We start from the raw sequence: 57,671 nt of genomic DNA, 5'->3' as shown, positions 1-57,671 counted from the left end.
CTTGGACAGCAAGGCACCAAAGGTGATAATCTGCCCCACCTTGTCGCGCCCGTATTTACGCTGCACGTACTGGATCACCTCTTCGCGGCGATCCATGCAAAAGTCGATGTCAAAGTCGGGCATCGACACACGTTCAGGGTTCAAGAACCGTTCAAACAGCAATTGATAACGCAGCGGATCAAGGTCGGTAATGGTCAGCGCATAGGCCACCAGTGACCCCGCACCCGACCCGCGCCCCGGCCCCACCGGAATATTCTGATCCTTAGCCCATTTGATAAAATCCGCAACGATCAAGAAGTAGCCGGGGAAACCCATGCCCTCGATAATGCCCAGCTCAAAGTCCAACCGCTTTTCATATTCCTCAACGCTGGCCGCATGAGGAATAACTTTCAGCCGTTCCTTCAAACCATCATGAGCCTGACGCTTCAGTTCTTCGATTTCGTCATCGGCAAATTTGGGCAAAATCGGATCGCGGCGATAGGCCATAAAGGCGCAGCGCTTTGCGATCTCAACGGTGTTCTCGATCGCCTCTGGCAAGTCGGCAAACAGCGTCACCATCTCGGATTGTGATTTGAAATAATGCTGGGCCGTCAGGCGGCGGCGGTCTTGCTGCTGGTCGACATAAGCCCCGTCCGCAATACAGATCAGCGCATCATGCGCCTCGTACATCGTCGCCTTTGGAAAATACACGTCATTGGTGGCGACCAAAGGGATACCCATATCATAGGCCATCTCGACAAAGCCGCGCTCGGTCAACCGCTCTGCCTCGGGCTGTCCGTTCTCATCGGGATGCCGCTGCAGCTCAACATAAAGCCTATCGCCGAACGCCCCATGCAAGCGTTTCATCAACGCCTCGGCTGCGGGCCGCTGTGCCCCTTGCAGCAACTGCCCGACAGGGCCGCCAGCGCCCCCGGTCAGGCAGATGGCCCCCGCACTATATTGCTCAAGCTCGTCTAATGTCACTTCAGGCACTGCACCGCCCTTGTCGATATAAAGACAAGAGTTCAACTTCATCAGGTTTTCATACCCGGCCTCTGACTGCGCCAGCAGCACAACAGGGGCAGGATCGCGCGCTTTCTCGCCCGGTTGGGCTGCCACATAGGCCAGATCAACCTGACAGCCGATGATCGGCTGAATACCGGCACCAGACATCGCCACAGAAAATTCGAGCGCCGCAAACATGTTGTTGGTGTCGGTCAACGCCATGGCAGGCATGTCAGCCGACTTGCATAAATCAGGCAGCTTTTTCAGCCGCAACGCCCCTTCCAACAACGAATATTCGGAATGGGTGCGTAGGTGAATGAATCGGGGTGTGTTTGCCATTTCCCAAGCTTAAGCGACCAACCCCCAAGCCGCCATACCCGCTGTCACGTCATGCCCATAATTTCGGCATGCCCCGGTCAAAAGCCGGCCGGAAACCGGAAAACCCTTGCCAATGCCCAGCCCCAGCGCATAGCTTCGATCAGCATTTGCCCGCGCCGCGTTCTACGTCGCATCGAACCCCGCGCATATCTTGGGCTCCGGTACCGCGGCGGAACGAACCTATGGACATCACTTTTCTCCTCAACGGGGAAGTCGTGTCGCTGACCGGCATTTCTCCGACAACAACCCTGCTTGACTGGCTGCGCGAAACCAAACATCTGACCGGCACCAAAGAAGGGTGCAACGAAGGCGATTGCGGTGCCTGCAGCGTAATGATCCGCGACGATGCTGGTCACCGCGCTCTGAACGGATGCATCCTGTTCCTGCCTCAGATCAACGGCAAGTCCGTTACCACCGTCGAAGGCCTCAGCGCGCCCGACGGCACGCTGCATCCCGTCCAGCAAACGATGATCGACCACCACGGCAGCCAATGCGGATTTTGCACCCCTGGCTTTGCTGTCACGATGGCCACCGCCCACCTGAACGGGGCCACTGACCACGACACGCAACTGGCTGGCAATCTCTGCCGTTGCACCGGCTACGCCCCGATCATCCGCGCAGCAGAAGCTGCCGAAAACCACCCCGTGCCCCGACACCTCAAAACCCTTCAACTTCCAAATGGACAAAAATCCTCGGGGGGGCCGGCGCAGCCGGATGGGGGCAGACAGCCCCCTCAACATATCCAACCCACCACAACGGATGAACTGGCCCGCTGGTACGCCGCCCACCCCGATGCGACACTGATCGCGGGGGCCACTGATGTTGGCCTTTGGGTCACCAAACAATTTCGCGATCTGGGAGCCACAGCATTTCTGAACCAGCTCACCGATCTGCGCGGTATCACTGACGCGGGCGATCACTGGCACATCGGGGCGATGACCACAGTCACGGAAATTGAATCCCACTTCGCCCCGCATCATCCCAGCCTCGCCACAATGCTGCGTCGATATGGGTCAACCCAAGTGCGTAACGCTGCGACCATCGGCGGCAATATCGCAAACGGGTCCCCCATTGGGGACGGCCCGCCCGCCTTGATCGCAATGGGGGCTACCTTGCATCTGCGCCAAGGCAACAGCCGCCGCAGCCTCCCGCTCGAAGAATTCTTTATCGACTACGGCAAGCAAGACCGCGCACCTGGCGAATTTGTCGAGGCGATCACGATCCCCAAGCAAGCCGACACGCTGCGTTGCTACAAGCTTAGTAAACGCTTTGATCAGGATATCTCGGCCGTGTGTGGCTGCATTAATCTAACCCGCGAGGATGACAACATCACAGATGCACGTATCGCCTTTGGCGGTATGGCAGGCACCCCGAAACGGGCGGCCCAGACCGAAGCGGCGCTGGTAAACCAGCCTTTCACCGAAAGGACCTTCCGAACAGCGATGCAAAAAATCGCGGAAGATTTCCAGCCGCTCTCGGACATGCGCGCCTCTGCCAGCTATCGTTTGCAAACCGCACAAAATATGGTGCTGCGCTATTTCTTTGACATACAAGGCGTCGACACAGACGTGCAGGCGGTGTCCGCATGAGCGTCGCCAAGCCCCTGCCCCATGATGCGGCGAAACTCCATGTGACGGGTGCGGCGCGTTACGTGGATGACATCCCAACGCCCGCAAATACGCTCCACATTGCCTTTGGTGTCAGCAAACCCGCCGCTGGCCGTTTGATGTCGATGGATCTAAGCGCCGTGCGCACCGCACCGGGTGTAGTTGCGGTGTATACGGCGGATGATCTGGCTTTTGCCAACGATGTGTCCCCGTCGAACCATGATGAACCTTTGCTAGCTACGGATGCCGTGCATTATGCGGGTCAGCCCTTGTTCATGGTGGTTGCCACCAGCCATCTGGCCGCCCGCCATGCAGCCCGCCTCGGGCAGATCGAGATTGAGAAAACCGATCCCATCTTGACCATCGAACAGGCGCTCAACGCAGACAGCAGGTTCGAGGACGGCCCGCGCATTTACCAAAAAGGCGATGCCGCCGCAGCCTTGCAACAAGCGCATCAAACCCTTTCGGGGTCTATCAACATCGGCGGGCAAGAGCATTTCTACCTCGAAGGGCAAGCCGCCCTTGCCCTGCCCCAAGACAATGGCGACATGGTCGTCCATTCCTCGACCCAGCACCCGACCGAAATCCAACACAAAGTCGCCGAAGCCCTTGGCGTGCACATGCATGCGATCCGCGTAGAGACACGGCGCATGGGCGGCGGGTTTGGCGGCAAGGAAAGTCAGGGCAACGCGCTGGCCATCGCCTGTGCGGTTGCGGCCTCCAAAACCGGGCAGCCCTGCAAAATGCGCTATGACCGCGACGACGATATGATCATCACCGGCAAACGCCACGATTTCCGGATTGATTATACCGTCGGTTTCGATGCCAAGGGCAAGATCACCGCGCTGGATTTCACCCATTTCACCCGCTGCGGCTGGGGCATGGATTTATCGCTGCCGGTGGCGGACCGCGCGATGCTGCATGCGGATAACGCCTATCATCTGGATCACATTCGCATCACCTCGCACCGTTTACGCACCAACACGCAAAGCGCGACTGCCTTTCGGGGTTTCGGCGGCCCACAAGGGATCGTTGGTATTGAACGCGTGATGGATCACATCGCCCATCATCTGGATGCCGACCCGCTGGCAGTGCGGCGCGCAAATTATTATGCTGACGCGCCAAGCGATCAGGTACAAACCACGCCCTACCACCAGCCTGTAAAAGACGGGATCATCAACGCCCTGACCGACCGGCTCGTCGCCTCGTCCGATTACGCCGCGCGCCGTGCGGCAATTGAGGCGTGGAATGCCAGCCAGCCCATTTTGAAACGTGGCATCGCGCTGACGCCGGTGAAATTCGGCATCTCGTTTACCCTGACCCATCTCAATCAGGCTGGCGCATTGGTGCATGTCTATAACGACGGCTCGATCCACCTGAACCATGGCGGCACCGAAATGGGCCAAGGATTGTTTCAAAAAATCGCCCAAGTCGCAGCCTGCCGCTTTGGCGTCAATGTCAGCGCGGTCAAGATCACGGCGACGGATACTGGCAAGGTGCCCAACACCTCTGCCACTGCTGCGTCCTCCGGCACTGATCTGAACGGGATGGCTGTACAAGCCGCGTGCGATACGATCCGCGACCGGATCACGGCGCATCTGGCACAAGTGCACGGCGTAGCACCTGAAGCGGTTACATTTGCGGGTGGCATGGTGACGGTGGGTAGCGAAAAAATCACCTTTGCCGAGGCCGTCATGTCAGCCTATCTCGCGCGTGTCTCGCTCTCCTCAACCGGGTTTTACAAAACGCCAGACATCGAATGGGATCGCATCACGGGGCGCGGCAGCCCGTTCTTTTACTTTGCCTATGGGGCCGCCGTGACCGAGGTGGTGATTGACACGTTGACCGGTGAAAACCGCATCTTACGGGCGGATATCTTGCATGACGCAGGCGCATCCCTGAACCCCGCGCTTGATATCGGTCAGATCGAAGGCGGGTACGTCCAAGGGGCGGGCTGGCTGACCACCGAAGAACTGGTGTGGGATGATCAGGGCGCTCTTAAGACGCACGCACCGTCGACCTATAAAATACCCGCCATTTCGGACCGGCCCGACATCTTTAACGTCGCACTTTGGGATCAGCCGAACCCGGCGCAGACGGTTTACCGGTCCAAAGCCGTCGGCGAGCCGCCCCTGATGCTGGGCATATCGGCGTTTATGGCGCTCTCGGATGCGGTGCGTGCTTGCGGGGCGACCTACGCGGATTTGCAAGCACCGGCGACCGCTGAAGCAGTGCTGGATGCGAGCCTCAAGGCCCGCGCATGAGTGACGCAATATACATTGAGATCACCGCGACGCGCGGCTCGACCCCGCGCGATGCGGGCACCGCGATGAAAGTGACAGCGAACGACATCGCAGGCACCATCGGCGGCGGGGCTTTGGAACATCAAGCCACTTTAACGGCCCGTGAAATGCTTGCTCAGGGATGCAAGGCGAAAACGCTCAAGGTCCCTTTGGGCCCGAACCTTGGGCAATGCTGCGGCGGGTCTGTCACGTTGAATTTCACCGACCGCCAACGCCAGACCGATCCGATCATGATGCCGCCCAAGTTGAATATTTCAGACCACGCGCCGCTTGATCTGTGGCTGTGGGGGGCGGGCCATGTCGGACGTGCGGTTGTGCGCAACAGTCCGAAAGGCGCGTTTAATATCACGTGGGTCGATACCGGTTTTGACCGCTTTCCCGCTGATATTTCCCCTGACATAACCGTGCTTCCCGCCGCCGATATGCCGCGCGTGGTGCAACATTCCCCGCGCTCTGCCCATCACCTGATTTTCACCTATTCCCATGACATCGATCTGGCGCTGTGCGCGGCGTTATTGGATCGCTCCGCCGCCAGCATAGGCCTTATCGGTTCAGACACCAAATGGGCACGTTTTCGCAAAAGGCTGCGTGCGGCCGGCCTTGATCCTACGCCCATCATCTGCCCCATCGGTGATAAATCCCTTGGCAAAACCCCCGACGCTATTGCACATGGGTGCGTGAGCAGGCTTGTTGACCAAGTGAAAACCAAGGAACTTCTATGACGACTCCCCCCCTTCTTACGCTGTCTGGGCTGACCAAGGCCTATCCGGGCGTCGTGGCCAACGACGATGTGTCGCTAACAATCACCCCCGGCGAAGTTCACGCGCTGTTGGGGGAAAACGGGGCAGGAAAATCTACGCTGGTCAAAATGATCTATGGTCTGGTCAAGCCGGACAGCGGCACGATGCAGATGCATGGTGCCGCTTTCCATCCCAATGAACCTCGCGCGGCAAGGGCCGCTGGTGTGGGGATGGTGTTCCAACATTTTTCGCTTTTTGATGCGCTTAGTGTTGCGGAAAACATCGCACTGGGGATGGAAGACGCGCCCAAACTGGGAACCCTGAGCAAGCAAATTCGCGACGTGTCCGAAGCCTATGGCCTACCGTTGTCCCCCGACCGTATTGTCGGTGATCTTTCTGCAGGTGAACGCCAGCGGGTGGAGATTATCCGCTGCCTTTTGCAAGACCCCAAGCTGTTGGTCATGGATGAACCCACATCGGTTCTGACCCCGCAAGAGGTCGAAATCCTGTTCAAGACCCTGCGCAAGCTTAGCGCCGAGGGGACCGCGATTTTATATATCTCGCACAAGCTCGAAGAGATCCGCAGCCTGTGTGACAGCGCCACGATTTTACGACTGGGCAAGGTCGTCGGCCATTGCACACCGTCAGAGACATCCGCCCGCGACATGGCAGAGATGATGGTGGGCAGTATGCTGAAAACGCCGCTACGGACGGGCAAGACACAGGGGGATGTGTTGCTGGATTTGCAGGGCTTGAATGCAAAATCGCCATCGGCCTTTGGGATGCCACTGCGCGACATATCGGTTCAGGTGCGCGCTGGCGAAGTATTAGGCATTGGCGGGGTCGCGGGCAACGGCCAAGACGAATTGCTGGCCGCGCTGTCGGGCGAAAACCTGTCTGATCCCGGTATGATCCTTTTCAAGGGCAGCGATATTGGACAGCTTGGCCCCATCGCGCGGCGCAGTCTTGGCGTTCTGGCCGCCCCCGAAGAACGGTTGGGCCATGCCGCCGCGCCCGATATGACGCTGACCGAAAATGCGATGCTCACCGGTGCCGTGCGCGAGAAGCTAGAGCGCCGCGGTATGCTGAACTGGCCCGCCGCAACACGTTTTGCCGAGCGGATCATTCGAAAATTCGACGTGCGCACCCCCGGTCCCGGCAACGCTGCGCGTTCGCTATCTGGCGGCAACCTGCAAAAATTCGTTATCGGTCGCGAGGTAATGCAACGCCCCGAGGTGTTGGTCGTAAACCAGCCCACATGGGGCGTTGACGCCTCAGCCGCCGCATCGATCCGGCAGGCTTTGCTGGATTTGGCTGACAATGGTGCCGCTGTTATCGTGATCAGTCAGGATCTGGACGAGTTGATGGAAATCTCTGACCGGTTTGCCGCGCTGAATGAGGGTCGGTTGTCAGAACCGCGCCCCGCGCAGGGCCTAAGCGTCGACGAGATCGGGCTGATGATGGGCGGTGCCCATGGGATGGAGGTCGCGCATGTTTAATTTGGTGCAGATGGGGGTTTCACACCCCCATACCCCTGTGGGATATTTAAGAGCCAGAGAAGGGGCAGTCCAGTGATCAGATTGGAAAAGCGACCCCAGGCAAGCCAGACGTTTTCATGGGCAGCGCCGGTTTTGGCGGTGTTGGCAACCATGGTGTTTGGCGGGCTTTTATTTGCCGCTTTGGGCAAGGACCCGTTGGCGTCGATTGAAACGATTTTCTGGCAGCCGCTGTTCGGCGATTTTGCCTTTTACTACCGCCCGCAATTGTTGATCAAAGGGGCACCTTTGGTTTTGATCGCCATCGGTTTGTCCCTAGGGTTCAAGGCAGGCATCTGGAATATTGGCGCAGAGGGCCAGTACATCATGGGGGCAATCTTTGGTGCCGCTACGGGATTGGCATTCTATCCGACCGAGAGTTTCCTGATCTTTCCGCTGATGATTTTGGCAGGTGCATTGGGTGGTTGGATCTGGGCCATGATCCCCGCGCTGTTAAAGGTCAAATTCGGCACCAACGAGATTTTGGTATCGCTGATGTTGGTCTATGTGGCCGAACAATTTCTAGCTTCTATGGCGCTTGGGCTTTTGAAGAACCCCGAAGGCTTCGGGTTTCCCGGCAGTCGCAATTTACAGCAGTATGGCTCGGCTCATAATGCTGAGTTGATCACGGGGTCAGGGATGCATTGGGGTGTCGTCGCAGCGCTAATTGCTGTAATCTTTGCCTATATGCTGCTGGCGCGGCACCGGCTTGGCTTTGCCATTCGTGTCACCGGAGAGGCACCGCGTGCCGCCAAATTTTCTGGCGTAAATCCGACGCGTCTGGTTTTGTTTTGTATGGGCATGTCCGGTCTGCTTGCGGGCCTTGCCGGTATGTTCGAGGTCGCAGGCCCCTCGGGGCAGATCACCATTGATTTCAACGTGGGCTACGGGTTCACCGCCATCATCGTTGCCTTTCTGGGCCGGTTGCACCCTATCGGCATTCTGTTGGCCGGTGGTTTGATGGCCCTGACCTATATCGGGGGCGACATCGCGCAAAGCCAGTTGGGTTTGCCCGCCGCCGCTATTCAGGTGTTTCAGGGCATGCTGCTGTTTTTCCTGCTCGCCTTTGATCTTTTCACCAATTACCGGCTGCGCCTTGGCCGGGCGGAGGCCGCATAATGGATCTATCAGCCATCAATCCAGTCTTGTTCGTTGCAGGCTTTCTGATTGCCGCAACGCCGCTGATCTTTGCCGCTTTGGGGGAACTGGTCGTTGAGAAATCAGGCGTCTTGAACCTTGGCGTCGAGGGCATGATGATCATGGGGGCCATTTGCGGTTTTGCCACCGCCGTGGAAACCGGGTCGCCCCTGCTGGGATTTGCTGCGGCGGCCTTGGGCGGTGCCCTGCTAAGCCTGTTGTTTGCGTTTTTGACCCAGATCACCCTGGCCAATCAGGTGGCATCGGGGCTGGCGCTGACGCTGTTCGGGCTGGGGTTTTCCGCACTGCTGGGCCAAAGCTATGTCGGGATCAAACCACCACGTCTAGCTGAAGTGAACTTTGGCCCCTTGCATGACATCCCGGTTATCGGACCGATTTTATTCTCGCATGATATTATTCTGTATCTTGGGTTCGCTTTGGTCGTCGCCGTATGGGCGATGTTGAAATTCACACGCGCCGGATTGATCCTGCGTGCCGTCGGCGAAAGCCATGATGCGGCACATGCGCTTGGCTATAAGGTTGTGCGCATCAGAACCTTGGCGATCATGTTCGGCGGGGCCTGCGCGGGGTTGGGCGGGGCCTATATCAGCCTGATCCGCGTCCCCCAATGGACCGAAGGCATGACCGCCGGTGTGGGCTGGATTGCGCTGGCCTTAGTCGTGTTTGCCAGCTGGAAACCATGGCGTCTGCTGCTGGGTGCCTATTTATTTGGCGGAATCACCCAGTTGCAGTTAAATCTGCAAGGTGCAGGCGTTGCCATTCCGGTCGAGTATCTGGCAATGTCGCCCTATATCATCACCATCCTTGTGCTGGTGGTTCTTTCCGCGGATAAAAGCAGTGCTCCGGCATCGCTTGGCCGCACTTTCCATGCCTCGTCATAACGGGGTCACACTTCAAAATGCCCTATAAAAGGGCAGAATACTCAGGGGAATATGTTATGAAACTATCAACACTCCTCGCCAGCGCTGCGCTGGCGATCGGTCTTGCCGGCGGTGCTTATGCCGATGACAAGACCAAAGTCGGCTTTGTCTACGTCGGCCCAGTGGGCGACGGCGGCTGGACATACGAGCACGACCAAGGCCGTTTGGCCGTTGAAGCCGAATTTGGCGATAAGGTCGAAACCGTATATGTTGAAAACGTCGCAGAAGGTCCCGATTCCGAGCGTGTGATGACGCAGATGGCGCTGGACGGTGCTGATCTGATTTTCACCACGTCTTTTGGTTATATGGACCCAACAATCAATGTTGCGGCCAAATTTCCAAACGTGAAATTTGAACACGCAACCGGTTACAAGCGCGCCGATAACGTTTCTACATACTCCGCACGTTTTTACGAAGGTCGCGCCATTCAGGGCCACATCGCGGGCAAGATGACCAAGTCGAACATCGTCGGCTATATCGGGTCCTTCCCGATCCCCGAAGTTATTCGCGGCATCAACTCGGCCTTTATCCACGCCAAAAAGGTTAACCCCGACGTCGAATTCAAGATCATTTGGGCCTACACATGGTTCGACCCCGCAAAAGAAGCGGATGCGGCAAACGTACTGATCGAACAAGGCGCAGATGTTGTGTTGCAACACACCGATTCCACAGCACCTCAGGCGGCGGCCCAAGAAGCAGGCAACGTGATCACCTTTGGTCAGGCGTCGGACATGGGGCAATATGCACCTATGCCCCGTGTCTCTTCGATCATCGATGACTGGGCACCTTACTATGTCGCACGCACCAAGGCCGTAATGGATGGTACATGGGCGTCGACCGACACATGGGACGGCATCGGCGCTGGCATGGTTGGCATCGGCGAAATCACAGATGCAGTACCTGCAGATGTGAAAGCCGAAGCATTGGCACTGAAAGCATCCATTGCCGACGGTTCCTACCACCCGTTCACCGGCCCGCTGAAAAAGCAGGACGGCTCTGACTTTTTGGCCGAGGGCGAAACAGCTGATGACGGCACACTTGCTGGGATGAACTTCTACGTTGAGGGCATCACAGGCGACATCCCGAACTAATCGGACCCGCTTTTGAAGTTTTAAAAGGCCCTGCTTATGCGGGGCCTTTTTTTATGCCAGCGCTGTTTGGTGTAACTATCGTCGGGCTCTGTAGTCGATTAACCGGTCTGCTGCCATTCCTGCCAACCACATGGATAGCAAAGCCACCCATGCGGTCAGGGCAAAGGTCGACCCGCCGGTCACGCCTGCCCCGATGGTACAACCGCCCGCTGTCATCGCACCAAAGCCCATCATCGCGGCCCCTGTCAGATAGCGCTGCATCGACCGTGCGCCATCCCATCCCTGCCAGAACAACCGCCGCGCCATAAGTGCCGACATAAACGCCCCCACGGCCACGCCAGGAATAAGGCCCACATCGAATTCCAGCACGGAATTGGCAGATAGCAGATACATCAGCGTATCCGCAGACGGTCCGGAAAAGGTCAAACTGCCTACCGGCACTGGATCAAAACTAATCTGCGAAAGCGTATACGTAAGATACCAGCCCACGGCGACCGAAAACCCGACACCGCAGCCGAACAAAAGCACGATCCAAGACACCCGATTATGAAATGCAATGCCAAGCGCCAAAGCCGCAAAGCCGATACCTATCGCAATGCCGCTGGCGGTCGGAAGGTGCAATGCCCACAGGATGTTCGGATTTGGCCCGTGGGTGATCCATCCGCCCGATATCCATTCGCGCAAGGGGGACAATGCGCCTTCCAGGCTCATCTGTGCAACGACGGCAAAGACAAGGCCGGACAGGATCGCGCGCAGGTTTCCCGTTGCCCCCAGAACCAGCAACCGCCCGGGACATCCGCGCGCAAGGATCATCCCGACGCCAAAGATCACGCCACCGATCACAGCACCTGAAATCGTGCCGGGGGACGCAAGCCAACGGCTGGTGCCCAGATCAATGACACCGGTGGCGTGCATCACCTGCGTCCACAGCAGCCCGGTTGAAAAGGTCAAAAGCCATACCGCCATGCGCGGCCCCAAAGTTACGCGCGCGACTTCGACCGCGGCGGCGCGCAGACAGAACCGGCTTTGTTCGGCGGATATGCCAAAGATGATACCGGTCACAACGCCAGCCAAGGCAGAAACCCCGGGCTCGCCCAACACTTCGATGACTGATGTCAGATCCATAAACACATCCCATTTTCCGCATATATCGCGGATTGATGCATCGCAGACATTGATCTGTGTCATGGTTGGCTGCAAATGTCTGGCTCTGCGGTGATCTCGGGACAAGCTGCGCATCATTGCACTACCCATTGCGCAGTAAAACGCTATCGTCGGGCCATGATAAAAATCCACCACCTTAATCGGTCCCGCTCTCACCGTATTTTGTGGCTGCTCGAGGAAATCGAACAGCCTTATACGATCGTTCCCTACAAACGTGACGCTGTCACAAACCTTGCCCCACCCGAGCTGAAACTGGTGCACCCTTTGGGCAAATCGCCGATGCTGGAAATCGACGAAGTGTTGGTCGCCGAAAGCGCGGCAATCACCGAAACGCTATGTGCGCGCTTTGCGCCGCAAATGATCCCCGACCAAGATACCCCCGCCTATCTGCAGCACCTCGAAATGATGCATTTCGCCGAAGGCTCCGCAATGACGCCGATCTTGTTGAACCTTTACGTCAGCCGCTTGGGCGATGCCGGTGCGCCGCTACACCCCCGCATCAAGGACGAACTGCACAGTCACTTTAGCTATATGAACAGCCTTGTGCGCCCGTCCGGCCATTTTGTCCAAGACAGCCTGTCAGCAGCGGATATCATGCTCAGCTTTCCCGCCGAGATCGCGATGCGCGACGGTGACGGGGCAGCGCGCTATCCGGCACTGGCCGGTTTCGTCGACATGATCCACGCCCGCCCGGCCTATCAACGCGCCACTGAAAAGGGGGCGATGAACGACTAAGATCGCCGTTGCGAAGGCGGGCGTGCCGTGGCACGGTTTGCGGATGAAACAGACCCTGACCAGCCCCAACGGCACCCCCGCCAGCCGCCTTGCTTTTGGCACCATGCAATTTGGCGGGCGCGCCGATGCCGATGCATCGCGCGCCATGTTCGACGCCTGCCTTGATGCGGGTATCACCCATTTCGACACGGCCCATGTCTATACCGGCGGGGCCTCGGAAACGCTGCTTGGCAGTTTTCTAGGGGATCGCCGCGATGACCTGATCATCGCAACCAAAGCCGCCTATGATGGCGGGTCTGGTCGGGCTAATCTGCTGCAATCCTGCGAGATGTCGCGCAGCCGGATGAAGCTGGACACTCTTGATGTGCTGTACCTGCATCGCTTTGACCCCGACACCGACATGCACGAGACCTTTCAAACCATGGCCGAGCTGAAAACAGCAGGCCACATTCGCAAAATTGGTCTGTCAAACTTTGCCGCGTGGCAGGTCGTCAAGGCCGCCGGTATCGCCGCGAAATTCGATCTGGATATCGCGGTGATCCAACCGATGTATAATCTGGTGAAACGTCAGGCCGAGGTCGAGATTCTGCCAATGGCAGATGATCTGGGCATTCTTGTTGCGCCCTATTCCCCGCTTGGGGGCGGCTTGCTGACCGGAAAATACGCCAAGGGCGAAGCGGGCCGTCTGACCCAAGACGACCGCTATGCCGCGCGCTATGCACCAGATGTGATGCACCAAGCGGCAGTGGGCCTGTCCGATCTGGCCGCAGACATGGGCATGCATCCCGCGACATTGGCCGTTGCATGGGTCGCGGCGCATCCCACGGGGCCATCGCCGATCATTTCGGCCCGGTCGGCGGAACAATTGGCACCATCGCTTGCGGCTATCACCTATGACATGCCCGCCGATGTTTATGCCAAGGTCACGGCCCTTTCCCCCACACCGCCCCCGGCCACGGATCGGATCGAAGAACAGTCATGACAAAGATCATTGTCATCGGTGGCGGCATTGCGGGTATTTCTGCCGCTGCCCGCCTGTCAGACGACGCCGATGTAACTCTGATCGAAGGGGAAAAGGCGCTTGGCTATCACGCCTCGGGGCGCTCTGCAGCGTTGATTGAACAGAATTATGGCGCGCCGTCTGTCCAAGCGCTGAACCGTGCAAGTGTCGACTATCTAAGCGACGCCAACGGCGGATATCTGACGCAGCGCGGCTTGATGATCATCGCTGACACGCACGAGGAAGCCGCCTTAAACGACGATTTGATCACGATGGGATTGGAGCGGATCACCCCGTCCGACGCGCTAAAGATGGTGCCGGTCCTTGATCCTAATAAGGTGGCTTTTGCAGGCTACCACGCCGATGCGCACGACATTGATACGGATCGGCTAATGCAGGATTTCGCCAAAACCCTGCGCAGCAACGGCGGCAGCATTCTGACGAACCAGCCAGTGACCGGCATCACCCGCACGCCGCAAGGTTGGACGGTTATAGCGGGGGGCGATACATTGCGCGCCGACAAAATCGTCAACGCCGCCGGCGCTTGGGCCGATCAGATCGCGATGATGGCGGGCATACGGCCTGTCGGGATCACCCCCTGTCGCCGGTCCATGGCGCGGATCGCTGCCCCCGGTGGGCATGATCCCGCGCGCTGGCCGATGTTCTTTGGCGTGAACGAAACCTGGTACGCAAAACCTGATGCGGGCGCTCTGATCATTTCGCCTGCCGACGAAGACTCTGTTGAACCGCATGACGCATGGGCCGACGACATGGTGCTGGCCGAGGGGTTGGAGCGGTATCAGAACATGGTCACGACCCCGCTGACAAAACCGATCTCGACATGGGCTGGCCTGCGCAGCTTTGCTCCTGACCGGACCCTTGTGCTGGGCCCCGATCCTGATCAACCCAATTTCATCTGGTGCGCCGGGCAAGGGGGCTATGGTTTCCAGACCAGCCCTGCCGCATCGCAGCTGGTGGCCGATCTGACCTTGGGCCGACTGTCACCTCTACCTGTTGAAATCGTCGATGCCTTGCGCCCCGACAGGCTGCGCCCATGACCCCGAAACTGCCGCCCAGCGCCAGTGTTGCACTGCCCGCAGGGGATGCAAAGCTGCATGCGCCTGCTGCGGATCGCAACCGTGCCGCGTTGGTTGAATTACTAGGCAACCATGCCCCGCGGCATGGGCAGGCCTTGGAAATTGCGAGCGGCACCGGTCAGCATATCAGCGCCTTTGCAACGGCTTTCCCAGACCTTCACTGGCAACCGACCGAACCTGACGCCGCACGCCGCGCCAGCATCGATGCCTATACCGCCCAGTCACTTGCGAAAAACGTCGCCCCCGCGGTTCCGCTTGATGCGACCCAAGCTGGCTGGCACGCGCAGTTCGCAGCACAAAACCTGATTTTTCTATCCAACCTTCTGCACCTCATTCCCACAGACGCCGCGCAGCGGCTGATCGTCGGGGCCGCACTTGCCACCGCACCCGGCGGCTGCTTCATCCTATACGGCCCGTTCCGGCGCACGGGTCAGCTAACCTCAGAAGGGGATGCAACATTCGATCGCGAGCTGCGCGAAGCCGATCCCAGCATTGGGTATAAAGACACAACGGATGTCACCACTTGGCTTAGTAACGCGGGGCTTAGCCCGATTAATCAGGTTGAAATGCCCGCCAACAACCTCGCCTTTATCGCGAGAAAGCCATGACCGTGTCGCCCCTACGCATCCTTGTTTTGCTCACTACCGTTGCGCTCGCCGCTTGTGCAGCGCCGCCAGTGTCAGTTCCACTTGGCATGGTAACGACAGCAAACTTCAGCGACCGCAAACCACATGATTGGGCACGGCGCACCCCGCAAAGCTATGCGGTACACGGCATCGACGTCGCGCGGTTCCAACGCCCGCTAGACTGGGGACAAGCACGCATAAATGGCGTAAATTTCGCATTCATCAAAGCGACCGAAGGGGGTGATCTGCTGGACCCAATGTTCGCGGATCACTGGCGGGGTGCAGGACGATCCGGCGTCGCGCGCGGGGCCTATCATTTCTATTATTTCTGTACCACGCCCCAAACACAGGCGCGGTGGTTCATCCAGAACGTGCCTAAAACTCCCGGAATGTTACCGCCGGTGCTGGATATGGAATGGAACCCGTTTTCCCCGACCTGCACCTTGCGCCCGCCAGCCAATATCGTGCGCCGGAACGCACAAATCTTCTTGCGTATTCTCAAGGCCCATTACGGCCAGCAGCCCATTGTCTATACCACCCCGGATTTCTACGAAAAGAACCAGATGGGCCGCTTGGGCGGAACAGAGTTCTGGCTGCGCTCAACCGCCGCCCACCCGTCTGAGAAATACCCCAACGAGCGTTGGACCTTTTGGCAGTACACCAGCACGGGCCGCGTGCCCGGTGCCTTGGGTGATCTGGACATCAACGTATATGCAGGCTCCCCGGCCAGCTGGGAAAATTGGCTAGCGCGCCGCCAAATCCGCTAATCATCCTGTGCTCGAGCGTTAACCGTCCATTCGAATGGTGGCGTTTTTCGGGTCATAGGGGCTGTCCTCGACCACCTCGGCATCCCACAGCTGATCAAACATTTTGACCTTCAGCTTGGTGCCAACCGCGGCTTGTTCCGGTTTGACATAACCCATGCCAATCGACTTGCCGAACGCCACCGAATACCCGCCCGAGGTCAAACGCCCCACACGCGTGTCACCATGGTACAAAACCTCGCGGCCCCACGGATCAGCATCGTCCGGCCCGTCGATCAACAAGGTCACGCATTGCGCGCGGATGCCGTGTTCCTGCATCGCATCCTTGCCGTAGAAGTCCTTGGACAGGTCCACAAACCGCGGCAGATCAGCCTCAAGTGGCGTTGCATCACGGCCCAGTTCAGTGCCAAACGCGCGATAGGACTTCTCCTGACGCAGCCAGTTTTGCGCCCGCGCGCCGACCAGCTTCATCCCGTGCTTTTCGCCCGCCTTTTCCAGCAGATCAAACAGATGGTTTTGCATTTCAATCGGGTGGTGCAGTTCCCAACCCAATTCACCGGTATAGGCCACGCGAATGGCGCGCACCGGCACCATACCCAATTCGATATTGCGCATGGTCAACCACGGGAAACGCTTGTTGGACAGTACGGTTTCCGGATCGGCGTCCTTGATCACCTCTTTCAACACATCGCGCGACTTCGGCCCGGCGATGGCGAAAACACCCCATTGCGTGGTCACATCATGGCATTCGATATAGCCGAATTCAGGTGCCTTATCCGCAATCGCCTTGCGCAGATAATCGCTATCATAAGCCGTCCACGCCCCCGCCGAAACGAGGTAGTATTCGTCTTCCGCCAACCGCACGATGGTATATTCCGTGCGTGTCGTGCCATGGCTGGTCAGCGCATAGGTCAGGTTGATCCGGCCAACCGACGGCAGTTTGTTGCAGGTAAACCAGTTCAGGAATTCAGTCGCCCCAGGCCCTTTGACCAGATGCTTGGTAAAAGCCGTTGCATCAATCAGGCCGACGCCCTGGCGGATTGCCTTGGCCTCCTCGACCGCATATTGCCACCAGCCCCCGCGCCGGAACGACCGGCTGTCGTGGTCATTAAACCCCATCGGCGCGAAATAGTTCGGACGTTCCCAGCCGTTCACATGGCCAAACTGCGCCCCCCGCGCAGCCTGACGGTCATAGGCTGGCGATGTGCGCAACGGGCGACACGCAGGGCGCTCTTCATCCGGATGGTGCAGGATATAGACATGCTCATACGCTTCTTCGTTCTTGCGCGCGGCATATTCCGTGGTCATCCAATCGCCATAGCGTTTGGGGTCAAGCGATGCAATGTCGATCTCGGCCTCGCCCTCGACCATCAGTTGCGCCAGATAATAGCCCGTACCACCCGCCGCTGTGATTCCGAATGAAAACCCTTCGGCCAGCCACATGTTACGCAAGCCCGGTGCGGGCCCAACCAGCGGGTTGCCGTCGGGCGTGTAACAAATCGGGCCGTTGAAATCATCCTTCAACCCGCAGCTTTCAGCCGACGGGATACGATGGTTCATCGCCATATACTGGTCTTCGATCCGGTCCAGATCCAGCTGGAACAAATCGGCGCGGAAACTGTCCGGCACGCCATATTCAAACCGCGCAGGCGCGTGTTTTTCGTATACCCCCAAAATCCAGCCACCGCGTTCCTCGCGGACATAAGATTGCGCATCGGCGTCGCGAATAACCGGGTGCTCCACATTGCCCTCACCCTTGCGGAACGCCACCAACTCGGGGTCCTGATCCATGACGATAAACTGATGCTCGACCGGAATGGCTGGCATCTTGATGCCCAGCATCTTGGCGGTGCGCTGCGCGTGATTACCCGACGCGGTCACCACATGTTCGGCGGTAATCACGATCTGCTCGTCTGACGGCACAAGATTACCGCCGCGCTCGACCATCTTGGTCACGGTCACTTCCCACGCCTCGCCGTTCCAGTGAAACGCATCCGCCTGCCATTTACGTTCAATCACAACGCCCCGCTGGCGCGCGCCCTTGGCCATCGCCATGGTCACATCAGCGGGGTTAATATAGCCATCCGTCTGGTGATAGATCGCACCCTTCAGATCCTCGGTGCGGATCAACGGCCATTTCGCCTTGATCTGATCAGGGGTCAGCCACTCATAAGGTACCCCACATGTCTCTGCAGTGGCCGCATAGAGCATATATTCATCCATGCGCTCATCCGTCTGCGCCATGCGGAGGTTGCCCACCACGGCAAAACCCGCATTCAACCCGGTCTCTTCCTCAAGCGTTTTATAAAACTTGATCGAATAATCATGAATATGCGTCGTGGCATAGGACATGTTGAAATAAGGCAACAGCCCCGCCGCATGCCAAGTCGATCCGCTGGTCAACTCGTCACGCTCCAGCAGCATGACATCATCCCATCCCGCGCGGGCCAGATGATACGCAATCGACGTGCCAACAGCACCGCCACCAACAACCAATGCTTTGACTTGAGTTTTCATGTATCCAATGCTCCGACGGAATGACGTTGCGCCGATAATTAACAGTCCCAGCGTAAAACGCACAGCCCAGCCGACCCATGACAGCCCAAATGCGACGCGGCCCAAAAAACCAGCCTGCAAACCCTTTCCAAATGGAAATAAATCCCCGCCGGAGGCATCAAACACCCCTGCGGGATGCAGGGGCAAACATCATGTCGCGCGTTAGCGCGTCCTTTGGATCAGTTTGGCAGGATTTTACCGGGGTTCATGATATTGTCCGGGTCCAACGCGCGCTTCAGCGTGCCCATCACATCCACAGCAGCACCAAGTTCAGACACCAGATAGGGGCGTTTGCCCTGACCGATGCCATGCTCGCCGGTGCAGGTCCCCTCCATCGAGATCGCCAAACTGCTCAACCAGCTGACGTATTCTTCGGCCCGTGCAACCTCATCCGCATTGTCCATGTCCAACAACAGCGACGCGTGGAAATTACCGTCGCCTGCGTGGCCGACAATCGGTGCGATCAGCCCCAGTTCATCCGCCTTGGCATTCGCAGCCACCACTGCATCGGCCAAGCGCGAGATCGGCACACAGACATCCGTCGCAACAGCCTTACACCCGGGGCGCAGCGCCAGCATTGCCCAATAGGCGTCATGACGCGCCTGCCACAGTTTGTTACGTTCCTCGACTGTGGTGGTCGCCTGATAATCGGATCCGCCGTTTTCATCCGCCAGCATGCTAAAGGTCTCCGCCTGCTCTGCCACGCCCGCTTCCGATCCGTGAAATTCCAGCAGCAACATCGGCGTTTCGGGCAGCGACAGCTTGGAATAGCCATTCACCGCCTTGACCACCATCGCATCCAGCAGCTCGATCCGGGCCACCGGCAGCCCGAACTGGATGACGCTCATTACAGTTTCGCAAGCCGCTTCAAGGCTCGGAAATGAACAGCGCGCGGAATTGATGGCCTCGGGGATGCCCTGAAGTCTCAGGGTAATTTCGGTGATAATGCCCAATGTCCCTTCGGAGCCCACCATCAACCGCGTTAAATCATAGCCAGCAGATGATTTACGCGCCCGCCCGGCCGTGCGGATCACAGTGCCGTCCGCCATCACCGCCTCGACCGAGATCACGTTATCCTTCATCGTGCCATAGCGCACGGCATTGGTGCCTGACGCCCGTGTCGCCGTCATCCCGCCAAGCGATGCGTTGGCACCGGGATCAATTGGAAAAAACAGCCCCTGATCTCGCAAATGCGTGTTCAGCGCCTCACGGGTAACGCCCGGTTGCACGCGGCAATCCAGATCACCTGCGTTAACCTCTAACACGCGGTCCATCTGCGACAGGTCAATCGAAATGCCCCCAGCCGGCGCGTTTACGTGCCCCTCTAGCGATGTGCCTGTGCCAAAGGCAATTACTGGCACTTTATGTGCTGCGCAGACTTTTACCGCATCCGCGACATCCTGCGTTGAGCGGGCAAAAATCACGGCGTCCGGTGCCTGATTTTTGATCCAGGTCGTGGTGTGACCATGCTGTTCGCGGATCGCCTGACCGGTTTGAAACTGCTCTGCGAATTGCTGTTTTAGAATGCCCAAAACGGTGGCAATGCCAGTTTCGTTTCTCGGCAAATCTGTCGGCTGTACCATGTAGTCGTCCCTTGGTTACTGACCAAGGGCGATGCCTTCGCGGCGCGGATCGGCACCGCCGCTTAGACCGTCACCGATGGCGATCATATGCAGGCCGGATGTCAGCGCCCGCGTCGATGTTTTGTAGCCGAGGTTTTCCAACGCGTCGACCGAAACCACCATGTCTGTCCCCTCCTCCAGATCATAAGTTCCGAAACGGTTCACGGCGTGCGGCAGGCTTGCTGCTTGTTGCACGTCCATGCCCCAATCAACATGTGCGATGATGGCCCCCGCCACATAGCCAATGATGCGGCTACCGCCCGGGCTGCCGACGGCCAGCACGGGTTTTCCATCTTTCATCACAATCGTTGGTGCCATAGAGGACCGGGGCCGTTTGCCCGGCTCAACCCTGTTGGCAATCGGCACGCCGTCCACATGGGACCGGAATGAAAAATCGGTCAATTCATTGTTCAGCAAAAAGCCACGCACCATCAAACGGCTGCCAAATGCGTTTTCAATTGTTGTGGTCATGCTGGCGACATTGCCCATGCCATCCACAATCGAGATATGCGAGGTCGAGGGCAATTCAATCGCCATGTCATCGGCCCAATTCAAGGCGTGATCAAAGGCAGGTGTTCCGGGCGCAACCTGGGGCAACGCATCATCGCCGGACAAGAGTTTGGCACGCTCGGCCAGATAGCTGGGGTCCAGCATGCCTTTCACGGGAACGGGTACATAATCGCTATCAGCGACATAGCGGCCACGGTCTGCAAAGGCCAAGCGCGACGCGTCACCGATCAAGCGTAATACATTGGGGTCTTGGGGTCCGGCGCTTAGATCGTACCCGTCAAGCAGGCCCAATATCTGCCCGACAGCCAAGGCACCCGAGGATGGCGGCCCCATGCCGCAAACGTCATGTGCGCGGTAGACGGCGCAAACGGCGGCCCGTTCCCTGACCTGATAGATCGACAGATCCATAGCTGATAAAATGCCGGGGTTGCCCTTGGCCCCTTGGACGGTGGCAACGATATCAGCCGCGATATCGCCGGTGTAAAACCCATGCGCGCCCTGATCAGCGAGGACCGACAGCGTGCGTGCATATTCGGGGTTCTTCAACATCGTCCCCGCCGTGATCGGCTGACCGCCCGGCAGGAAATACGCCGCAGTGGTGGCAGATTTGGCAAGCCGTTCCGCATCATAGGCCACAAGCCCGGCAAGCCGCGGCGATACGGTAAAGCCCTCTTCTGCCAGCGTCATCGCGGGGGCGAGCAGATCGGCCCAGTTCTGCGTGCCCCAGCGGGCATGCGCCGCCTCTAACAATGCAGGCGTGCCGGGCGTTCCGACAGAGCGCCCGCCAACAACAGCGTCAAAAAACTTGAGCGGCGCGCCCGTATCATCCTGAAACAGTTGCGGTGTCGCGGCCAAGGGTGCCGTCTCGCGGCCATCCAAGGTGTTGATTTCGCCGCTCGCCGCGTCGTACCAGACCAAAAACGCCCCACCGCCAAGGCCAGAGCTTTGCGGTTCAACCAGCCCCAATACGGTTTGTACCGCGACCAGCGCATCCGCCGCCGTGCCGCCCGCAGCCAGCACATCCGCGCCCGCCTTAACCGCATAAGGGTTCGCGGCGGCAATCATCCAGTTTTCCGCCATCACCGGTTTGCCCGCGTCCTTGGCGACAAAAGCGGCAGTCACGTCGGACGATATCGCCTCGAACGCCCCTGCCCCCGCCGCCTCTGGCGCGACGCTATCGGCGGCCTGTTGGGCAAGCGCCCCTCCGGCCAAACATACTGCTAAAGCTGTCAGGGTCATGCGCATTGGGGAAACTCCGTCTGTTAAAATGGATTATAACATTGAGGGAACAACCTGATCCGGTGGACGGTGGCCATCTTCGAACGTCTTGATGTTAATAATTACTTTCTCGCCCATCTCGACCCGGCCTTCCAGCGTGGCCGATCCCATATGGGGCAGCAAAACCACGTTATCCAGCTCGCGCAGGCGCGGATTGATATCGGTTCCGTGCTCATAAACGTCCAGACCAGCGCCCTGCAATTCCCCTGCGCGCAACATCCGCGTCAGGGCATTTTCGTCAATCACCTCACCCCGCGAGGTGTTCACGATTACCGCCTCGGGCTTCATCAGTTTCAAACGGCGGGCGTTCATCAGGTGAAAGGTGCTGGGGGTGTGCGGACAGTTGATGCTGAGCACATCCATACGCGCCACCATCTGGTCAAGACTTTCCCAATAGGTCGCACCCAGATCTTTTTCGATCTCGGGGCGCAAACGGCGACGGTTGTGGTAATGCACCTGCATGCCAAAGGCGGCCGCACGGCGTGCAACGGCCTGACCGATACGGCCCATACCAAGGATACCCAAACGGCGCCCGCTGATCCGACCACCTAGCAAAGCGGTGGGGGCCCAGCCTTTCCAGTCGCCAGATTGCATTTGCGCCATGCCCTCGGACATGCGGCGGGTCACGGCCAGAATAAGCGCCATTGTCATATCGGCGGTATCATCGGTCAGAACACCGGGGGTGTTGGACACCAGAATGCCGCGCTGGCGGGCCGTGGTGACATCAATATGGTCAACACCTGCACCATAATTCGCGATCAATTTCAGCTGATCGCCCGCTTGCGCCAAAAGCGCCGCGTCAATTTCATCCGTGACCGTGGGCACCAGAACATCCGCCGACTTCATCGCTTGGACCAGCTCGGCACGGGTCATGGGCGTGTCATCTTCGCGCAATGTCACCTTGAAAAGTTCCGATAGTCGCTTTTCAACGACCTCCGGCAACCGTCGCGTGACTACAACACTTAGCGGTTGCTTCGACATTTTGAGCCTCCCAAATCTGGCTTTGCGCTTTGCTTGATGGCATGGTGTCCCAAGCGGCGACCAGGCACAAGAACTTCGCGGCGTAAAAGAGCACAAAATCAACGACCCAAGACCAGGCAGGCTATCATGACACCCAGGTTCCGTATCGCCCTGATGGGGGCGCTTGTATCGATTCAATTGGCTTTCAGCACCGCCCACGCGGCAGAGGAGGTTGGCCAGGTCACCAATCTGCCCCTACCCCGGTTCGTGTCGATGAAGGCCGCCGAAGGCAATGTGCGGCGCGGCCCGTCCCTGACACATCGGATCGACTGGGTATTCAAACATCGCGACATGCCTTTGCGCATCACCGCCGAGCATGGCCATTGGCGCCGCGTCGAAGACCGAGATGGCATGGGCGGCTGGGTACATTATTCGTTGCTGTCCGGCACACGTACCGTGCTGATTGAACAAGACAAACTGAAGCTCTTGACGCGCCCTGATCCGAATGCGCCCGTTATCGCAGAATTCGAAGTCGGCGCAATCGCACGACTGGGGCAATGCAGCCTTGAATGGTGCTTCTTGCGCGCAGGTGGGTACAAGGGCTGGGCCCCCAAGGCACGACTTTGGGGCGTTGGCGCCCGCGAGATACGCGACTAGAGTTACCATGCGGGCCGCCCCCGATGACATTTAAAAATACGAAGGACATATCCCATGCGCGCGATCACCTATTCTACCCTGGGCGAGGCCCGCGATGTTCTGAAACTGACCGAAATGACAACGCCTGCCCCCGCGCGGGGAGAAGTCCTGGTACGTTTGGCGATGTCCGGCGTGAATCCGTCAGATGTCAAATCTCGGCGCGGCAGACCGGGCATGACAAAGCCCCCCTTTGATCAGGTTATTCCCCACAGTGACGGCGCGGGCGTGATCGAGGCTGTGGGCGAAGGCGTTGATGCCGCGCGGATTGGAAAACGCGTTTGGATTTGGAACGGTCAGTGGCAGCGCCCCTTTGGCACAGCCGCAACTCATATTGCACTGCCCTCCGCTCAAGCGGTCGATCTGGCCGATGATGTGTCCTTTGAAGCCGCAGCAAGCTTTGGCATCCCTGCCCTTACCGCCTGCCACGCCGTATTTAACGGCGAGGACGTCAAAGGCCAGACAATGCTGATCCAAGGCGGTGCAGGTACCGTAGGTTATCTGGCCGTTCAACTGGCCAAATGGGCAGGCGCGCGCGTGATCGCCACCACCGGCAAAGATAGTGCCAGCCGCGCCAAGAAAGCCGGGGCAGATGTCGTGCTTGATTATGCCGCAGACGATTTGTTGGAACAGGTGTTGGCCGCCAATGACGGCAAGCCGGTCGATACGGTGATCGAGGTAGAGTTCGGCGTAAACATCGAGCTGGATGCCGAGGTGATCAAACCAAACGGTCGCATCGCCGCCTATGGATCGGCCAAAGAAATGAACCCAGCCCTGCCGTTCTTGCCGCTGCTTTTCAAAGCGGTCACCATCGACATCATTCTGGTTTATCTTTTGACGGAGACCCAACGCCGGGTCGCGATCGATAGGGTGCATCAGGCACTTGCCGAGGGCGCGCTTGAGTGTCCGGTTGAACAGATCTTCCCCTTGTCAGAAACAGTCCGCGCCCATGAGGCCGTAGAAGCCGGTGCGAGAACGGGTGCTATTTTGGTGGATTGTTCGGCGTAAAATATCAACGCGAGACGGAATTTTTCAAAAATTCCGGGCCGATTTCTTTGAAAGAAATCGCGCAATACGTCACAGTATCCGGCAGATAGCACGGCTTGCGCCTCAGGAGACCTCCTATGAAATATCTTGCGTTGTTTCTTTGCCTGTCGTTGCCCCTAAGCGTGGCAGCACAAAACAACACGGTTCACCCCACCGGCGCAATCACCGTAGAAGAAAGCGCCGCCGGTGACCGCGCCATAGCAAAGCGTATCCGCGAAATCATTGCCGAACTGGATGGCTATGACGGCGTCGATGTCGCTGTCTCTGCTGGGATCGTGACCCTGACGGGAACCACCGTTGATGCCCAAGCGGCCAAGCAGTTGACCGATCTGGTCGGGCGGATCGAGGGCATTGTAGCCATCGAAAACGAGACTTCGGAAACCACGGATGTCACGCAACGCCTGAACCCGGCGCTGGACCGTTTCAGAGCCCGCATGGCCCAAACCGTATCGTTTTTGCCGCTTGCCGGTGTCGCGCTGGCGATCTTTTTGCTTGTCGTCGTCCTTGGGTTTTTCATCGCCAGATGGCAGCAGCCTTGGGACAGGCTGGCCCCGAATGCGTTCATCGCGGACATATATCGCCAAGTTATCAGGCTGGTGTTTATCATTGCCGCCTTGGTTTTGGCGCTTGATATTGTTGGCGCGACGGCGCTGCTATCTGGCATCTTGGGCGCGGCGGGGATCGCAGGCCTCGCGATCGGATTTGCGGTGCGGGATACGGTCGAGAATTTCATCGCCTCCATCATGCTATCGGTGCGCCAACCCTTTCGCCCCAACGATACCGTCGAGATCGAAGGCGACACCGGCAAAGTGATTCGCCTGACCAGCCGCGCCACGATTCTGCTGAGTTTTGACGGCAATCACATCCGCATCCCCAATTCGACCGTTTTCAAGGCCCGCATTGTGAATTTCACCCGCAACGCAGAGCGCCGTTTCGCATTCGAGCTGGGCATGGCCCCCGACACGGATTTCGCGGCAGCCCGCCAACTGGGGCTAGAAACACTACTGGTGCTGCCCTTTGTTCTAAAGACACCAGAACCCAGCGTTTGGATCGAAACCGTAGGCGACAGCACCATTTCACTGCAATTCACCGCTTGGGTGGATCAGACAGATACCAGCATTAACCTTGCCCGCGGCGAGGCTATTCGCCAGATGATTACCGCCTTTGAGCACGCCGGTTACGCCATGCCAGAGCCCACCTACCGCGTGGTCAACCCTGTGCAAGCCACCGCGGACGAGCCCGAACCTAAAACGCAGCGTGTATCGACAACACCGGCTCCTACGGCCCCACAAGACGTCGAAGCAAACGCCGAGAAAGCACTAGAGCAGATTGTCGACCAAGAGCGCGCCGGTACCGAGGATGACTTGCTTACCGAAGAAGCCGCAAACGAATAAGTTTCGGGGAAAAACAGTGCATTTTTCTCCATTCAGGTCTTGCACCATCCTCAATCCCGGACTAAATAACGGCCAGTGATGGGATGTGGCCTAGCGGTAGGGCACCTGTTTTTGGTACAGTAGATCGTAGGTTCGAATCCTACCATCCCAGCCACTACTCTTCTGAACATTGTTGTAAGAACGTCAGCGACCCGCCCGTGCTGATTGTTGATCAGCTATGTGTCATTGCGTTCCAAAATACATGCTGAATAAGTGCCAGCTAAAGCCCCCGCTTGATTTAGCGGATCATTTGCTGACGACATCAATGCATGATGTCCGATTGGGTATTATCCAAAAAAATGCCCCGCGCCGCTAAGGGTAAGCAGCGCGGGGGTGGGGGCAGAATTATGCCGCGACGTCGAAGCGGTCAGCGTTCATGACTTTGACCCAAGCCGCTACGAAATCCTTGACGAATTTCTCGGCATTGCCGTCTTGGGCATAGACTTCGGCATAGGACCGCAGGATCGAGTTCGAGCCGAACACCAAATCCGCACGGGTTGCTGTCCATTTCACATTCTCGGTGCCACGTTCCCGAATCTCATAGATACCGCCCTCGACAGGATGCCAAGAGTAGCGCATGTCTGTCAGGTTGACGAAGAAATCAGGTGTCAACGCGCCAACACGGTCTGTGAACACACCATGCTTGGTGCCGCCATAGTTTGTCCCCATGGCGCGCATACCACCGATCAAGACTGTCATCTCAGGGGCGGTGAGGCCCATAAGCTGTGTGCGATCCAGCATCATTTCTTCGGGGCTGGTCACATAGTCCTTCTTCATCCAGTTGCGGTAGCCGTCTGCCAAAGGCTCAAGCGGTTCAAAGGATGCGGCATCGGTCATCTCGTCTGTGGCGTCGCCGCGACCCGGGATGAACGGAACCGAAATGTCGAAACCGGCAGCTTTCGCCGCGTCTTCGACCCCTTGGCTACCTGCCAGAACGATCACGTCAGCGATGCTTGCACCGGTGTCGTTTGCAATGCCTTCCAGCACACCAAGAACCTTGGCAAGACGCGCAGGTTCGTTGCCTTCCCAGTCTTTCTGGGGGGCCAGACGAATGCGTGCGCCATTGGCACCGCCGCGCATGTCAGAACCGCGATACGTGCGTGCGCTGTCCCAAGCAGTTGATACCTTTTCTTCCAGTGACAAGCCGCTGTCTGCGATGCGCGCCTTGACGGCTTCGACATCATAGCCGGTGTTGCCTGCGGGAACCGGGTCCTGCCAGATCAGCGTTTCTTGGGGCGCGTCGGGTCCAAGATAGCGTTCTTTGGGGCCCATGTCGCGGTGGGTCAATTTGAACCAAGCACGTGCGAACGTGTCCTTGAAATACTCGGGATCGGCCATGAACCGTTCACAAATCTCGCGATAGATCGGGTCCATCTTCATCGCCATATCGGCGTCCGTCATGATCGGGTTACGACGGATCGTCGGGTCGCTCGCATCAAGAGGTTTGTCTTCTTCCTTGATGCCGATCGGTTCCCACTGCGACGCGCCGGCGGGGCTTTTCTTCAGCTCCCATTCATAGCCGAACAGCAGTTTGAAATAGCCCATATCGAATTTAGTTGGGTCAGTTGTCCACGCCCCTTCAATACCGCTGCTGATCGCCATGCTGGCCGTGCCGGTGCCCTTTGGGTTGCCCCAGCCAAAGCCCTGCGTTTCGATTTCGCCTGCTTCTGGTTCGGCCGCCAGAGTGCCAGCATCGCCATTACCGTGACATTTACCAACGGTGTGACCGCCAGCGGTCAGCGCTGCGGTTTCTTCGTCGTTCATCGCCATCCGCTTGAATGTTTCACGGACGTGCAAACCCGATCTGATCGGGTCGGACTGGCCGTTCACCCCTTCTGGATTCACATAGATCAGGCCCATTTGCACAGCGGCCAAGGGGTTTTCCATCGATGCGGGGTTTTCCATATCTTCATAGCGGCCATCACTGTCCGCCAGCCATTCTTTTTCGGCACCCCAATAGGTGTCGATTTCCGGGTGCCAGATGTCTTCGCGGCCAAAGGCGAAACCAAACGTTTTCAGGCCCATCGATTCATATGCGATGTTGCCCGCAAGGATCATCAAGTCGGCCCAGCTAAGCTTGTTGCCGTATTTCTTTTTGATGGGCCACAACAAGCGGCGTGCTTTATCAAGGCTGACGTTGTCCGGCCACGAGTTCAAAGGCGCAAAGCGCAGGCTGCCTGTGCCGCCGCCACCACGGCCATCGGCCAAGCGGTATGTCCCGGCGGAGTGCCACGCCATACGAATCATGAAGCCGCCATAGTGGCCCCAGTCTGCAGGCCACCATTCCTGGCTATCCGTCATCAACGCGTGCAGGTCTTGCTTAAGCGCCTCAACGTCAAGATTTTGAACCTCTTTGCGATAATCAAAGTCCGAATCCATCGGATTCGTCTTGCTGTCTTTCTGGTGCAAAATGTCGAGGTTCAGCGAATTAGGCCACCAAGACATCACAGAGGATTTGCTGGCCGTATTGCCGCCGTGCATTACCGGGCATTTGCCCATTGAACCGTTATCATTTCCGTCCATGTCCATCTCCGATTGGTGTTTTAGGTATTTGTTTTTCCGCGTGGTGCCGTGGTTGCGGGCATCAAAACATCGCTCCAACAGGATGTCAGCATGATGCAACCATCGTCACTGCTTGGCCGCAGTCCTACACCATCCAGCACATTAAGAAAAATTGCATTTTCTAATCACCGTGATAACTAAAGATTATGGACATTACGATCAAACACTTGCGCTATTTCGAAGCATTGGCACGGCATCATCACTTTGGCCGGGCGGCTGATGACTGTGGCATTTCGCAGCCCGCCTTATCCATACAGATCAAAGCGTTGGAAGACATGGTTGGCACGCCGCTGGTGGAACGCTCGGCAAAGCAGCTGCGCCTTACCGGGTTTGGCGAAACCTTTGTCGCGCGGGCGCGGGAAATACTGCAGTCGATGGACGAATTGGGCGATCTAGCGCGCGCCTCGCACAGCCCGCTGATCGGGCGATTGCGTTTTGGTATTATCCCGACGGTCGCGCCTTATTTCCTGCCCCGTTTTATCAAATGCCTGTCCCAAGATTACGCGGGCCTTGATCTGCGCCCGCGCGAAGCGGTCACGCAAAAGCTGATCGAAGGGTTGTTGGGTGGACAGCTGGACACAGCAATCGTCGCCCTGCCGATTTCAGAGCCGACCTTGCATGAAGAAGTGCTGCTGGACGAAGAATTCGTATTGGTACGCCCGAACGAAGACCAAGACAAACCCGTGCCGAATTCCCAATTGCTGCGCGAAATGCGCCTGCTTTTGCTGGAAGAGGGGCATTGTTTTCGCGATCAAGCGCTGTCCTATTGCAGCATGCCATCCGCCGTTCCGCGTGACTTGATGGAGGGGAGTTCACTGTCAACGCTGGTCCAGATGGTCAGCGCAGGGATCGGGGTGACGCTTATTCCCGATATGGCTGTCCCGATTGAAACCCGATCAGCCGAAGTATCCATCGCACGTTTGCCGGCGCCGCGCCCGTCGCGGACAATTGGGATGGTGTGGCGCAAAACAAACCCGCTTGCGGGGCAGCTAAAGCAGATCGCGCAAACCGTCCGCGAGACTTGCTTATCTGCGTAGTCGTCAGTGGGGCTTGGCGGGTGCGTTCAACGCAGCCTCGGTGGCGTCAATCGCGGCCTCAATGTCTTCTGGGTCACGGCTGGGCACGGCGTAACTGCCGTTCATCCACTTCGCCAAATCAATGTCGGCGCAGCGGCGCGAACAAAAGGGGCGATAGGCCGGAGACGTATCATTTGAACAGATCGGGCAGCTCACTTTAGAACCTCGGCTATGGGCAGGCGTGCGCGTTTGCGCTGCAACTCATAGTGGCCCAATGGCGTCCACCCGATCAAGGTGGTTTCGACATCATCCGTACGGAATGCCTGACGCAAGGCGGTCTCGAACGGACGGCGGTCTTTCTTGGGCATGGGGGCCAGATCAAGGGTGATTTGTCCGCCCAGCCCACGAATGCGCAGGGCACGCGGCAGGGCACGGGCACAAGACATGTTCGCCTTGATCCCCGCAGCCAGCGACACATCCGCACCGGTGTTCACATCAACGGCAACCAAAGCGCGGGTCGGCTCAACGAACATCGACGCACCGCCCTCAAGCTGAACCCGAGGCTGCCGTAGGGCTTCGACATCGTCCAGCACACCGTGCGCATCAAAGCTGCCGGGCTCGGTCACTACATCGGCGGGGGCCACCCAATCGCGCCACGCCAGAATATGCGGGCCATCGCCTTCGGCAAGCAATTCCATCTCTGCCGCTTCATCGCCCAGCACCTTGTCGGCAAGGGTCAGCATCGCATCAATGTCATCGGCAATGTCATCGCCATCCGCACCCGCACAGGACGACCGCAAGATCAGACCATGGGTCGCACCTTGGGCGGCCTCGTGTGCGACCTCAAGCAGGCGGTCACGTTCTTCTTCGTCACGGATGGACCGCGAAATGTTGGTGCCGGGTGCGCCGGGCGTCACGATTGCATAGCGGCTTTTGAACAGCAGTTTTTGGGTGACGGGGATCGCTTTGCCGGGTTCGGCATATCCAGACACCTGAACCAAGATCGGCTGGCCGGGCGCAAGTCCCTTGATCTGGCGCAAAAACGCAGACCCGTCAGGCGTTTTCAGGAACATACCGCCCTGCCCTTTGACGGGACGGTCAGCAATCGCACGGTAAATCGTACCGGGGCGCGGGCCATCGCTGTCGACCAGCAGATCGTCCAGCTTGCCATCCACCATCAACGCGGCGGCCTCGACGTCGCCCAGATGGTCCAGAATGATCGTGCGACCTTTCATGATGTCTCTCCGTCAAAGATGTATCCCGCTGCACGCAGCAGGTTTGCGGTTTCGGCAAGGGGCAGACCCACGATGCCGGTAAATGATCCGCTGATCCACGGGATCAACGCGCCTGCGGGGCCTTGGATGCCATAGCCGCCGGCCTTGCCCTGCCAATCGCCGGTGGCAAGATAGGCGGCCAATTCCGCATCAGACAACCGTTTCATGCGCACGGTGCTAACCACGTCGCGTTCCCACAGCTTGTCGCCGCGTTTCACCGCAACGGCTGTGATCACCTTGTGACGACGCCCCGACATCAGCCGCAGGAAACTGGCGGCCTCATCTGCATTTTCGGGTTTGCCGAGAATGCGGCGGCCAACAGCAACGGTGGTATCGGCGCACAGCACAATATCATCCGCCTCCGCTTGCACTGCCGCCACCTTTTCACGGGCCATGCGCGCACAATAGAGGCGCGGCAATTCGGCTTTTTGCGGGGTTTCGTCAATATCGGGCGCGCGAATATCATCGGCCACAACGCCAATTTGCGCCAGCAATTCCTTGCGGCGCGGACTGCCTGATCCGAGGATAAAGGTCATATGCAAACCCAAAGCGCCAACCGCGAACCCGAAGGTTCTCGGTAAAGCACGTTATTTAAAGCGATAATTGATCCGGCCTTTGCTCAGATCATAGGGGGTCATTTCCACCTGTACTTTGTCGCCTGCCAGAACACGAATGCGGTTTTTGCGCATTTTTCCTGCCGTATGTGCGATAATCTCATGGCCGTTTTCAAGCTCGACCCGGAATGTCGCATTCGGCAGGAGTTCCTTGACGATACCGGGGAATTCGAGCGTGTCTTCCTTAGCCATGGTCTCTCCTTGAACACTTTGCCCTGCAAATGCAGAGCGCAGGCTTAAATGGGCGCAATTTTCCCTTTTTTCAAGACCTATTCACAGCAAAGACGTGTTTATCGCCACGCTATCGCGGCCAGCTTGATCTGCCCAGTGCCTGCGGTTCAACACAACACCATCGGCGCGCACATTGGCAATCTGTGCGATATCCACCTCGGCATAGGTCCAACCGGGCACGTTAATCTGCGCCGCAGCCAGCACGCCCGTTGACGGAAACCCAACGTCAGGCGGGCAAAAGATGCCCCCCGCCCCATAGGAATCGCCCAATGCCTCGGACCAATCGGCAGGCCCGACACAAGAAGACATGGCCGTGATGCACTGATTCTCAAGCGCGCGGGCCATGGACCCGATGCGCACGCGCCAATAGCCGGCCAAGGCTTCGGTGACGCTAGGAACGGCGATAATATCGCAATCGGCCAGCGCGCGACCCAAAAGTGGAAATTCGCTGTCGTAGCAGATCAAGATGCCAATCTTGCCGATCGCCGTCTCGAAAACCTGCAAGGGGTTGCCGCCGACCACGCCCCAAACCTCGCGCTCGAAACGGGTCATGATTTGTTTGTCTTGCACGCCGATCTTGCCATCCGGCGTAATCAACCGCGCGCGGTTCACGGGCCGTGTGGCCGTCGCGGCGGGTGCCGATGCAGCAACAATATGCACCCCGTATTCAGCCGCCAACCGCTGGTGCAGGGCATCCGCGTCAGGCAGCCGGTCAGACACGGCAAATAGCGATGCCTCAAGATCACCCGCAACGTCCAGCCCTGCCAGCGTAGCCAGTTCCATCGCGCCATATTCAGGGAAAACCAACAGATCGGCCCCGTTTCCAGCGGCGGTTGCGACCCAATTGGCCAGCTTGTCTTCGAAATGGGCCCAACTGGTCAGGATATCTTGGGGATAGGCGGCTGTGGCTATTTTCATCGCTTCGGTCTCTGTCAGAGTTCACGGTAATCCTGCGCTTGTTCTGTAGCCGCTTCAATGGTCAAATGACCCGAAACGCTCTATTTTGATTTCCTGAATCTATAGGCACGACAAGGCCAGCCAGCAACGACCCATCCAAAAGCGGTTTTGAAAACTGAAAACTGTCAAAAGGCGACTACGATGTTCAAAAAAGGTGTAACACTGCGCGGCATCGAAGTGTTCGAGGCATTGGCTAGCACGGGATCCGTCGCCCAAGCCGCGGCGGCGACCGGCCTTAGCCAACCTGCCGTCAGCCAACAAATGACCAACCTAGAGGCGGCCATTGGCGCGCCCTTGATGGATCACAGCCGCCGCCCGATGCGCCTGACCCCGCAGGGCGAAAACTTTCTAAAACATGCAAGTGCTGCATTGGTGCAGTTGCGGTTGGCGCAAACTGAACTGACGGTCATGGACTTGGCCAATCTGTCGGATCTAAGCCTTGGCGTCATTGATGATTTCGAGAATGATCTGACGCCACGCCTTGCCACCATATTGGCAGACAGCATGGCGGATTGCCGGTTTCGAATGATCACCGATGGCAGCAAGGATTTGATCCAAGCCGTTCAAGACAAAACCTTGCACATGGCCATCGCCGCCACCAGCGGGGATGCCAAGAGCGGGCTGATTGAAATCCCCCTCGCGCGCGACCCCTTTATTATTGTCGCGCCGCGTGACAACGCCGCGCCGCCTGCGGATCTTTTGTCGGGACAATCCTCCTTGCCCTTTATTCGGTACGACGCCGATCAAATGATTGCAGAGCAGATCAGCAATCATCTGGCACGCAGCTCTATTACCTTGGCCTCACAGTTCGAGATCGGCAGCCATCTGGCACTGATGGCAATGGTCGCACGGGGGATCGGCTGGGCGATTACAACCCCCTTTGGTTATTGTCGGGCAGAACGCTTTCATGACGCATTGCAGGCATACACGCTGCCAGCGCCGGGCGCATCGCGGCAAATATCACTGTTTGCGGGTGCGGATTGGGCGGGGTCTGTACCTCAAAACATCGCGGGCACCATGCGGCAATTGTTGCAGACGCATATGATTGCCCCGACGCTGATGCAGATGCCCTGGCTTGCTAGCAGCTTTCATACACTGGACGGATAAAATGATAAAAGACATCGAAAGGCAGTACAGATGAGCAAGATTATCATTCTCACCGGTGCCGGTATTTCCGCCGAAAGCGGCATCGAGACATTCCGCGCAGAAGACGGACTGTGGGCGCAGCACCGGGTCGAAGACGTCGCCACCCCCGAAGGTTTTGCGCGCGATCCCAATCTGGTCGTCGATTTCTATAATGCCCGTCGCAAACAGGCGTCAGAGGTTATGCCGAACGCTGCGCACAAAGCATTGGCCAAGCTGCAAAAGGACTATGACGGCCAAGTCGTGATCGTGACCCAGAACGTGGATGATCTGCATGAACAAGGTGGCGCATCAGAGGTGATGCATATGCATGGCGCGCTGAACTCCGCGCTTTGTGCTGCCTGCGATCATCGCTGGCCTGCCCCCATGGTGATGGCCCCCGGTGATCCTTGCCCGAAATGCCGTGCCCCCGCCGCGCGGCCTGACATCGTTTGGTTCGGCGAAATGCCCTATGATATGGAGTTGATTTTTGACCATCTTGCCGAGGCGGATATTTTTGCGGCTATTGGCACCTCGGGAAATGTGTATCCTGCCGCGGGGTTCGTCGCCGACGCCCGCCGCAACGGGGCGCATACGATTGAAATGAATCTCGAACGCTCTGCGGTAGGAAATCAGTTTGCCGAACACCGTACCGGCCCTGCCACCCGTATCGTCACAGACTGGGTGGAAGAACTGCTGGGTGGCTGTCAGCGGCAGCAGCGGCCAGAGCTGAGTTAAATTCGCCCTCTAGCCGCCTGATCGTACTTAGTCAGATGCTTTTCCGTGGCCGGAATGATCTCCGGAATGATCCATCTTGCCGTGGTTCATTTTGCTATGGTCCATCGCGCCATGCTCTGGCTTGCGATCCTGATCGACCATGATTTCGACATCTACCGGACCTGCCTTTTCGAACTCAAGGGTCACTTTAATCATTTCGCCTTGTTGCAAAGGGCGCTTTAGCCCCATGAACATCAGGTGGTCGCCGCCGCGCTTGAAGATGTGGGTCTCGTGATTTGCAATCGGCACGCCACCTTCGATCTCGCCCATACGCATCACGCCATTGGAATCTTCTGCGTGCTGGTGCAGTTCGACTTTTGCAGCCACATCCGACGATGCGCCGATCAGCCGGTCATCGCTGCCCGAATGGTTCATCAGCACCATAAATGCCGCGCCAGAGGTCGAGGCAGCGGTCGAGCTGCGCGCATAGGCGTCATTGACCATAATGCCTTGAGCCGCCAAAGGGCCAGCGGACAGCAGAACAATCGCGCAGACCGCGCGGGTAAAAGAAGCAAGTTTCATTGGGTATTCCTGTGTTTTGAGATGTCTAAGATAGTTTTAAATTAGACAAGTACAGGGGGTGCCCGCGTATCAGGCCAGTGCTGCGGGCGAACAAATTGCCGCGCACCGGGCTGCGATACGAATACCCGGAAAACAATCAACTGCGCGGGCGGGTCAAGAAGCGTTACGGCACCATCGACCAAGACATTCAGCGCCGCGTCAGGACAAATATGCGGGGCCGATGTCGGCTGACCCTCGGCATCCAGATAGATCGCGACCGGTCCGGTGCCCGTGCACAACACCATCTGCCCCGTCGCAGCAGAGGCACCGCGTGCGACCGCCATGCTTTGGCTGGTTATTCCCAGCACCAAGGCAAGCAGGACAGCAATGAAGGAACGGTTCAACATATCATGCTCCTTAGCGCAAATGCGGCAAAGGTTCGACATGTAAAAACGACGCAACCCCGGCGGTTAAGCCAGGGTTGCATCGAAAAACTTTAGGACGCCTTAGGAAAGTGCTTCAGCAGTCGCGCTGGACTTTGCGATCGCCTTTTTCACTTTCAAAGCGTTGTCGGACAGCTCGGTGTCCTTTGCTTTGGCCATGAACTTGTCCAGACCACCGCGGTGGTCAACTGTGCGCAAAGCTGCCGCAGAAATGCGGAACTTAAAGCTGCGGCCCAATGCTTCGGACTGCAAGGTCACATCGTTCAGGTTCGGCAAGAACCGACGGCGTGTGCGGTTTTTGGCGTGGCTTACGTTGTTGCCCGTCATCGGGCCTTTTCCGGTCAATTCGCAAACGCGCGACATGGGTTCATCCTTTTGCTACAGAGGTGTCATCGGCGATCCGACGCAACACCCAGATGGGCTGCACAAGGGCAACCCTAAAATTGGTTGTCAGGCTTTAGGCGGAATCACCTGCGGGGTCAACCCAACGTGGCGTGGTTCAGTGCGCTTTTCCTTTTGCACTTGTTAGAAAGATTTGGCATCTGTTGCGCATGAGTATCCAGTCACGCGCCCTTCTTGTTCATTTGTTCACTGCGACCGGCGCGATATTCGCCATGTTGGCCATGTTGGCGGCCGCCGACCAGCAATGGGATATGATGTTCCTATGGTTGGTTGTCGCGTTTTTCGTAGATGGAATCGATGGCCCCCTGGCCCGCAGATATCATGTAAAGGCGAATGCACCAGAGTTTGACGGGGTGCTGCTTGATCTGATTATCGACTATCTGACTTATGTGTTTATCCCCGCCTTTGCCCTATTCAAATCCGGCCTGATGGACGGGTGGAGCGGCTGGGTCATGATCATTATCATCACCTTCGCCAGCGCCATGTATTTCTGCGACACCCGCATGAAAACCAAAGACAATTCATTCTGGGGCTTTCCGGGATGCTGGAACATGCTGGTGCTGGTGCTGTTCGCCCTGTCCCCACCTTGGTGGGTTTCGTTGATCTTGGTGACATTCCTTGCCATCACCATGTTCGCCCCGCTGAAATTCGTCCACCCCGTGCGGACCGAACGCTGGCGCGTCGTGACATTGCCCATGGCGCTGGCCTGGACCTTCTTTGCAGGCTGGGCGGCGTGGGTCGATTTTCATCCCGACAGCTGGGCGCATTGGGGTCTGATTCTGACCAGCCTGTACCTGACCTTTGCCGGTGTCGCGCAACAGTTCCTGTACGAGCGCACCCCGTAGGGTGGGTGCCAACCCACCCACGCACGGCACGCAAACCAAGCCTCTAAATCAGCAGCCCCGCCGCCCCTTCGTGGCGCAGCAGGGCGATTTTTGTCTCAACGCCCCCTGCCCCTGAATATCCTGTCAAACCCTTAGCACCCATCACACGGTGGCACGGGATGATCACAGGGATAGGGTTCTGACCGCAGGCCTGCCCCACGGCCTGTGCAGGTGCGTTCAATTCTTTCGCGATGTCGCCATAGGTACGGGTTTCGCCAAAGGGGATCGCGAATATCGCGTCACAAACCGCCACGAGGAAATCGCTCCCCTCGACTCGCAGGGGCAGCGTAAATTCGGTCAGGGCACCTGTGTCAAAACCAGCCAACTGACGCACAGCGTCCTCCAGCAGATCGCTGCTGTCCTGCCTCAAAGCATCCCCCCAAGACAGGCGCGTGATTGCGCCTGCCTCTTCGGTTACTGTCAGCACACCGAATTGCGTCTTGATGGACCGTCGCAGAGCCACCTAAACGTCTGTGGGGTGCAACCCCGGCTTAAGACACCGCATCGTCGCACCGTTTGCACACGGCGGGGTGCGCATGCGTGCCCACATCAGGAAGCACTTTCCAGCAGCGGGCGCATTTCTCGCCCTCGGCCTTGGCAAACACCACGGCGACGCCCGCAACATCATCTGATGTCCACGCCCCTTCGGGTGCGTCCCCTGTCGTCAGGGTGATCTGGCTGGTAATACACAAATCGGCAAAGGTTTCAGGGTTGGTGATGACCTCTGCATATTCTGGCGCAAGATAGACGGTTGGTGCCGCCTCCAACGACGACCCAATCACCTTGGCAGTCCGTTGTTCCTCGAGCGCACCGGTGACCACACGGCGTACGGCACGCACCTTTTCCGCGCGGGCCGCCAGCACATCATCGCGCCATTCGGCAGGCGTCTCAGGAAAGTCCTGCAAATGCACCGAAGCGTTCTCGCCGCCGTGACGTTCCAGCCAGACTTCCTCCATCGTGAAGACAAGGATCGGCGCAAGCCACGTGGTAAGCCGGCTGTACAAGTGATCCAGCACCGTCAGCGCGGCCAGTTTGCGCGTTGTTTCACCATCGCAATACAAGGCATCCTTGCGGATATCGAAATAGAAGGACGACAGATCAAGCGTGGCAAATTCGAACACCGCGCGGAACACGCCCTGGAAATCGAACTTGGCATAGCCTTCGCGCACGACCCCATCCAGAATGGCCAGCTTGTGCAGGATTAGACGCTCCAGCTCGGGCATATCTTCGGCCGCAACGGCTTTGGACTTATCGAAATCTTTGAGCGACCCCAGCATATACCGCATCGTGTTGCGCAAACGGCGATAGCTGTCTGCCACGCCTTTCAGGATTTCATCCCCAATCCGCTGATCCGCAGTATAATCAGTCTGCGCCACCCAAAGCCGCAGGATATCCGCGCCATATTGCTGCACGATCTTTTCGGGCACGATGGTGTTGCCGATGGATTTGGACATCTTCATGCCCTTGGCATCCAGCGTAAAGCCATGGGTTACCACATTGCGATAAGGCGCGTGGCCCGTGGTGCCAACCGATTGCAACAGCGACGAATGGAACCAACCGCGGTGTTGGTCGGTGCCTTCCATATACACATCAGCGATGCCGTCTTTGGTGCCATCAGGACGGTCACGCAGCACAAACGCATGGGTGGAGCCGGAATCAAACCACACATCCAAGATATCGAACACTTGATTATAGTCATCGGGGTTCACGATCCCGCCCAAGAACCGCTCTTTCGCGCCATCCTCATACCACACGTCGGCACCGTCGGCCTCGAACGCATCAACGATCCGCTTGTTCACCTCTGGATTGCGCAGCAGGAAATCAGCGTCAGTCGGCAACGCGCCCTTCTTGGTAAAGCAGGTCAGCGGCACGCCCCACGCACGTTGACGTGACAACACCCAGTCGGGCCGTGCCTCCATCATCGAATGCAGGCGGTTACGACCCTTCTTCGGCACCCAGTTCACATTATCGATCTCGGTCAGGGCCCGCTCGCGTATGGTCTTGCCAAAGGTGTCCAACCCATCGCCAACAGGCTTGTCGATGGCTGCAAACCACTGCGGCGTGTTGCGGTAGATGATAGGTGCTTTGGAGCGCCATGAATGCGGGTAGCTGTGCTTGATCTTGCCACGTGCGAGCAGCCCACCGACCTCGACCAGCTTGTTGATCACAGCAGTGTTGGCGTCGCCCTCCTTGCCCTTGCGGTTCAGGATGAACTTGCCGCCAAAGAACGGCAGATCGGCGCGGAACATACCATCATCATTGACGTTGTATGTGATGACATCCTGCAGCATGCCCAGACCACGGTAGAGCTCATACTCCTCCATCCCGTGGCTCGGTGCACAATGCACAAAACCTGTGCCTTCGGTGTCCGTTACGAAATCAGCGGCGCGGAAATCACGCAGATCATCCCATTCGCCGTTTGCACCGTCGGCACCGGCGAGAGGGTGTTGCAACTTGATTTTTGCCAAATCATCCTGCGTCACGTCACACAGACGGCGCACCATGGTTTCATCCAGACGCGCGCGGCCAAAGACCTCCATCGCCATGGCGTCAGACAGAATATAGCGATCCCCGATGCTAACCCAAGATTCCTCGGGGCGGCCCGTAACTTCGTACAGACCATAGGAAATGCCCTCGCCATAAACGACAGCTTTGTTGCTGGGTATGGTCCAAGGCGTCGTGGTCCAGATGACTACCTGAGCACTGTCCAACGTCGCGTCGCCAGTACCCACAACCTTGAACTTCACCCAAATGGTAAAGCTCTCCTTGTCGTGATACTCGACCTCAGCTTCGGCCAAGGCTGTTTGTTCAACAGGCGACCACATCACCGGTTTTGAACCCTGATACAGCGTCCCGTTCATCAGGAACTTCATGAACTCTTCGGCGATCACACGCTCGGCATGGAAATCCATCGTCAGGTAGGGATCGGCCCAGTTACCTGTGACACCCAGACGTTTGAATTCCTCGCGCTGGATATCAACCCAGCCCGCCGCGAACTGGCGGCATTCTGCGCGAAATTCGTTGATCGGAACGTCGTCCTTGTTGCGGCCTTTCTTGCGGTACTCTTCCTCGATCTTCCATTCAATTGGCAAACCGTGGCAATCCCAACCGGGGATATAGCGCGCGTCAAACCCCATCATCTGATGGCTGCGCACGATCATGTCCTTGATCGTCTTGTTCAGCGCGTGACCGATGTGCAGATGCCCGTTCGCATAGGGCGGGCCATCATGCAGCGTAAAGGGCGTGCGGTCCTGCTTTTCACGCAACCGGTCATAAACGCCAATTTTCTCCCACTGTGCCAGCCACTCGGGCTCGCGCTTGGGCAGGCCCGCACGCATCGGAAAATCGGTCTTGGGCAGGTTCAGCGTGGATTTATAATCAACTGTTTCGGGGGTGTCGGCGCACATGTGGGGCGTCCTTTGGCAAACAAATATAAAAGGGATGGTCAGCTGCGGCGCGAGTATCTCTTAACACCTAAGGCCCGGCGTCTCGTCAAATCAGAGCGCCGGGAAAATAATTCGAATAATGATCACGGATATCCGGCTCATGACGCGCCTTATAAGCCCCCCTACCACAAGCGACAAGCCCCTACGCCCCTTGTTCTCTGGCTCTTAAATATCCCGGGGTTTGGGGCAGCGCCCCAATCCGGCGCACCGATCAAACCTCAGTCTTCGATCCTTTGCCGAACAAACCCGACAAGGCCCGCTTGATAATGCTTCGCACCTTGGGTCTGCGCACCGGCGAAAACGGCATCGGGCGGCACACCTCCATGGCTGCAACACCAACCCGTGCGGTCAACGCACCGTTGACCAACCCCTCGCCAAAGCGCCGCGACAGCTTGGCCAGAACCGTCCCGCCAAGGATCGGTTCCAGCATGTCATCGCCCACAGCTACCGCGCCGGTGGCCACCAGATGCGACATCACCACCCGGGTCAGCCGCCATGACCCAAAGAACCCTGACCGACCGCCATAGATTTCGGCGATACGGCGGATCATGCGCAGGTTGCTGGTCAGGGCAGCGGCCACATCGGCCAGCGCCAGTGGCACCAATGCGGTCACTGTCGCCACCTGCCGCGCTGCGGCTTCGACCTCCCGGCTGGCGGCGATGTCCAGCGGGCCAAGCAATTCAGCCTCGGTCAACGCCAGCAGGCTTTGCGCATCCAGTTGATCTGCTCGCAACTCAGCCAAACGGTCGCGACCCCAGCGGGTATCCTCGCGCCCTTGATAAAGGCCCACCAGCCGATCCGTCACCGACCGCGCGGCTTTCAAATTATCCTGCGCCAACGCTTCGCCAACGTCGTGATGCAATCCGTCCAGCCGCGCCAACCGGCTGAACGCCGCAAGTTCGCGCAGGCACAGCAATGCGACCACCAGCAGCAACGCGCCAATCAACACGCTCATCGCAAGCCCGACCACCGGATAACTGGCCATCAGACCGGCGATAAAGTTCCATGCCGAAATCGACACCAATGCCCCGATGAACGCCGTCAGCAACCACCAGAACAGCTTGACCAGTTTCGACGGTTTCCGCGCCCCGAGCCGCGCTGCGATTTGCATCGCTTGGCCTTGCGGCGCGGGCGCGCCGGCATCTGGCACGGGCGGGGCTTCAGACACAGACGGGCGCGGTGCCGCGTCTTCCTCCAGGTCAAATAATACCGGACCTTTGGCCATCACACAGTCTCCCGTCGCCATTCGTATTGAATATCCGGCAAGCGTTCATCATTGCCGCTGCCATCCGTGCGCTGCACCTCAATGAAGCCGTGGCGCAGATAAAACCGCTGGGCCGCTTCGTTGGCCTGAAATGTCCATAGTTCCAGCTGGTCCACCGCGGCCTTCTCATGCTTTAACAGGGCTTTGCCAATACCTTGCCCGCGATTTTTTGCCGCTACATATAGCGCGTCCAAATCCTCACCATTTCTCGCGCAGAAACCGACAACTGCGCCGTCTTCCTCAGCCACATGGACCCGCCCCAAATCAATCATGCGCGCCGCATGGGCGATATCTTCGGCGCGGGTATGAATGCGCGGCATCCAGTCTGACGTGTCTACGAATTCCGACAGGATCGCGCCCACGGCCCCCGCATCCAAGTCGCGTGCCAAACGCAATGTGGTCACAACCGGTCTCCGATCAGAAATTCTGCCGCGCGGTCCAGCCGGATATGTGGGGGCCCGTCGCCGGGGCGCAGGTTCAATTTCGCCGGGGCAAAACGCATGATTTTGTAATCCTGATCCAGCCATTTTTCTGCCCCCGCCCGCGCGGGGCTCAGCAGATACGCGGGGTCTTTAGGCAGCTCACCGGGATAGAACGCCGCCTCTTTTCCGGTCTCAAGCAGACTGCCGCGTACGACATCCAAAGTTTCACCATCATGCTGCATCGACGCTTCGGTCGTGGCCCGCAAGGACGCCAACGACATGGCAGAGGTCGCCGCCCCCGCAAACCGCGCACGGTCTCGGGCGTCGCGGGTCAACGCCTCCATAATCGCGGTCAGGCTGGGATGTTGAGAATGATGCAAATGATCGGCCTTGGTCGCGGCGAACAGGATTTTCTCGACGCGTTTCCCGCGCAGGATTTGCGTCAGGAAGCCGTTGCGCCCGGGTCTAAAGCTGCTCAGAATTTCGGTCATTGCGGCGCGCAGGTCTTCGACGGCACGGGGGCCTTGATTGATCGCGCCCAACGCATCGACCAGCACAATCTGACGGTCGATCTTGGCAAAATGGTCGCGGAAAAACGGCTGCACGACTTTGCGTTTATACGCCTCGAACCGCCGTGCCATTTCGCGCAGCAACGATCCACGGGGGCCACCCTCGCCGGGTAATGGCGCGAAGGTCAACACTGGCGATCCGGCCAGATCACCGGGCAGCAAAAATCGTCCCGGCGTACAATCGGAATAGCCATTGGCCCGCGCGGCCTGCAGATATCCGGCAAAGCTCGCGGCAAGTGCCTGTGCGGTGGGTTCATCAAGCGCCGCCTGCGCATCCGTGTCTGCGACCAAAGCGCGGTAGGCCTCCGCCTCGTCGCGCCCTTCGATCCGCTGCAAAACCTGCGCGGACCATTGTGCATAATCTACATCCAGCAACGCCAAATCCAGCAGCCATTCGCCCGGGTAATCCACAATGTCCAAGTGGATTGTGCGTGGCCCCTGAAACCCAGCGAGCAAGCCATTTGGCCGCACACGCAAGGACAAGCGCAGCTGCGATATCGCGCGGGTGCTTTCGGGCCAATGAGGCGTGGGGCCTGTCAAAGCGGCAAGGTGGTTCTCATATTCAAAACGCGGCACGGTATCGTCGGGTTGCGGCTGCAAAAATGCGGCCTCGATCCGCCCCTCAGAGGCGGCGAGCAATCCCGGCATCCGGCCCCGGTCCAGCAGGTTTGCCACCAGCGATGTGATAAAAACCGTCTTGCCTGATCGCGCCAGCCCGGTGACGCCCAGACGGATAACCGGTTCAAAAAACGTTTCCGACACGCCGTCCTGAACGTTTTCCACCTGTCGCCAAATACCATCGGCAATTCTAGAGAGTACCAAAGCCTGCGCCCGCCCTTACCTTACTGTTGAAAGTGAACATAAGCACGGGGTGCAGGGATTGCCAGAAGACACCACCCGCGCTAAGCCCCCGCCATGTATCGCTATGCCCTGAAAATCGAATACCACGGCGAACCCTTTCACGGGTGGCAACGCCAGAACGACGTGCCCTCGGTTCAGGGCGTGATCGAGGCTGCACTGGCCAAGATCGAGCCGCGCGACCACAATATTGCGGCGGCGGGCCGCACCGACAAAGGCGTTCACGCAACGGCACAGGTCGCCCATTGCGATATGGAGCGCGACTGGACCCCGTTCCGGCTGTCCGAAGCGTTAAACTATCATATGAAGCCGCACCCGGTGGCGATTGTTGATTGTGTGCAGGTAGATGACACATTCCACGCCCGCTTTTCCGCGCAGGAACGGCGCTATTTGTTTCGTATCCTTATGCGCCGCGCGCCAGCGACCTTTCAGGCGGGGCTGGTCTGGAATGTGAAAAAGCCGCTCGATCTGGATGCGATGCGCGAGGGGGCGAGCCATTTGCTGGGTCAGCATGATTTCACAACATTTCGGTCGACAATTTGCCAATCGATGACGCCTGTCAAAACCGTTGATCGTCTGGACATGAACTTGGTGGATACCCCTGCAGGGCCCGAGGTGCATTTCGATGTGCGCGCGAGGTCGTTTTTGCACAACCAAGTGCGCAGTTTTGTTGGCACGTTAGAACGCGTCGGCGCAGGGTCTTTACGCCCCGACGACGTCAAAACCATGCTTGAGGCCCGCGACCGTCAGGCCTGCGGACCGGTATCGCCGCCACATGGTTTGTATCTGTCCCATGTCGGGTATCCCGTAGACCCCTTCGCCGGTTAGGTTTTGGCGATTGGTGCCCAATCACCGTGATGCGGACCATCTTGATCCAGACGTTCAAACCCATGCGCGCCAAAGAAATCACGTTGCGCCTGGATCAGGTTGGCAGTGCCCCGCCCGCGTCTGATGCTGTCGTACCACGCCAAAGCTGCACCAAGTGCAGGCACTGCCACGCCGGACAGCACAGCCGCCGCAACGACTCTCCGCAAAGCCCCGATTGAGCCGTCCAGCATATCCCGAATAGCAGGGGCGAGGGTCAGCTCGCCAGCGGGCAATTCGCTGCGGAATGCGCTCGCAAAATCATCCAACAAGGCCGAACGGATAATGCACCCTGCGCGCCAGATCTCGGATATGCGCGCCATGTCCAAGTCCCACGCGAATTCGTCAGAGGCTGCCGCTAAAATACGAAATCCCTGCGCATGGCCGATGATGCGCGCGGCCAGCAACGCCTGTTGCAGGTCATCTGCATCGGGCACTGATGCCGTTTGGGGGCTCGCCGCCAACAGCGGCTCGGCAAGCTGGCGGGTTTGCTTTTCGCTCGACCAGCCACGCGCGCCGACCGCGGCCTCGATTGTGCTGGCAGATTGGCCCAGTTTCAGCGCCTCGATCAATGTCCAGCGGCCGGTGCCTTTCTGGCCAGCTTGGTCCTTTATCACGTCGACAAGCGGGCCGCCCGTGACAGCATCAGTCGTTTGCAAAGCCGCCGCCGAAACCTCGATCAGGTAAGAGCTTAGCGGGCCATTTTGCCAGCTTTCAAACAGACGCCCGATGTCAGCAGCCTCTTGCCCCCCTGCGTCCCGCAGGATGCCATAGACTTCGGCGATCATTTGCATGTCGGCGTATTCAATACCGTTGTGCACCGTCTTGACGAAATGGCCTGCACCGTCCGGGCCAAGGTGGTCGACGCAAGGCGCGCCTTCGAATTTGGCAGCTATGGCTTCGACCATGGGACGCAGATGTTGCCAGCTTTCCTTGGTGCCTCCGACCATAATCGACGGGCCATGCCGGGCACCCTCGGCGCCGCCGGAAACCCCCATGCCAACAAAATGGCATCCGGTCTTCTCAACAGTGATGGACCGCCTGCGGGTATCGTGAAAATCAGCATTGCCGCCGTCAATGATCGTGTCACCGCTGTCGAGATGTGGCAAAATCACGTCAATCATCGCATCCATTGGCGCGCCCGACGGGATCATAAATAGAATGCTTCGAGGGCGCGAAACCGCTCCTACAAATTCGGCCAGATCAGCAGCGCCGGTAAATTGACCCGCCAGCGGGCCGGATGCAGCAATAAACGGGCCGATCCACTCCGCTTCCTTGTTGCTGACCGCAACCTTGAAACCATGTTCCGCAAGGTTCAACGCGAGCGCGCTGCCCATTGTGCCTAATCCGAAAACCCCGATATCGGCACTGGTTTCACGGTTATTCATGACTATATCCTTTTCAAGAAAGCCCGGCCAAAGTGGAATGCACAGCGCGCGACCGCAAGGGGGCAAATCCTAAGAAATTGATTCCTTTTACAAATTCGTTTACTATTTAGGAATAATAACAAAAAACTCTATTGGCAGGTGAACTAGAATGATGCACGTCTTTAAACGCGCATGGGATGAAATGTTGCTTCCTATGTGGCAGCGGCCAAAACGGCTACAAGTGGCCGCGTTATGCTATCGCGAAACCCCCAAGGGTAAACAAGTGCTGCTGATCACAAGTCGTGACACAGGACGCTGGATCGTGCCGAAGGGCTGGCCGGTAGATGGTCTTGATGGTGCAGAGGCAGCCCTGCAAGAAGCCTGGGAAGAGGCGGGTGTTTCGAAGGCCGATATCGAAAGCAGCCCAATCGGATATTACGATTATGACAAGCGTCTGGATCATGGGCTGACAACGCCGGTGAATGCGCAAGTTTACCTGACGCGGGTGCGCAACCTCGAGGACGAATACCCGGAGGTAAACGAACGCACGCGCAAATGGTTTGCACCTGCTGAAGCGGCAGAGCTTGTGGACGAACCCGATTTGCAAGACATTCTTCGCGCGCTTTGACCTTGGTTCCAGCCTTTCAGTGCAGACTTGTGTAGCAGCCCTGTTTCTGGCAGGACGCGCCAATCGTATTGATCGGAGCAGCCATGAGTGACGCGCCAAAAGGCCAGCAATGGAAGACGCTGGACACTGACCTGCACCGTATTTCACGGGTGGAACAAGCCGCAACCTATGCCGCCCGTCCGATGGTCGGCTTCGGAATTGCACTGGTGTTCATCGTGTTTGCCGCGCTTTCTGCTGGCATCTTCTTTGGCTATTCCTCCTCAACCTATGTGGTGATCGCCGCTGCGGCTTTTGGGGCCTACATGGCCGTCAATATTGGGGCCAACGACGTCGCCAACAATATGGGCCCCGCCGTCGGTGCCAAAGCACTAAGCATGGGCGGTGCCATTTTGATTGCCGCGATCTGCGAAAGTGCGGGCGCATTGCTGGCAGGGGGCGATGTCGTATCGACCATCTCAAAGGGGATCATCGACCCGACATCGGTTGCAGATGCGCAGGTGTTCATCTGGGCGATGATGGCCGCGCTGATCTCTTCCGCGCTTTGGGTGAATCTGGCCACTTGGGTCGGCGCGCCGGTGTCCACGACCCATTCGGTCGTTGGCGGCGTGCTGGGTGCAGGCATCGCGGCGGCTGGGCTTTCGGCGGTTAACTGGTCATCGATGAGCATGATCGCCGCAAGCTGGGTCATCTCGCCGGTTTTGGGTGGGGTCATCGCCGCAGGGTTTCTGGCGCTCATCAAGGCGCAAATCCTGTACCAAGAAGACAAAATCGCCGCGGCACGCCGCTGGGTTCCGATTTTGGTTGGCGTGATGGCCGGAGTTTTTGCCGCCTATCTGTCGCTTAAAGGTCTGAAAAAGATCGTACATATCGACATGGGTATGGCGCTGTTTATCGGTTTGGTTCTAGGAATCGTGGCCTATGCCGTGTCGCGGCCGGCGATTATCCGCGCCTCTGTGGGGATGGAAAACCGCAATAAGTCGGTCAAGATATTATTCGGCCTGCCACTGGTTTTCTCTGCCGCTTTGCTCAGCTTTGCCCATGGCGCCAATGATGTTGCGAACGCGGTTGGACCCTTGGCGGCGATTGTCCATGCGTCCGAGTTTGGCGGTTTTGAGGCCAAGGTTTCCATTCCCACTTGGGTGATGGTGATTGGGGCCTTCGGCATTTCGTTTGGCTTGTTCTTATTCGGGCCGAAACTGATCCGCATGGTCGGCAGTCAGATTACCAAGCTGAACCCGATGCGCGCCTATTGCGTGGCATTGTCTGCGGCCATCACGGTGATTGTGGCGTCCTGGCTGGGGCTGCCCGTCAGTTCTACCCATATCGCTGTGGGCGGCGTTTTCGGCGTGGGCTTTTACCGCGAATGGCATATGGAGCGGCGCTTGCGCGGGGCGGGTGCCAACGTTGTGCGGGTCAAACGGATTGCCGTTGAAGAACGCCGCCGCCGTAAGCTGGTTCGACGGTCTCATTTCATGACGATCATTGCCGCTTGGGTGATCACCGTTCCAGCTGCCGCCGCAATGTCTGCGCTGATCTTTATCGTACTGACCAAGTTCGTTCACTAACGCCTGGCTGCGGTCAGGTTCTGCATCCCCTACCCTGCGGCCTATTATGGCGCATAAAGTAACACCCCATCGCCCCCTGCATATGCAAGGAGGATGGGGTTTCCATTACTTACCCAAGCACCAGCGCATGATCGATTTTTGCGCGTGTAGCCGGTTTTCAGCCTCGTCAAAAATCACGGAATTGGGTCCATCCATGACAGCGCTTGTCACCTCGTCATCGCGATGGGCTGGCAGGCAATGCATGAACAAGGCGTCAGGTTTGGCCTTGGACATCAGTCCGTCGTTGACCTGATACCCGCGCAATTGGTTGTGACGGCGTTCCCGCGCGGATTGCGGGTCATGCATCGAAACCCATGTATCGGTGACCACCAGATCGGCACCCTCGACTGCTTTATTCGGGTCGCGTTCAGTGGTGTACAGACCGTCCAGCGCAGCCTCGGGATCCAGGGTCGGCGGGCCGGTAAAGACCAGCTCAAAGTCAAAGCTTTTGGCCGCATGGGCAAAGCTGGCAAAGACATTGTTGCCGTCACCGGACCAGACGACCTTTTTCCCTTTGATCGGGCCGCTATGTTCCTCGAAGGTCATAATATCAGCCATGATCTGGCATGGATGGGTGCGGTTGGTCAGCCCATTGATAACCGGCACCGTTGCATATTCGGCCATTTCCAGCAGGGTTGCTTCTTCGAAGGTGCGGATCATGATCAGGTCGACATAGCGTGACAACACGCGCGCTGTGTCGGCGATCGTCTCGCCGTGGCCCAGCTGCATGTCGGTACCGGACAGAACCATGGTCTGGCCGCCCATCTGGCGCACACCGACATCAAAACTGACGCGCGTACGGGTAGATGGTTTTTCGAAGATGAGCGCGACCATATGATCTTTGAGCGGCTGTTCATCGTCGGCTGCGCCGCGCGGACGGCCTTGGCGATTGGCCTTCATTGTGGCGGCATTATCGATGATATCGCGCAGATCAGCAGCGTCGGTTTGGTGAATGTCGAGAAAATTTTGCATAGGTAATTCTTCTGTTTGAAAGGACGGGGGGCCAGCCCCCCGAACCCCCCGGAGTTTATTTGGCAAAATGAAGATCAGGCAGAGGTCAGGCTGCTGGCGGTTTGATCGAGCCGCGCGATCGCTTCGGCGATCTCTTCATCGGTGATTGTCAGAGGCGGTAGCAAACGGATCACATTGTCGGCAGCCGGTACGGTGACGACCTCGTGTTTGTAACCCGCAGCGACCACATCGCTGTTCGTTGCTTTGCATTTCAGACCGAGCATCAGCCCGTTGCCCCGAACGGATTCGAAGACATCAGGATGATTGGCGACGAGACCTTCGAGCTTTTGGCGGATCATGCCAGCCTTGCGGTTCACCTCGGCCAGAAAGGCCGGGTCGCCGACAATATCAATGACCGCATTGCCGACGGCGCACCCCAGTGGGTTACCGCCATAGGTCGATCCGTGGGTGCCTGCCGTCATGCCAGACGCCGCGTCTTGGGTGGCCAGCACAGCCCCCAAGGGGAAACCGCCACCGATGCCTTTGGCAACCATCATGATATCAGGTGTGATCCCTGCCCATTCATGCGCAAAAAGTTTGCCTGTGCGGCCAACGCCGCATTGTACCTCATCCAGTATCAGCAGGATGCCATGTTCATCGCAAAGCGCGCGCATGTCTTTCAGGGTTTGGTCCGGCACGGAGCGAATGCCGCCTTCACCTTGGATCGGTTCGATCATAATCGCCGCTGTGGTATCTGTTATCGCCGCTTTCAGGGCGTCTTCGTCACCAAACTCAAGATGCTTGAACCCCGGCAAAAGCGGGCCAAACCCTTTGGTCATTTTCTCAGAGCCCGCCGCCGCAATACCCGCAGAGGAACGGCCATGAAACGAGCCGGAGAAAGTGATAATCTCCACCCGGTCGGGCTGTCCTTTGTCATAGAAATACTTACGCGCCATTTTCACGGCCAGCTCGCAGGATTCCGTGCCTGAGTTCGTGAAAAACACCGTGTCGGCAAAGCTAAGATCAACGAGTTTATCGGCCAGCGCCTGTTGCTGAGGAATTTGGTAAAGGTTCGACGTGTGCCAAAGTTTGCCCGCCTGCTCTGTCAGGGCAGCGACCAACGCAGGGTGAGCATGGCCCAATGCATTTACGGCAATACCCGCCCCCAAATCCAGAAATCGGCGGCCGTCTTCCTCGATCAACCAGCTGCCTTCGCCTTTGACAAAGCTAAGGGGCGCACGGGAATAGGTCGGCAGAACAGATGGGATCATCGGGATCATCCTTGTGGGGTTGGCCGCATCAAAGCCACAAAAGGCCACGCGAGGCGGAAAGGGTCAATGGATTTTAAGGGGTTTTGCGGATTATTACCGCATATGATCAAACACATCCCTTGATAGGGATAGCGAAGCTAGGTCAGCTTTGGCGTCGTCGCGATATATGTGCTACGCAATTGATCATTCAGCTTTGTTAATGGAAGCGGCCCTTATTGCATAGCAAAACTTTACCGCCCCTCCACTTTTTGGCCCTATCACGGCAAAGCGAACGATTTTGATGTGGTTTTTGGCACCGGTTGGGAACACAAGCCGGTCAAATTCCGCTTCGCCGCTTGCACCCAAGCTGTCAGTGATTAGTATAAGGGCTTGAGATTTTCCAAAGCGGTCCGGGTTGGGCCGCTTTTTAGCTAAGGACGCCAAATGTCTTGGACTGATGACCGCGTAGAAATACTAAAGAAAATGTGGGGCGAGGGCCAATCTGCCAGCCAGATCGCAAAAGAGCTGGGCGGCGTCACCCGTAATGCCGTTATTGGCAAGGTTCATCGCCTGGGCCTGTCGAACCGCACGACGACTGGGGCCGCAGCCCCCGCCGCCGCTGCCCCCAAAGCAGAGACCAAGCCCAAGCCAGCCGCAAAGGCTGCTGCAAAGCCAAAGGCCGAGCCTAAAGAGGAAGAAGTCGAGGCTGCACCCGCGCCACGGCCCAACCTGCCAGCACGTGCCAAGATCATTCCAGCCGGTCAGCCGCTGCCGCCGCAACCCTCAGCCAATGAGATCAGCCCCGAGGCTCTTGCCAAGGTGAGCGAGATCGAAAAGAAATCGAAGAAAATCGGCCTTATGGAACTGACTGAGCGGACCTGTAAATGGCCGGTTGGCGACCCTGCGACAGATGATTTCTGGTTCTGCGGTCTGCCCGTTCAACAAGGCAAGCCCTATTGCGAAGCCCATGTTGGCGTGGCTTTCCAACCGATGAGCGCACGCCGCGACCGCCGCCGGTAAAAAAACCGTTTGAATTAGGATGAGGTAAGGGGGGCTTTGGCCCCCTTTATTTTTGCCCGATAGTGGCGGCAAGACTATCCCGCAGCAGTCTTGCCACGCCGGTCACTACGTAGTTGGGCATAAAGCACATGATTGCGCCAACGGCCGTCGATCTGCAGATAGCTTTGCGCGACACCCTCGTATTTGAAGCCTGTCTTTTCCAGCAACCCGCGCGATGCGACGTTTTCAGGCAGGCAGGCCGCCTCGACCCGGCTGAGGTCCAGCCGCGTAAACGCATGATGTACCGTGGCCTCGATCGCTTCGCGCATATACCCACGGCGCGCGAACCTTTCGCCAGTCCAATAGCCAAGCGTCCCAGCCTGCGCGGGCCCGCGGCGAATGTTATCAAGGGTGATGGCCCCGATCAGCACATTGTCTTTGCGCCGGATCAGAAAAAGCGGCAGCGCCGTGCCCGCCGCCACTGACCGCGAAGCCCAATACACCCGGTTGGTAAACGACTTACGCGACAGATGATCACTGGCCCAAGAGGGCTCCCACCCGGTGAGATAATCAATGCTGTCGGCCCGCAAAGAGGCCCAAGGCCGGAAATCGGAATGAACCGGAGGACGCAAGGTCAGCCGCTCTGTCTCAATCGCGAGTTTCCGTTTGGCCAATAACATCAGGCGGCGCGCCGCTCTTGCAGCGCCTCTAGGGTTGGTGCTGATTCTACCGGACCATATAGGGCCAAGGCGGCCGGCGCGGTTGATGCCATCTGCTGCGCAAAATCACGTACATCGCCTGTGGTAACCGCGTCGATCTGGGCAATGGTTTCTTCCAAGGGAGGGATACGGTCCCAGATCTGCATAAGTCGCGCAAGGCGTTCGGCGCGGTTTGACGGGCTTTCCAGCCCCATAAGCAACCCGGCTTTCATCTGCGCGCGGGCGCGGGCGACCTCGGCGGGGGTCATATCTGACGCCGCGCGCTTCATCTCATCTATAGTGATGCCCGCAAGTTCCGGCAGTTGTTCACCACTGGTGCCCGCATAGATCGTCGTCATACCGGTGTCGGCATAGGCCCCCGCTTGGGCAAAGATCGTATAACATAGCCCGCGGTTCTCACGGATTTCCTGAAACAGGCGGCTCGACATGCCGCCGCCCAGCACGGATGCATAGATTTGCGCGACATAGATATCATCGGCACGGTAGCCCGGCGATTCAAAACCAAGGGCAAAATGGGCCTGCTCAAGCGGTTTGATATGGCGGACTTCTCCGCCTGCAAATCTTGCGGCGTTCACATCGAACAGCGGTTTTGCCGGCATGTCGCCAAACAACTGCTCGGCGAGGCGCACGATCTCGTCGTGATCGACGGCACCGGCGGCAGACAAGATCATCTGCTCAGGCCCGTAATGCTGCGAGATGAATCCAGACAGATCATCGCGTGTGAAATTCGAAACGCGTTCTTGGGGCCCAAGAATGGTACGACCCAACGGCTGATCAGGATAGGCCTCTTCCTGCAACCAATCAAAAATCACGTCATCGGGCGTGTCCAATGCCTGGCCGATCTCTTGCAAGATTACCCCACGCTCGACCTCGATCTCGTTCTTGTCCAAAATCGGATTGCGCAGAATGTCGGCGATCACATCCAACCCAAGAGCCACATCGTTCTCGAGCACCCGCACGTAATAGGCCGTCACCTCGCGCGAGGTATAGGCGTTGATATAGCCGCCAACATCCTCGATCGCTTCGGCGATCTGTAGGGACGTGCGTTTTGCCGTGCCCTTGAACGCCATATGCTCAAGAAAATGCGCGATGCCGTTTTGTTTTGGCGTTTCGTGACGCGCACCCGCCGTCACCCACACCCCGATGGAGGCCGAAGCCAGACCGGGCATATGCTCGGTCACGATGCGAAACCCGTTGGACAGGCGGTGATGTTGCAGGCTCACTGGGCGATGCCCCCTTTGATGATGTCCTTGAGGGCGGCCAGATCGTTGGGCACACGCGTCATACGTTCCTCACGCTCGAACAGGTCAGCCATATGCGGCGGCAATGGGGGGCGCACGCCTGTGGCCGCCTCGACCGCGTCGGGGAATTTCGCCGGATGTGCGGTGGCCAATGTGATCATCGGTGTCGCCGGGTCACGCAGCGCTTGCGCAACGCGAACACCGATGGCGGAATGCGGGCACAGCAATTCGTTGGTGTTGGCATAAAACTCTTTGATCGTGGCCGATGTTTCCTCTTCCGACACGCGGTCAGACTTGTAGGTGTTTTGTAGATCGCGCAAGGCATTGTCGCCCACGTCAAAGCCACCATTCGCGAGATCGGCCATCAAACCATTGATCGCGTCGCTGTCCTGCCCATAGGCGAAATACAACGCGCGCTCAAAGTTCGAGCTGACCTGAATATCCATCGACGGGCTGATTGAGGGATGGACATCGCCCTTGTGATAACCGCCCGTCGTCAGGCAGCGGTGCAGAATGTCGTTCTGGTTTGTCGCCACCACCAGATCGGCAATCGGCAGCCCCATTTCGCGCGCGATGTAGCCCGCAAAGATGTCGCCAAAGTTGCCCGTTGGAACGGTAAAGCTGACCTTGCGATCCAGCGCGCCCATCGCCAGCCCCGCGGTGAAATAGTAAACAACCTGCGCCAGCACACGGCCCCAGTTGATACTGTTCACGCCAGCCAGCTTTACGCTGTCGCGGAATTCATGGTCGTTGAACATATCCTTGAGGCGGGCCTGACAATCGTCAAAATCCCCGTCCAGTGCCAAGGCATGTACGTTGCTTTCCGATGGTGTAGTCATCTGGCGGCGCTGCACGTCGGACACGCGGCCATGCGGGTACAGGATAAACACATCGACATTATCCAAACCGCGAAATGCCTCGATCGCGGCCGACCCTGTGTCGCCAGAGGTCGCGCCCACGATGGTCACGCGCTCGCCCTTGCGCGACAGAACCGCCTGAAACATGTGGCCGATCAACTGCATGGCAAAATCTTTGAAGGCCAGCGTAGGGCCGTGGAACAGCTCCAGCAGGAAATGCCCCTGATCCAACTGCACCAATGGTGCACGGACCGTGTGGTTGAACCCGGCATAGGCTTTGGCGATCAACTGTTTGAATTCGTCATCCGTGAACGTGTCACCGACAAAGGGGCGCATCACTTTGAATGCGACGTCTTCGTAGGAAATCGTCGCCATCTCGGTCAGGCCTTCGCGTGATAAGGTCGGGATCGTTTCGGGCACATAAAGACCGCCGTCACGGGCAAGGCCGGTTAGCAACGCTTCTTCGAAATTGAGAATGGGGGCAGATCCACGAGTAGATACATAACGCATAAGAAAGGTCAGCTTTCGACTTTGGATGCGCCACGGCGGCGCAGGAAAAATAGGCTCATGCCAAGCCAGATGGCGGCAAGAGAGAACCAGGTGATCGCGTATTGCAGGTGATCATTGGGGATACGGGCCGTATCAACAGGCAGGGCGCTTACCCCCGGCGCGCGCAGAGAGCTCGACCGTGCCACCAGCAAGATCGGCAGGGTTTGTAACTGAGCGGCCATTGCATCGACATCGCGGGCGAACCAGATGTTGGCGTTCATGTCCGGCGCAGGGGTAAAGCCGTCGGTCTCTTGGGGCCATTGCAGATTGCCAATGACCGTAGCTGGTCCGATGGCGCGCTCAGCGTCCTTATCTGCGGCAAGGGCGAAGCCACGGTCGACCATGATCTGCCGACCGTCTTGCAATTGGAACGGCGCGATAATGCGGTAGCCGGCACCGATGTCCTTTTGCGAAACCAGCACGTGAATTTCACCATCACCCATGACGCCATCAGCGACAATCGGCAGGTAGGCATCGGTCTGGGGGGCAACGGTTTCAGGCAGTGCAACAGGTGTAGCAGTGATACGCGCGTTTATATCAGCGATGATTGCCTGCTTCCAAGCAAGCCGCTGTACCTGCCAGAACCCAAGCGAGATCAGGATAGCAGCCCCCCCAAGGCCGATAATCAGCAGGAATAGCGTGCGGCGCATACGGCTCTCTTGTGGTTGGTTACCACCGGGGCAACATCAAGACAAAGGCGCGCAAGGTTCCCCCTTACGCGCCTGTTGCTTTTAGTGATTACCTGCCGGTTTGCAAGCAGGCGGAGCGTTTAGATGCCCCACATGTAGACGGCGAAGAAAAGAAACAGCCATACCACATCAACAAAGTGCCAGTACCATGCAGCGGCTTCGAACCCGACATGCTGCTCAGGCGTGAAATCGCCCCGCATTGCGCGGATCAGACACACGCCAAGGAAGATCGTGCCGATAATCACGTGAAAGCCGTGAAAGCCGGTTGCCATAAAGAAGCTGGAGAAAAACAGATCACCGCCAAAGGTCCAATCGTCATGGGCAAGCAGCTCATAGTATTCGTAGGCTTGGAACGCCGTGAACATAAGACCCAGACCAATTGCGACGGCCAGGCCAGTGACCAGGTCTTTGCGGTTGTTTTCATGCACCAAAGCGTGGTGCGCCCATGTGACCGCACAGCCGGACAGCAGCAAAATAAGCGTGTTGATCAGCGGCAGGTGGAATGCGTCAACCGGAATGATATCGGGCTGCACATAGGTCGAGCCCGGGAAAGCATCCATCGGGTACAGGGCTTCTTTGAAGAAGGTCCAGAACCACGCAACAAAGAACATCACCTCGGACATGATGAACAGAATAAAGCCATAGCGCAGACCGATGCGGACAACCGGGGTGTGGTCACCAATCTTGCTTTCGGCCACAACTTCGGACCACCAGCCAAACATGCAGTACAACACGCCCGCCAAACCAGCAAAGAACACGAACGGTGTAATGTCGTGCATCCAGAAAACGATGCCAGCCAGCATGGCACAACCCGCCAAAGAGCTGAGCAGCGGCCATGTCGAGGGCGCTAGAATGTGGTAATCGTGGTTTTTTTCATGGGCCATGGTGGCGTCCCTCACCTTTTCCTAATTCAGGTTTGTCTGGCTGCCTTGGTCAAGGGCGGCATATCCCTCGGGCAGATCAATCTCATAGAAGGTATAAGATAGTGTAATCGTATGTACATACTTGCCATCAAGGTCCGTGACGATTTCTGGATCGACAAAGAAGCTTACCGGCATCTGAACACGCTCACCGGGGGCAAGCACCTGTTCAGTAAAGCAGAAGCATTCGATTTTCTCGAAGAATGGGCCTGCCGAATAGGGCGTGACATTGTATGACGCCTGCCCGGCGACCGGTTTATCGGTCGGGTTATAGGCCTCATAAAAGGCAAGACCCGTTTCACCGATGCGCAGCTCCATCTCTGTTACGGCAGGTTTGAATTGCCACGGCATGCCCTGATTCAGGCTGCCGTCAAACCGGACCTTGATCGTTTGATCCAAGACATCACCGGCATTGGCGCTGACCTGGCCTGGCGTGCCACCAAACCCGGTAACCTTGCAAAACCAATTGTAGAACGGCACCGACGCCCAAGCCAGCCCGCCCATCAGCAGGACCACTGATACGGTCTGTGCTACGGTTTTTGCTGGGCCGGACATGGCCATCAGTTGCTCTCCTGCGTCTGAATGGCCCCACCGGGCAAATCACCAAAATCAATATTGGTAATCTTAACAAAGGTCAGGGCCATCACCAGAAGGACGAAAGCGCCCAACATCAGACCAATTCCCAGATTGCGGCCACGACGCCGGCTGTGAAGCTCGTGCTCAGCGCGAATGCTCATGACCACCCTCCCAGCCCATAGGGCCGCAATGTGGCCTCGGCCAAAATCGCACCGAAGTGCAAAAAGAGGTACCACAGCGACAATCTGAAAAACTTGCGTTCGACCAGGAAGTTATCGGCCTCGCTGTCATCCTCGTTGCGGTTCCAAATCTTCACCGCACCGATCAAGAACAGCACATTCAACACAACTGCTGTTGCCAGATAGATCGGCCCGCCGATTGATGTGAAACCCGTGCCAATCGCAAGGATCACCAGCAAAACAGTATAGGCAAGGATATGACGGCGCGTAGAGGTGCGGCCATGGGTTACGGTCAGCATCGGCACTTTGGCATCATCATAATCATTGCGCATGAACAGCGCCAACGCCCAGAAATGCGGCGGCGTCCACATGAAGATAAGCGCGAACATCAGCCACGCCTCGACCGAGAAACTGCCCGTTGCGATGATCCAGCCAATGACAGGCGGAAACGCACCAGCAGCCCCACCGATGACGATGTTTTGCGGCGTCGCGCGCTTCAGCCACATGCTGTAGAAAACAGCGTAGAACAGAATTGTGAATAGCAGCATGCCCGCGGCCAGCAAATTCGCGGCCAGCCCCAGCATCATCACCGACAAACCAGACAGCGCGACACCTATGGCCAAGGCCTCGCCCGGCTGGACGCGCCCTGACGGGATCGGGCGCCCTGCGGTGCGGCGCATGATTGCGTCGATATCCGCATCCCACCACATGTTCAAAGCACCAGACGCACCAGCG

54 protein-coding genes and 1 tRNA gene (2 of these 55 running past the window's edge) are annotated in these 57,671 nt (G+C 57.9%); 24 read left to right on the top strand and 31 right to left on the bottom strand.

The window, feature by feature from the left end:
* Window positions 1-1,323: the 5' portion of a DNA polymerase III subunit alpha gene (gene dnaE / locus BM347_RS13150; RefSeq protein ID WP_093916918.1), read on the bottom strand. The gene continues 2,211 nt to the left of window position 1, outside the view; 1,323 of the gene's 3,534 nt are visible here — the first part of the coding sequence; it begins with the start codon at window positions 1,321-1,323; its stop codon lies off the left edge, out of view.
* Window positions 1,324-1,544: 221 nt separating this feature from the next.
* Here dnaE and xdhA point away from each other — a divergent pair, with 221 nt between their 5' ends.
* From xdhA to BM347_RS13115, 7 genes are all read left to right on the top strand, one after another.
* On the top strand, window positions 1,545-2,951 hold the full coding sequence (gene xdhA / locus BM347_RS13145; protein ID WP_093916917.1) for a xanthine dehydrogenase small subunit: 1,407 nt from the start codon (window positions 1,545-1,547) through the stop codon (window positions 2,949-2,951).
* Window positions 2,948-5,233 (top strand): xanthine dehydrogenase molybdopterin binding subunit, encoded by a 2,286-nt coding sequence (gene xdhB / locus BM347_RS13140; protein WP_093916916.1) that lies wholly within the window; start codon window positions 2,948-2,950, stop codon window positions 5,231-5,233. Before xdhA ends, xdhB begins: the two co-directional genes overlap by 4 nt.
* A complete protein-coding gene (xdhC, locus tag BM347_RS13135) occupies window positions 5,230-5,994 on the top strand; it encodes a xanthine dehydrogenase accessory protein XdhC (RefSeq protein ID WP_093916915.1) in 765 nt (254 codons plus the stop codon). The genes xdhB and xdhC overlap by 4 nt, the downstream gene beginning before the upstream one ends.
* Entirely contained in the window at window positions 5,991-7,511 is a 1,521-nt protein-coding gene (locus BM347_RS13130) for an ABC transporter ATP-binding protein (RefSeq protein WP_093916914.1), read from the top strand. The genes xdhC and BM347_RS13130 overlap by 4 nt, the downstream gene beginning before the upstream one ends.
* A 72-nt stretch (window positions 7,512-7,583) precedes the next feature.
* Window positions 7,584-8,666, top strand: coding sequence for an ABC transporter permease (locus BM347_RS13125; RefSeq protein WP_093916913.1), 1,083 nt, complete (start codon window positions 7,584-7,586; stop codon window positions 8,664-8,666).
* Window positions 8,666-9,586 carry an ABC transporter permease gene (locus BM347_RS13120; protein ID WP_093916912.1) on the top strand — a complete coding sequence of 307 codons (921 nt, stop codon included), beginning with the start codon at window positions 8,666-8,668 and terminating at the stop codon, window positions 9,584-9,586. Before BM347_RS13125 ends, BM347_RS13120 begins: the two co-directional genes overlap by 1 nt.
* 56 nt (window positions 9,587-9,642) lie before the next feature.
* A complete protein-coding gene (locus BM347_RS13115; RefSeq protein ID WP_093916911.1) occupies window positions 9,643-10,716 on the top strand; it encodes a BMP family ABC transporter substrate-binding protein in 1,074 nt (357 codons plus the stop codon).
* A gap of 75 nt (window positions 10,717-10,791) precedes the next feature.
* On the opposite strand, the gene BM347_RS13110 is transcribed toward BM347_RS13115, so the two are convergent.
* Complete coding sequence (locus BM347_RS13110; protein ID WP_342742187.1) at window positions 10,792-11,904, bottom strand: YeeE/YedE family protein; 1,113 nt, start codon at window positions 11,902-11,904, stop codon at window positions 10,792-10,794.
* A 93-nt stretch (window positions 11,905-11,997) separates the two neighbouring features.
* Here BM347_RS13110 and BM347_RS13105 point away from each other — a divergent pair, with 93 nt between their 5' ends.
* From BM347_RS13105 to BM347_RS13085, 5 genes are read left to right on the top strand one after another with little or no spacing between them, the layout of a single operon-like run.
* On the top strand, window positions 11,998-12,615 hold the full coding sequence (locus tag BM347_RS13105) for a glutathione S-transferase family protein (RefSeq protein ID WP_093916910.1): 618 nt from the start codon (window positions 11,998-12,000) through the stop codon (window positions 12,613-12,615).
* Window positions 12,616-12,658: 43 nt separating this feature from the next.
* Entirely contained in the window at window positions 12,659-13,597 is a 939-nt protein-coding gene (locus BM347_RS13100; protein WP_093916909.1) for an aldo/keto reductase, read from the top strand.
* Window positions 13,594-14,673: an NAD(P)/FAD-dependent oxidoreductase gene (locus BM347_RS13095; RefSeq protein WP_093916908.1), complete on the top strand. Its 1,080-nt coding sequence runs from the start codon at window positions 13,594-13,596 to the stop codon at window positions 14,671-14,673. Before BM347_RS13100 ends, BM347_RS13095 begins: the two co-directional genes overlap by 4 nt.
* Window positions 14,670-15,320, top strand: a complete 651-nt coding sequence (locus tag BM347_RS13090) for a DUF938 domain-containing protein (protein WP_093916907.1) — start codon at window positions 14,670-14,672, stop codon at window positions 15,318-15,320. Before BM347_RS13095 ends, BM347_RS13090 begins: the two co-directional genes overlap by 4 nt.
* The gene (locus BM347_RS13085) at window positions 15,317-16,105 is read left to right on the top strand and encodes a glycoside hydrolase family 25 protein (protein ID WP_175498570.1); all 789 of its coding nucleotides are present in this window, start codon (window positions 15,317-15,319) and stop codon (window positions 16,103-16,105) included. The genes BM347_RS13090 and BM347_RS13085 overlap by 4 nt, the downstream gene beginning before the upstream one ends.
* Window positions 16,106-16,123: 18 nt before the next feature.
* On the opposite strand, the gene BM347_RS13080 is transcribed toward BM347_RS13085, so the two are convergent.
* The 4 genes from BM347_RS13080 to BM347_RS13065 all read right to left on the bottom strand — a co-directional run bounded on the left by BM347_RS13080 (window position 16,124) and on the right by BM347_RS13065 (window position 23,049).
* A complete protein-coding gene (locus tag BM347_RS13080; protein ID WP_093917081.1) occupies window positions 16,124-18,619 on the bottom strand; it encodes a GcvT family protein in 2,496 nt (831 codons plus the stop codon).
* A 218-nt stretch (window positions 18,620-18,837) separates the two neighbouring features.
* On the bottom strand, window positions 18,838-20,241 hold the full coding sequence (locus BM347_RS13075) for an FAD-binding oxidoreductase (RefSeq protein WP_093916906.1): 1,404 nt from the start codon (window positions 20,239-20,241) through the stop codon (window positions 18,838-18,840).
* A gap of 15 nt (window positions 20,242-20,256) precedes the next feature.
* Window positions 20,257-22,035: a gamma-glutamyltransferase gene (gene ggt / locus BM347_RS13070; protein WP_093916905.1), complete on the bottom strand. Its 1,779-nt coding sequence runs from the start codon at window positions 22,033-22,035 to the stop codon at window positions 20,257-20,259.
* A gap of 27 nt (window positions 22,036-22,062) precedes the next feature.
* Window positions 22,063-23,049 carry a 2-hydroxyacid dehydrogenase gene (locus BM347_RS13065; protein ID WP_093916904.1) on the bottom strand — a complete coding sequence of 329 codons (987 nt, stop codon included), beginning with the start codon at window positions 23,047-23,049 and terminating at the stop codon, window positions 22,063-22,065.
* Between the two features lie 126 nt (window positions 23,050-23,175).
* Between BM347_RS13065 and BM347_RS13060 the strand changes: the two genes are divergently transcribed.
* The 4 genes from BM347_RS13060 (at window position 23,176) to BM347_RS13045 (ending at window position 26,316) form a co-directional block, all read left to right on the top strand.
* Window positions 23,176-23,685 carry an SH3 domain-containing protein gene (locus BM347_RS13060; protein WP_175498569.1) on the top strand — a complete coding sequence of 170 codons (510 nt, stop codon included), beginning with the start codon at window positions 23,176-23,178 and terminating at the stop codon, window positions 23,683-23,685.
* Between the two features lie 54 nt (window positions 23,686-23,739).
* Window positions 23,740-24,729 carry an NADPH:quinone reductase gene (locus BM347_RS13055; RefSeq protein ID WP_093916903.1) on the top strand — a complete coding sequence of 330 codons (990 nt, stop codon included), beginning with the start codon at window positions 23,740-23,742 and terminating at the stop codon, window positions 24,727-24,729.
* Between the two features lie 116 nt (window positions 24,730-24,845).
* Complete coding sequence (locus BM347_RS13050; protein WP_093916902.1) at window positions 24,846-26,162, top strand: mechanosensitive ion channel family protein; 1,317 nt, start codon at window positions 24,846-24,848, stop codon at window positions 26,160-26,162.
* 79 nt (window positions 26,163-26,241) lie between these two features.
* A tRNA-Gln gene (locus BM347_RS13045) sits at window positions 26,242-26,316 on the top strand.
* Between the two features lie 230 nt (window positions 26,317-26,546).
* Here BM347_RS13045 and katG read toward each other — a convergent pair.
* Window positions 26,547-28,724, bottom strand: a complete 2,178-nt coding sequence (katG, locus tag BM347_RS13040) for a catalase/peroxidase HPI (RefSeq protein ID WP_217644023.1) — start codon at window positions 28,722-28,724, stop codon at window positions 26,547-26,549.
* 182 nt (window positions 28,725-28,906) lie between these two features.
* On the opposite strand from katG, the gene BM347_RS13035 reads away from it, so the two are divergent.
* Window positions 28,907-29,800, top strand: coding sequence for a hydrogen peroxide-inducible genes activator (locus BM347_RS13035; protein ID WP_093916901.1), 894 nt, complete (start codon window positions 28,907-28,909; stop codon window positions 29,798-29,800).
* 3 nt (window positions 29,801-29,803) lie between these two features.
* Here BM347_RS13035 and BM347_RS13030 read toward each other — a convergent pair whose 3' ends face one another.
* The 5 genes from BM347_RS13030 to BM347_RS13010 all read right to left on the bottom strand — a co-directional run bounded on the left by BM347_RS13030 (window position 29,804) and on the right by BM347_RS13010 (window position 32,816).
* Entirely contained in the window at window positions 29,804-29,995 is a 192-nt protein-coding gene (locus BM347_RS13030; RefSeq protein ID WP_093916900.1) for a DNA gyrase inhibitor YacG, read from the bottom strand.
* Complete coding sequence (locus BM347_RS13025) at window positions 29,992-31,014, bottom strand: ribonuclease E/G (RefSeq protein ID WP_093916899.1); 1,023 nt, start codon at window positions 31,012-31,014, stop codon at window positions 29,992-29,994. The genes BM347_RS13030 and BM347_RS13025 overlap by 4 nt, the downstream gene beginning before the upstream one ends.
* Window positions 31,011-31,589, bottom strand: coding sequence for a Maf family protein (locus BM347_RS13020; protein ID WP_093916898.1), 579 nt, complete (start codon window positions 31,587-31,589; stop codon window positions 31,011-31,013). The genes BM347_RS13025 and BM347_RS13020 overlap by 4 nt, the downstream gene beginning before the upstream one ends.
* Window positions 31,590-31,640: 51 nt before the next feature.
* Window positions 31,641-31,859 (bottom strand): translation initiation factor IF-1, encoded by a 219-nt coding sequence (infA, locus tag BM347_RS13015; protein WP_005851736.1) that lies wholly within the window; start codon window positions 31,857-31,859, stop codon window positions 31,641-31,643.
* Between the two features lie 81 nt (window positions 31,860-31,940).
* The gene (locus BM347_RS13010) at window positions 31,941-32,816 is read right to left on the bottom strand and encodes a carbon-nitrogen hydrolase family protein (RefSeq protein ID WP_093916897.1); all 876 of its coding nucleotides are present in this window, start codon (window positions 32,814-32,816) and stop codon (window positions 31,941-31,943) included.
* 180 nt (window positions 32,817-32,996) lie between these two features.
* Here BM347_RS13010 and BM347_RS13005 point away from each other — a divergent pair, with 180 nt between their 5' ends.
* Together BM347_RS13005 and BM347_RS13000 are read left to right on the top strand one after the other, a co-directional pair.
* A complete protein-coding gene (locus BM347_RS13005) occupies window positions 32,997-33,962 on the top strand; it encodes a LysR family transcriptional regulator (RefSeq protein ID WP_093916896.1) in 966 nt (321 codons plus the stop codon).
* Between the two features lie 30 nt (window positions 33,963-33,992).
* Entirely contained in the window at window positions 33,993-34,715 is a 723-nt protein-coding gene (locus tag BM347_RS13000) for an NAD-dependent deacylase (protein WP_093916895.1), read from the top strand.
* A 27-nt stretch (window positions 34,716-34,742) separates the two neighbouring features.
* Here BM347_RS13000 and BM347_RS12995 read toward each other — a convergent pair whose 3' ends face one another.
* The 3 genes from BM347_RS12995 to rpmB all read right to left on the bottom strand — a co-directional run bounded on the left by BM347_RS12995 (window position 34,743) and on the right by rpmB (window position 36,061).
* The gene (locus BM347_RS12995) at window positions 34,743-35,276 is read right to left on the bottom strand and encodes a copper chaperone PCu(A)C (RefSeq protein WP_093916894.1); all 534 of its coding nucleotides are present in this window, start codon (window positions 35,274-35,276) and stop codon (window positions 34,743-34,745) included.
* 41 nt (window positions 35,277-35,317) lie between these two features.
* A complete protein-coding gene (locus BM347_RS17605; RefSeq protein ID WP_175498568.1) occupies window positions 35,318-35,662 on the bottom strand; it encodes a hypothetical protein in 345 nt (114 codons plus the stop codon).
* A 99-nt stretch (window positions 35,663-35,761) separates the two neighbouring features.
* Window positions 35,762-36,061 carry a 50S ribosomal protein L28 gene (rpmB, locus tag BM347_RS12985; RefSeq protein ID WP_093916893.1) on the bottom strand — a complete coding sequence of 100 codons (300 nt, stop codon included), beginning with the start codon at window positions 36,059-36,061 and terminating at the stop codon, window positions 35,762-35,764.
* Window positions 36,062-36,249: 188 nt separating this feature from the next.
* On the opposite strand from rpmB, the gene BM347_RS12980 reads away from it, so the two are divergent.
* A complete protein-coding gene (locus BM347_RS12980; RefSeq protein WP_093916892.1) occupies window positions 36,250-36,945 on the top strand; it encodes a CDP-alcohol phosphatidyltransferase family protein in 696 nt (231 codons plus the stop codon).
* 43 nt (window positions 36,946-36,988) lie between these two features.
* On the opposite strand, the gene BM347_RS12975 is transcribed toward BM347_RS12980, so the two are convergent.
* From BM347_RS12975 to BM347_RS17700, 5 genes are all read right to left on the bottom strand, one after another.
* Window positions 36,989-37,447 carry a methylated-DNA--[protein]-cysteine S-methyltransferase gene (locus tag BM347_RS12975; protein WP_245764268.1) on the bottom strand — a complete coding sequence of 153 codons (459 nt, stop codon included), beginning with the start codon at window positions 37,445-37,447 and terminating at the stop codon, window positions 36,989-36,991.
* A gap of 28 nt (window positions 37,448-37,475) precedes the next feature.
* On the bottom strand, window positions 37,476-40,391 hold the full coding sequence (gene ileS, locus BM347_RS12970) for an isoleucine--tRNA ligase (RefSeq protein ID WP_093916891.1): 2,916 nt from the start codon (window positions 40,389-40,391) through the stop codon (window positions 37,476-37,478).
* A 250-nt stretch (window positions 40,392-40,641) separates the two neighbouring features.
* Window positions 40,642-41,655, bottom strand: coding sequence for a YcjF family protein (locus tag BM347_RS12965; protein ID WP_093916890.1), 1,014 nt, complete (start codon window positions 41,653-41,655; stop codon window positions 40,642-40,644).
* Window positions 41,655-42,098, bottom strand: coding sequence for a GNAT family N-acetyltransferase (locus tag BM347_RS12960; protein ID WP_245764267.1), 444 nt, complete (start codon window positions 42,096-42,098; stop codon window positions 41,655-41,657). The genes BM347_RS12965 and BM347_RS12960 overlap by 1 nt, the downstream gene beginning before the upstream one ends.
* Window positions 42,095-43,507, bottom strand: coding sequence for a YcjX family GTP-binding protein (locus tag BM347_RS17700; protein ID WP_093916888.1), 1,413 nt, complete (start codon window positions 43,505-43,507; stop codon window positions 42,095-42,097). Before BM347_RS17700 ends, BM347_RS12960 begins: the two co-directional genes overlap by 4 nt.
* A 93-nt stretch (window positions 43,508-43,600) precedes the next feature.
* Here BM347_RS17700 and truA point away from each other — a divergent pair, with 93 nt between their 5' ends.
* On the top strand, window positions 43,601-44,371 hold the full coding sequence (gene truA, locus BM347_RS12950) for a tRNA pseudouridine(38-40) synthase TruA (RefSeq protein WP_093916887.1): 771 nt from the start codon (window positions 43,601-43,603) through the stop codon (window positions 44,369-44,371).
* Here the strand turns inward: truA and gndA are convergent.
* A complete protein-coding gene (gene gndA, locus BM347_RS12945) occupies window positions 44,368-45,795 on the bottom strand; it encodes an NADP-dependent phosphogluconate dehydrogenase (protein WP_093916886.1) in 1,428 nt (475 codons plus the stop codon). The genes truA and gndA overlap by 4 nt on opposite strands.
* A gap of 148 nt (window positions 45,796-45,943) precedes the next feature.
* On the opposite strand from gndA, the gene BM347_RS12940 reads away from it, so the two are divergent.
* Both BM347_RS12940 and BM347_RS12935 read left to right on the top strand, forming a co-directional pair.
* The gene (locus tag BM347_RS12940; RefSeq protein WP_093916885.1) at window positions 45,944-46,402 is read left to right on the top strand and encodes an NUDIX hydrolase; all 459 of its coding nucleotides are present in this window, start codon (window positions 45,944-45,946) and stop codon (window positions 46,400-46,402) included.
* An 83-nt stretch (window positions 46,403-46,485) separates the two neighbouring features.
* Window positions 46,486-47,967, top strand: coding sequence for an inorganic phosphate transporter (locus BM347_RS12935; RefSeq protein WP_093916884.1), 1,482 nt, complete (start codon window positions 46,486-46,488; stop codon window positions 47,965-47,967).
* 105 nt (window positions 47,968-48,072) lie between these two features.
* Here the strand turns inward: BM347_RS12935 and argF are convergent, their stop codons facing one another.
* Together argF and BM347_RS12925 are read right to left on the bottom strand one after the other, a co-directional pair.
* On the bottom strand, window positions 48,073-48,978 hold the full coding sequence (argF, locus tag BM347_RS12930) for an ornithine carbamoyltransferase (RefSeq protein WP_093916883.1): 906 nt from the start codon (window positions 48,976-48,978) through the stop codon (window positions 48,073-48,075).
* A 74-nt stretch (window positions 48,979-49,052) separates the two neighbouring features.
* Window positions 49,053-50,228 (bottom strand): aspartate aminotransferase family protein, encoded by a 1,176-nt coding sequence (locus BM347_RS12925; protein WP_093917077.1) that lies wholly within the window; start codon window positions 50,226-50,228, stop codon window positions 49,053-49,055.
* 423 nt (window positions 50,229-50,651) lie between these two features.
* Here BM347_RS12925 and BM347_RS12915 point away from each other — a divergent pair, with 423 nt between their 5' ends.
* Window positions 50,652-51,227 carry a GcrA family cell cycle regulator gene (locus BM347_RS12915; protein ID WP_093916881.1) on the top strand — a complete coding sequence of 192 codons (576 nt, stop codon included), beginning with the start codon at window positions 50,652-50,654 and terminating at the stop codon, window positions 51,225-51,227.
* Between the two features lie 74 nt (window positions 51,228-51,301).
* Here the strand turns inward: BM347_RS12915 and BM347_RS12910 are convergent, their stop codons facing one another.
* The 8 genes from BM347_RS12910 to cyoE all read right to left on the bottom strand — a co-directional run.
* Window positions 51,302-51,886, bottom strand: coding sequence for a GNAT family N-acetyltransferase (locus BM347_RS12910; protein WP_093916880.1), 585 nt, complete (start codon window positions 51,884-51,886; stop codon window positions 51,302-51,304).
* Window positions 51,886-53,148, bottom strand: coding sequence for a M16 family metallopeptidase (locus BM347_RS12905; RefSeq protein WP_093916879.1), 1,263 nt, complete (start codon window positions 53,146-53,148; stop codon window positions 51,886-51,888). The genes BM347_RS12910 and BM347_RS12905 overlap by 1 nt, the downstream gene beginning before the upstream one ends.
* Window positions 53,145-54,533, bottom strand: a complete 1,389-nt coding sequence (gene thrC, locus BM347_RS12900) for a threonine synthase (RefSeq protein ID WP_093916878.1) — start codon at window positions 54,531-54,533, stop codon at window positions 53,145-53,147. The genes BM347_RS12905 and thrC overlap by 4 nt, the downstream gene beginning before the upstream one ends.
* An 8-nt stretch (window positions 54,534-54,541) precedes the next feature.
* Complete coding sequence (locus BM347_RS12895) at window positions 54,542-55,222, bottom strand: SURF1 family protein (RefSeq protein WP_093916877.1); 681 nt, start codon at window positions 55,220-55,222, stop codon at window positions 54,542-54,544.
* A gap of 119 nt (window positions 55,223-55,341) precedes the next feature.
* Window positions 55,342-56,145, bottom strand: coding sequence for a cytochrome c oxidase subunit 3 (locus BM347_RS12890; protein ID WP_093916876.1), 804 nt, complete (start codon window positions 56,143-56,145; stop codon window positions 55,342-55,344).
* A 21-nt stretch (window positions 56,146-56,166) separates the two neighbouring features.
* Window positions 56,167-56,742: a cytochrome c oxidase assembly protein gene (locus tag BM347_RS12885; RefSeq protein ID WP_093916875.1), complete on the bottom strand. Its 576-nt coding sequence runs from the start codon at window positions 56,740-56,742 to the stop codon at window positions 56,167-56,169.
* Window positions 56,742-56,918, bottom strand: a complete 177-nt coding sequence (locus tag BM347_RS12880) for a cytochrome C oxidase assembly protein (RefSeq protein WP_093916874.1) — start codon at window positions 56,916-56,918, stop codon at window positions 56,742-56,744. The genes BM347_RS12885 and BM347_RS12880 overlap by 1 nt, the downstream gene beginning before the upstream one ends.
* A protein-coding gene (cyoE, locus tag BM347_RS12875) for a heme o synthase (RefSeq protein ID WP_093916873.1) crosses the window boundary here: on the bottom strand, window positions 56,915-57,671 show its 3' portion. Its footprint extends 182 nt past the window's final position; the window shows 757 of its 939 coding nt (coding positions 183-939); the start codon falls outside the window, past its right edge; the stop codon is at window positions 56,915-56,917. The genes BM347_RS12880 and cyoE overlap by 4 nt, the downstream gene beginning before the upstream one ends.

Origin of the sequence: Sulfitobacter marinus (assembly GCF_900116285.1) — a bacterium.
Lineage (GTDB): Bacteria > Pseudomonadota > Alphaproteobacteria > Rhodobacterales > Rhodobacteraceae > Sulfitobacter > Sulfitobacter marinus.
This window is presented reverse-complemented; position numbering and strand designations above follow the sequence as displayed.

Coding starts and splice junctions, on each gene's coding strand:
- xdhC (WP_093916915.1), top strand. CDS start 5,230: ATGAGTGACGCAATATACATTGAGATCACCGCGACGCGCGGCTCGACC.
- xdhB (WP_093916916.1), top strand. CDS start 2,948: ATGAGCGTCGCCAAGCCCCTGCCCCATGATGCGGCGAAACTCCATGTG.
- infA (WP_005851736.1), bottom strand. CDS start 31,859: ATGGCTAAGGAAGACACGCTCGAATTCCCCGGTATCGTCAAGGAACTC.
- BM347_RS13075 (WP_093916906.1), bottom strand. CDS start 20,241: ATGGTACAGCCGACAGATTTGCCGAGAAACGAAACTGGCATTGCCACC.
- BM347_RS12980 (WP_093916892.1), top strand. CDS start 36,250: ATGAGTATCCAGTCACGCGCCCTTCTTGTTCATTTGTTCACTGCGACC.
- BM347_RS13085 (WP_175498570.1), top strand. CDS start 15,317: ATGACCGTGTCGCCCCTACGCATCCTTGTTTTGCTCACTACCGTTGCG.
- BM347_RS13050 (WP_093916902.1), top strand. CDS start 24,846: ATGAAATATCTTGCGTTGTTTCTTTGCCTGTCGTTGCCCCTAAGCGTG.
- BM347_RS12895 (WP_093916877.1), bottom strand. CDS start 55,222: ATGCGCCGCACGCTATTCCTGCTGATTATCGGCCTTGGGGGGGCTGCT.
- BM347_RS12935 (WP_093916884.1), top strand. CDS start 46,486: ATGAGTGACGCGCCAAAAGGCCAGCAATGGAAGACGCTGGACACTGAC.
- BM347_RS13095 (WP_093916908.1), top strand. CDS start 13,594: ATGACAAAGATCATTGTCATCGGTGGCGGCATTGCGGGTATTTCTGCC.
- BM347_RS12880 (WP_093916874.1), bottom strand. CDS start 56,918: ATGAGCATTCGCGCTGAGCACGAGCTTCACAGCCGGCGTCGTGGCCGC.
- BM347_RS13010 (WP_093916897.1), bottom strand. CDS start 32,816: ATGAAAATAGCCACAGCCGCCTATCCCCAAGATATCCTGACCAGTTGG.
- BM347_RS13090 (WP_093916907.1), top strand. CDS start 14,670: ATGACCCCGAAACTGCCGCCCAGCGCCAGTGTTGCACTGCCCGCAGGG.
- gndA (WP_093916886.1), bottom strand. CDS start 45,795: ATGAATAACCGTGAAACCAGTGCCGATATCGGGGTTTTCGGATTAGGC.
- BM347_RS13115 (WP_093916911.1), top strand. CDS start 9,643: ATGAAACTATCAACACTCCTCGCCAGCGCTGCGCTGGCGATCGGTCTT.
- BM347_RS12890 (WP_093916876.1), bottom strand. CDS start 56,145: ATGGCCCATGAAAAAAACCACGATTACCACATTCTAGCGCCCTCGACA.
- BM347_RS13020 (WP_093916898.1), bottom strand. CDS start 31,589: ATGACCTTTATCCTCGGATCAGGCAGTCCGCGCCGCAAGGAATTGCTG.
- rpmB (WP_093916893.1), bottom strand. CDS start 36,061: ATGTCGCGCGTTTGCGAATTGACCGGAAAAGGCCCGATGACGGGCAAC.
- BM347_RS13110 (WP_342742187.1), bottom strand. CDS start 11,904: ATGACACAGATCAATGTCTGCGATGCATCAATCCGCGATATATGCGGA.
- BM347_RS13120 (WP_093916912.1), top strand. CDS start 8,666: ATGGATCTATCAGCCATCAATCCAGTCTTGTTCGTTGCAGGCTTTCTG.
- BM347_RS12965 (WP_093916890.1), bottom strand. CDS start 41,655: ATGGCCAAAGGTCCGGTATTATTTGACCTGGAGGAAGACGCGGCACCG.
- BM347_RS17605 (WP_175498568.1), bottom strand. CDS start 35,662: ATGTTGAACCGTTCCTTCATTGCTGTCCTGCTTGCCTTGGTGCTGGGA.
- BM347_RS12940 (WP_093916885.1), top strand. CDS start 45,944: ATGATGCACGTCTTTAAACGCGCATGGGATGAAATGTTGCTTCCTATG.
- BM347_RS13025 (WP_093916899.1), bottom strand. CDS start 31,014: ATGAAAGGTCGCACGATCATTCTGGACCATCTGGGCGACGTCGAGGCC.
- BM347_RS13105 (WP_093916910.1), top strand. CDS start 11,998: ATGATAAAAATCCACCACCTTAATCGGTCCCGCTCTCACCGTATTTTG.
- xdhA (WP_093916917.1), top strand. CDS start 1,545: ATGGACATCACTTTTCTCCTCAACGGGGAAGTCGTGTCGCTGACCGGC.
- BM347_RS13100 (WP_093916909.1), top strand. CDS start 12,659: ATGAAACAGACCCTGACCAGCCCCAACGGCACCCCCGCCAGCCGCCTT.
- BM347_RS12925 (WP_093917077.1), bottom strand. CDS start 50,228: ATGATCCCATCTGTTCTGCCGACCTATTCCCGTGCGCCCCTTAGCTTT.
- truA (WP_093916887.1), top strand. CDS start 43,601: ATGTATCGCTATGCCCTGAAAATCGAATACCACGGCGAACCCTTTCAC.
- BM347_RS13005 (WP_093916896.1), top strand. CDS start 32,997: ATGTTCAAAAAAGGTGTAACACTGCGCGGCATCGAAGTGTTCGAGGCA.
- BM347_RS12995 (WP_093916894.1), bottom strand. CDS start 35,276: ATGAAACTTGCTTCTTTTACCCGCGCGGTCTGCGCGATTGTTCTGCTG.
- BM347_RS13080 (WP_093917081.1), bottom strand. CDS start 18,619: ATGAAAACTCAAGTCAAAGCATTGGTTGTTGGTGGCGGTGCTGTTGGC.
- BM347_RS13000 (WP_093916895.1), top strand. CDS start 33,993: ATGAGCAAGATTATCATTCTCACCGGTGCCGGTATTTCCGCCGAAAGC.
- BM347_RS12885 (WP_093916875.1), bottom strand. CDS start 56,742: ATGGCCATGTCCGGCCCAGCAAAAACCGTAGCACAGACCGTATCAGTG.
- BM347_RS13130 (WP_093916914.1), top strand. CDS start 5,991: ATGACGACTCCCCCCCTTCTTACGCTGTCTGGGCTGACCAAGGCCTAT.
- BM347_RS12915 (WP_093916881.1), top strand. CDS start 50,652: ATGTCTTGGACTGATGACCGCGTAGAAATACTAAAGAAAATGTGGGGC.
- BM347_RS13055 (WP_093916903.1), top strand. CDS start 23,740: ATGCGCGCGATCACCTATTCTACCCTGGGCGAGGCCCGCGATGTTCTG.
- thrC (WP_093916878.1), bottom strand. CDS start 54,533: ATGCGTTATGTATCTACTCGTGGATCTGCCCCCATTCTCAATTTCGAA.
- katG (WP_217644023.1), bottom strand. CDS start 28,724: ATGGACGGAAATGATAACGGTTCAATGGGCAAATGCCCGGTAATGCAC.
- argF (WP_093916883.1), bottom strand. CDS start 48,978: ATGCAAAATTTTCTCGACATTCACCAAACCGACGCTGCTGATCTGCGC.
- BM347_RS13060 (WP_175498569.1), top strand. CDS start 23,176: ATGACACCCAGGTTCCGTATCGCCCTGATGGGGGCGCTTGTATCGATT.
- ggt (WP_093916905.1), bottom strand. CDS start 22,035: ATGCGCATGACCCTGACAGCTTTAGCAGTATGTTTGGCCGGAGGGGCG.
- BM347_RS12910 (WP_093916880.1), bottom strand. CDS start 51,886: ATGTTATTGGCCAAACGGAAACTCGCGATTGAGACAGAGCGGCTGACC.
- BM347_RS13065 (WP_093916904.1), bottom strand. CDS start 23,049: ATGTCGAAGCAACCGCTAAGTGTTGTAGTCACGCGACGGTTGCCGGAG.
- ileS (WP_093916891.1), bottom strand. CDS start 40,391: ATGTGCGCCGACACCCCCGAAACAGTTGATTATAAATCCACGCTGAAC.